General features: G+C 65.4%; 55 protein-coding genes and 1 tRNA gene (2 of these 56 running past the window's edge). 33 read left to right on the top strand and 23 right to left on the bottom strand.

Translation table 11 applies throughout. The annotated features are described in order from the left end of the window. The 3 genes in view from KUV65_RS12435 to ggpS are tightly spaced (at most 15 nt apart) and all read left to right on the top strand, a layout consistent with a single transcriptional unit that may run on beyond the window. Positions 1-1,139, top strand: the 3' portion of a protein-coding gene (locus tag KUV65_RS12435) for an NAD(P)H-dependent glycerol-3-phosphate dehydrogenase (RefSeq protein WP_222191004.1). The gene continues 4 nt to the left of window position 1, outside the view; the window shows 1,139 of its 1,143 coding nt (coding positions 5-1,143); its start codon lies beyond the left edge, outside the window; its stop codon occupies positions 1,137-1,139. Then, positions 1,136-1,912 carry an HAD-IIB family hydrolase gene (locus KUV65_RS12430; RefSeq protein WP_222191003.1) on the top strand — a complete coding sequence of 259 codons (777 nt, stop codon included), beginning with the start codon at positions 1,136-1,138 and terminating at the stop codon, positions 1,910-1,912. Before KUV65_RS12435 ends, KUV65_RS12430 begins: the two co-directional genes overlap by 4 nt. Before the next feature lie 15 nt (positions 1,913-1,927). Continuing rightward, a complete protein-coding gene (gene ggpS / locus KUV65_RS12425) occupies positions 1,928-3,442 on the top strand; it encodes a glucosylglycerol-phosphate synthase (RefSeq protein ID WP_222191002.1) in 1,515 nt (504 codons plus the stop codon). Between the two features lie 111 nt (positions 3,443-3,553). On the opposite strand, the gene KUV65_RS12420 is transcribed toward ggpS, so the two are convergent. Continuing rightward, a tRNA-Ala gene (locus KUV65_RS12420) sits at positions 3,554-3,629 on the bottom strand. Positions 3,630-3,739: 110 nt separating this feature from the next. After that, complete coding sequence (locus tag KUV65_RS12415; RefSeq protein WP_222191001.1) at positions 3,740-4,090, bottom strand: TIGR02300 family protein; 351 nt, start codon at positions 4,088-4,090, stop codon at positions 3,740-3,742. A 186-nt stretch (positions 4,091-4,276) separates the two neighbouring features. Here KUV65_RS12415 and KUV65_RS12410 point away from each other — a divergent pair, with 186 nt between their 5' ends. Beyond that, positions 4,277-4,933, top strand: a complete 657-nt coding sequence (locus KUV65_RS12410; RefSeq protein WP_222191000.1) for a M48 family metallopeptidase — start codon at positions 4,277-4,279, stop codon at positions 4,931-4,933. Between the two features lie 9 nt (positions 4,934-4,942). Then, a complete protein-coding gene (locus tag KUV65_RS12405) occupies positions 4,943-5,596 on the top strand; it encodes a GntR family transcriptional regulator (RefSeq protein ID WP_308124665.1) in 654 nt (217 codons plus the stop codon). A gap of 118 nt (positions 5,597-5,714) precedes the next feature. Here the strand turns inward: KUV65_RS12405 and KUV65_RS18210 are convergent, their stop codons facing one another. From KUV65_RS18210 to pepT, 10 genes are all read right to left on the bottom strand, one after another. Next, positions 5,715-6,062 (bottom strand): SH3 domain-containing protein, encoded by a 348-nt coding sequence (locus KUV65_RS18210; protein ID WP_222190999.1) that lies wholly within the window; start codon positions 6,060-6,062, stop codon positions 5,715-5,717. Further along, the gene (lpdA, locus tag KUV65_RS12395; protein ID WP_222190998.1) at positions 6,040-7,428 is read right to left on the bottom strand and encodes a dihydrolipoyl dehydrogenase; all 1,389 of its coding nucleotides are present in this window, start codon (positions 7,426-7,428) and stop codon (positions 6,040-6,042) included. Before lpdA ends, KUV65_RS18210 begins: the two co-directional genes overlap by 23 nt. A 130-nt stretch (positions 7,429-7,558) precedes the next feature. Next, the gene (locus KUV65_RS12390; protein ID WP_222190997.1) at positions 7,559-7,954 is read right to left on the bottom strand and encodes an MAPEG family protein; all 396 of its coding nucleotides are present in this window, start codon (positions 7,952-7,954) and stop codon (positions 7,559-7,561) included. 79 nt (positions 7,955-8,033) lie between these two features. After that, positions 8,034-9,557 carry a 2-oxoglutarate dehydrogenase complex dihydrolipoyllysine-residue succinyltransferase gene (gene odhB, locus KUV65_RS12385; protein WP_222190996.1) on the bottom strand — a complete coding sequence of 508 codons (1,524 nt, stop codon included), beginning with the start codon at positions 9,555-9,557 and terminating at the stop codon, positions 8,034-8,036. Between the two features lie 6 nt (positions 9,558-9,563). Then, positions 9,564-12,524, bottom strand: coding sequence for a 2-oxoglutarate dehydrogenase E1 component (locus KUV65_RS12380; RefSeq protein WP_222190995.1), 2,961 nt, complete (start codon positions 12,522-12,524; stop codon positions 9,564-9,566). Between the two features lie 67 nt (positions 12,525-12,591). Next, entirely contained in the window at positions 12,592-13,281 is a 690-nt protein-coding gene (locus tag KUV65_RS12375; protein ID WP_222190994.1) for a hypothetical protein, read from the bottom strand. Then, on the bottom strand, positions 13,278-13,679 hold the full coding sequence (locus tag KUV65_RS12370) for a DUF805 domain-containing protein (protein WP_222190993.1): 402 nt from the start codon (positions 13,677-13,679) through the stop codon (positions 13,278-13,280). Before KUV65_RS12370 ends, KUV65_RS12375 begins: the two co-directional genes overlap by 4 nt. Before the next feature lie 70 nt (positions 13,680-13,749). Continuing rightward, a complete protein-coding gene (gene sucD, locus KUV65_RS12365) occupies positions 13,750-14,631 on the bottom strand; it encodes a succinate--CoA ligase subunit alpha (RefSeq protein ID WP_222190992.1) in 882 nt (293 codons plus the stop codon). Positions 14,632-14,635: 4 nt separating this feature from the next. Then, on the bottom strand, positions 14,636-15,829 hold the full coding sequence (gene sucC / locus KUV65_RS12360) for an ADP-forming succinate--CoA ligase subunit beta (RefSeq protein WP_222190991.1): 1,194 nt from the start codon (positions 15,827-15,829) through the stop codon (positions 14,636-14,638). A 182-nt stretch (positions 15,830-16,011) separates the two neighbouring features. Further along, on the bottom strand, positions 16,012-17,268 hold the full coding sequence (gene pepT, locus KUV65_RS12355; RefSeq protein ID WP_222190990.1) for a peptidase T: 1,257 nt from the start codon (positions 17,266-17,268) through the stop codon (positions 16,012-16,014). Positions 17,269-17,478: 210 nt separating this feature from the next. Here pepT and KUV65_RS12350 point away from each other — a divergent pair, with 210 nt between their 5' ends. Beyond that, entirely contained in the window at positions 17,479-18,363 is an 885-nt protein-coding gene (locus tag KUV65_RS12350; protein WP_222190989.1) for a hypothetical protein, read from the top strand. A gap of 57 nt (positions 18,364-18,420) precedes the next feature. Here KUV65_RS12350 and mdh read toward each other — a convergent pair whose 3' ends face one another. After that, complete coding sequence (mdh, locus tag KUV65_RS12345) at positions 18,421-19,383, bottom strand: malate dehydrogenase (protein WP_222190988.1); 963 nt, start codon at positions 19,381-19,383, stop codon at positions 18,421-18,423. Positions 19,384-19,540: 157 nt separating this feature from the next. Here mdh and KUV65_RS12340 point away from each other — a divergent pair, with 157 nt between their 5' ends. The 13 genes from KUV65_RS12340 (at position 19,541) to KUV65_RS12280 (ending at position 30,197) form a co-directional block, all read left to right on the top strand. Continuing rightward, a complete protein-coding gene (locus KUV65_RS12340; RefSeq protein ID WP_222190987.1) occupies positions 19,541-20,293 on the top strand; it encodes a sulfite exporter TauE/SafE family protein in 753 nt (250 codons plus the stop codon). A 124-nt stretch (positions 20,294-20,417) separates the two neighbouring features. Further along, positions 20,418-21,293 carry an HpcH/HpaI aldolase/citrate lyase family protein gene (locus KUV65_RS12335; protein ID WP_222190986.1) on the top strand — a complete coding sequence of 292 codons (876 nt, stop codon included), beginning with the start codon at positions 20,418-20,420 and terminating at the stop codon, positions 21,291-21,293. 41 nt (positions 21,294-21,334) lie between these two features. Continuing rightward, complete coding sequence (locus KUV65_RS12330) at positions 21,335-21,931, top strand: NnrU family protein (RefSeq protein ID WP_222190985.1); 597 nt, start codon at positions 21,335-21,337, stop codon at positions 21,929-21,931. Next, on the top strand, positions 21,928-22,131 hold the full coding sequence (locus tag KUV65_RS12325; protein WP_222190984.1) for a DUF1737 domain-containing protein: 204 nt from the start codon (positions 21,928-21,930) through the stop codon (positions 22,129-22,131). Before KUV65_RS12330 ends, KUV65_RS12325 begins: the two co-directional genes overlap by 4 nt. A gap of 4 nt (positions 22,132-22,135) precedes the next feature. Further along, on the top strand, positions 22,136-23,191 hold the full coding sequence (locus tag KUV65_RS12320) for a MaoC family dehydratase (protein WP_222190983.1): 1,056 nt from the start codon (positions 22,136-22,138) through the stop codon (positions 23,189-23,191). Between the two features lie 155 nt (positions 23,192-23,346). Continuing rightward, positions 23,347-23,781 carry a DoxX family protein gene (locus tag KUV65_RS12315; protein WP_222190982.1) on the top strand — a complete coding sequence of 145 codons (435 nt, stop codon included), beginning with the start codon at positions 23,347-23,349 and terminating at the stop codon, positions 23,779-23,781. A 219-nt stretch (positions 23,782-24,000) separates the two neighbouring features. Continuing rightward, positions 24,001-24,384, top strand: a complete 384-nt coding sequence (gene sdhC, locus KUV65_RS12310) for a succinate dehydrogenase, cytochrome b556 subunit (protein WP_222190981.1) — start codon at positions 24,001-24,003, stop codon at positions 24,382-24,384. 13 nt (positions 24,385-24,397) lie between these two features. After that, on the top strand, positions 24,398-24,769 hold the full coding sequence (gene sdhD / locus KUV65_RS12305) for a succinate dehydrogenase, hydrophobic membrane anchor protein (RefSeq protein WP_222190980.1): 372 nt from the start codon (positions 24,398-24,400) through the stop codon (positions 24,767-24,769). An 18-nt stretch (positions 24,770-24,787) separates the two neighbouring features. After that, entirely contained in the window at positions 24,788-26,611 is a 1,824-nt protein-coding gene (gene sdhA, locus KUV65_RS12300) for a succinate dehydrogenase flavoprotein subunit (protein ID WP_374107073.1), read from the top strand. 33 nt (positions 26,612-26,644) lie between these two features. After that, the gene (locus KUV65_RS12295; RefSeq protein ID WP_222190979.1) at positions 26,645-27,424 is read left to right on the top strand and encodes a succinate dehydrogenase iron-sulfur subunit; all 780 of its coding nucleotides are present in this window, start codon (positions 26,645-26,647) and stop codon (positions 27,422-27,424) included. A gap of 198 nt (positions 27,425-27,622) precedes the next feature. Next, a complete protein-coding gene (locus KUV65_RS12290; RefSeq protein WP_222190978.1) occupies positions 27,623-27,772 on the top strand; it encodes a hypothetical protein in 150 nt (49 codons plus the stop codon). Between the two features lie 124 nt (positions 27,773-27,896). Then, positions 27,897-28,748, top strand: a complete 852-nt coding sequence (locus KUV65_RS12285) for an urea carboxylase-associated family protein (protein ID WP_222190977.1) — start codon at positions 27,897-27,899, stop codon at positions 28,746-28,748. A 282-nt stretch (positions 28,749-29,030) separates the two neighbouring features. Further along, positions 29,031-30,197, top strand: a complete 1,167-nt coding sequence (locus KUV65_RS12280) for a type III PLP-dependent enzyme (RefSeq protein ID WP_222190976.1) — start codon at positions 29,031-29,033, stop codon at positions 30,195-30,197. Between the two features lie 52 nt (positions 30,198-30,249). Here the strand turns inward: KUV65_RS12280 and deoD are convergent, their stop codons facing one another. The 3 genes from deoD to KUV65_RS12265 all read right to left on the bottom strand — a co-directional run bounded on the left by deoD (position 30,250) and on the right by KUV65_RS12265 (position 33,390). Next, a complete protein-coding gene (gene deoD / locus KUV65_RS12275; protein ID WP_222190975.1) occupies positions 30,250-30,960 on the bottom strand; it encodes a purine-nucleoside phosphorylase in 711 nt (236 codons plus the stop codon). Positions 30,961-30,963: 3 nt separating this feature from the next. Then, entirely contained in the window at positions 30,964-31,278 is a 315-nt protein-coding gene (locus KUV65_RS12270; protein ID WP_222190974.1) for an H-NS histone family protein, read from the bottom strand. Between the two features lie 108 nt (positions 31,279-31,386). Then, entirely contained in the window at positions 31,387-33,390 is a 2,004-nt protein-coding gene (locus KUV65_RS12265; RefSeq protein ID WP_222190973.1) for a protein meaA, read from the bottom strand. A 185-nt stretch (positions 33,391-33,575) separates the two neighbouring features. Here KUV65_RS12265 and KUV65_RS12260 point away from each other — a divergent pair, with 185 nt between their 5' ends. The 5 genes from KUV65_RS12260 (at position 33,576) to KUV65_RS12240 (ending at position 40,516) form a co-directional block, all read left to right on the top strand. Then, positions 33,576-34,991 carry a 1-acyl-sn-glycerol-3-phosphate acyltransferase gene (locus KUV65_RS12260; RefSeq protein ID WP_222190972.1) on the top strand — a complete coding sequence of 472 codons (1,416 nt, stop codon included), beginning with the start codon at positions 33,576-33,578 and terminating at the stop codon, positions 34,989-34,991. Positions 34,992-35,112: 121 nt separating this feature from the next. After that, positions 35,113-36,408 carry a crotonyl-CoA carboxylase/reductase gene (gene ccrA / locus KUV65_RS12255; RefSeq protein ID WP_222190971.1) on the top strand — a complete coding sequence of 432 codons (1,296 nt, stop codon included), beginning with the start codon at positions 35,113-35,115 and terminating at the stop codon, positions 36,406-36,408. Between the two features lie 435 nt (positions 36,409-36,843). After that, positions 36,844-37,857 carry a deoxyribose-phosphate aldolase gene (gene deoC, locus KUV65_RS12250; protein WP_222190970.1) on the top strand — a complete coding sequence of 338 codons (1,014 nt, stop codon included), beginning with the start codon at positions 36,844-36,846 and terminating at the stop codon, positions 37,855-37,857. Positions 37,858-37,884: 27 nt separating this feature from the next. Then, on the top strand, positions 37,885-38,166 hold the full coding sequence (locus KUV65_RS12245) for a hypothetical protein (protein ID WP_222190969.1): 282 nt from the start codon (positions 37,885-37,887) through the stop codon (positions 38,164-38,166). 1 nt (position 38,167) lies between these two features. Next, on the top strand, positions 38,168-40,516 hold the full coding sequence (locus KUV65_RS12240; protein WP_222190968.1) for an aldehyde dehydrogenase family protein: 2,349 nt from the start codon (positions 38,168-38,170) through the stop codon (positions 40,514-40,516). A 119-nt stretch (positions 40,517-40,635) separates the two neighbouring features. Here KUV65_RS12240 and KUV65_RS12235 read toward each other — a convergent pair whose 3' ends face one another. The 3 genes from KUV65_RS12235 to KUV65_RS12225 form a co-directional block, all read right to left on the bottom strand. Beyond that, on the bottom strand, positions 40,636-41,241 hold the full coding sequence (locus KUV65_RS12235; protein ID WP_222190967.1) for a DUF1523 family protein: 606 nt from the start codon (positions 41,239-41,241) through the stop codon (positions 40,636-40,638). A gap of 12 nt (positions 41,242-41,253) precedes the next feature. After that, positions 41,254-41,514, bottom strand: coding sequence for a hypothetical protein (locus tag KUV65_RS12230; protein ID WP_222190966.1), 261 nt, complete (start codon positions 41,512-41,514; stop codon positions 41,254-41,256). Between the two features lie 182 nt (positions 41,515-41,696). Next, a complete protein-coding gene (locus tag KUV65_RS12225; protein WP_222190965.1) occupies positions 41,697-41,894 on the bottom strand; it encodes a hypothetical protein in 198 nt (65 codons plus the stop codon). 188 nt (positions 41,895-42,082) lie between these two features. On the opposite strand from KUV65_RS12225, the gene KUV65_RS12220 reads away from it, so the two are divergent. Next, on the top strand, positions 42,083-43,555 hold the full coding sequence (locus tag KUV65_RS12220) for an ABC transporter substrate-binding protein (protein WP_222190964.1): 1,473 nt from the start codon (positions 42,083-42,085) through the stop codon (positions 43,553-43,555). 52 nt (positions 43,556-43,607) lie between these two features. Here the strand turns inward: KUV65_RS12220 and KUV65_RS12215 are convergent, their stop codons facing one another. After that, positions 43,608-44,603, bottom strand: coding sequence for an NAD(P)-dependent alcohol dehydrogenase (locus KUV65_RS12215; protein ID WP_222190963.1), 996 nt, complete (start codon positions 44,601-44,603; stop codon positions 43,608-43,610). Between the two features lie 104 nt (positions 44,604-44,707). On the opposite strand from KUV65_RS12215, the gene KUV65_RS12210 reads away from it, so the two are divergent. Beyond that, complete coding sequence (locus tag KUV65_RS12210) at positions 44,708-45,613, top strand: LysR family transcriptional regulator (protein WP_222190962.1); 906 nt, start codon at positions 44,708-44,710, stop codon at positions 45,611-45,613. Between the two features lie 119 nt (positions 45,614-45,732). On the opposite strand, the gene KUV65_RS12205 is transcribed toward KUV65_RS12210, so the two are convergent. The 3 genes from KUV65_RS12205 to KUV65_RS12195 form a co-directional block, all read right to left on the bottom strand. Continuing rightward, complete coding sequence (locus KUV65_RS12205) at positions 45,733-47,871, bottom strand: esterase-like activity of phytase family protein (protein ID WP_222190961.1); 2,139 nt, start codon at positions 47,869-47,871, stop codon at positions 45,733-45,735. Positions 47,872-47,970: 99 nt separating this feature from the next. Beyond that, a complete protein-coding gene (locus KUV65_RS12200; RefSeq protein WP_222190960.1) occupies positions 47,971-48,789 on the bottom strand; it encodes a CPBP family intramembrane glutamic endopeptidase in 819 nt (272 codons plus the stop codon). Positions 48,790-48,868: 79 nt separating this feature from the next. Continuing rightward, positions 48,869-50,071 (bottom strand): aminopeptidase P family protein, encoded by a 1,203-nt coding sequence (locus KUV65_RS12195; protein ID WP_222190959.1) that lies wholly within the window; start codon positions 50,069-50,071, stop codon positions 48,869-48,871. Positions 50,072-50,230: 159 nt separating this feature from the next. Between KUV65_RS12195 and KUV65_RS12190 the strand changes: the two genes are divergently transcribed. From KUV65_RS12190 to KUV65_RS12160, 7 genes are all read left to right on the top strand, one after another. Continuing rightward, positions 50,231-51,172, top strand: coding sequence for an ABC transporter permease (locus KUV65_RS12190; protein ID WP_222190958.1), 942 nt, complete (start codon positions 50,231-50,233; stop codon positions 51,170-51,172). Next, on the top strand, positions 51,169-51,993 hold the full coding sequence (locus KUV65_RS12185; RefSeq protein ID WP_222190957.1) for an ABC transporter permease: 825 nt from the start codon (positions 51,169-51,171) through the stop codon (positions 51,991-51,993). The genes KUV65_RS12190 and KUV65_RS12185 overlap by 4 nt, the downstream gene beginning before the upstream one ends. Next, positions 51,990-53,579 carry an ABC transporter ATP-binding protein gene (locus KUV65_RS12180; protein WP_222190956.1) on the top strand — a complete coding sequence of 530 codons (1,590 nt, stop codon included), beginning with the start codon at positions 51,990-51,992 and terminating at the stop codon, positions 53,577-53,579. The genes KUV65_RS12185 and KUV65_RS12180 overlap by 4 nt, the downstream gene beginning before the upstream one ends. Beyond that, positions 53,563-55,008: an aldehyde dehydrogenase family protein gene (locus tag KUV65_RS12175; protein ID WP_222190955.1), complete on the top strand. Its 1,446-nt coding sequence runs from the start codon at positions 53,563-53,565 to the stop codon at positions 55,006-55,008. Before KUV65_RS12180 ends, KUV65_RS12175 begins: the two co-directional genes overlap by 17 nt. A 70-nt stretch (positions 55,009-55,078) precedes the next feature. Beyond that, entirely contained in the window at positions 55,079-55,642 is a 564-nt protein-coding gene (locus KUV65_RS12170) for a hypothetical protein (RefSeq protein WP_222190954.1), read from the top strand. Next, positions 55,639-56,091, top strand: coding sequence for an acyl-CoA thioesterase (locus KUV65_RS12165; protein ID WP_222190953.1), 453 nt, complete (start codon positions 55,639-55,641; stop codon positions 56,089-56,091). The genes KUV65_RS12170 and KUV65_RS12165 overlap by 4 nt, the downstream gene beginning before the upstream one ends. Then, positions 56,081-56,129 carry the 5' end (the start) of a glucose 1-dehydrogenase gene (locus tag KUV65_RS12160; RefSeq protein WP_222190952.1) on the top strand. The gene runs 692 nt beyond the window's last position, so 49 of the gene's 741 nt are visible here — the first part of the coding sequence; its start codon is at positions 56,081-56,083; its stop codon lies beyond the right edge, outside the window. The genes KUV65_RS12165 and KUV65_RS12160 overlap by 11 nt, the downstream gene beginning before the upstream one ends.

The following is a 56,129-nucleotide window of genomic DNA, read 5'->3' as shown; positions in this document are numbered from 1 at the left end:
AGATCCAACCCGTCAATGGCGACCCGCTTCCGCATCATGCGAAACCTTTTTCCCGTCTTGCCGTCATCGGTGCGGGGTCCTGGGGAACGGCGCTTGCCGCGACGGCGGCGCGGGCGAGCAGTACGGTGCGGCTATGGGGCCGCTCGGGCGAGGTGGTGGACGCGATCAACCGCGACCACCGAAACCCGCGCTACATGGATGATGTCGACCTGCCCGAAACGCTGCTGGCCGTGCACGAGATGAAGGCCGCACTCGACGGGGCCGAGGCCGCGATGATCGTGGTGCCGTCCCAATCCGTGCGGCTGGTCGCCCGCCAAGTGGCCGAGCACGCGGCGCCGGGCATCCCGATCAGCATCTGCGCCAAGGGGATCGAGGGCGAAACGGGCCTTCTGATGACGCAGGTGGCGGAAGAGGAATTGAAAGGGCACCCCGTCGGCGTCGTGTCCGGCCCGACCTTCGCGCGGGAAACGGCGCTCAACCATCCGACGGCGGCGGTTGCGGCCTTCCCGTTCTCCTACCGCGACCGGCTGCACCCCGGGGACAGCGCGGCGGCCCGCTTTGCCGTGACGCTGACGACCGAAAGCTTCCGGGCCTATGTCTCGGACGACCCGATCGGGGTCGAGGTCGGCGGCGCGGTCAAGAACGTCATCGCCATCGCCTGCGGCATGATGACGGGCGCGGGCTTTGCCGAAAACACCCGTGCCGCGCTGATCACGCGCGGCGTGGACGAGATGAAGGCGCTGGCCGAAGCCCTGGGTGGCCGGCGCGAGACCGTCACCGGCCTGTCCGGGGTCGGTGACCTGACCCTGACATGTTCTTCGCCCACGTCACGGAACATGTCGCTGGGTCAGCAGTTAGGCAAAGGTATTGCGCGCGCAGACTGCTTCGACGGCGCCCCCGTCGTCGTGGAAGGCGAGCGCAATGCGAAATCCGTCACGGACCTGGCGCGGCGCCTGAATGTGCCGATGCCGATCTGTGAAACGGTGCGCTCCATCCTCTTCGATGGAGCCGCCCTCGGCGATGCATTCGCCGCGCTTTGGGCCCGACCGATCGAGTCCGAACCGCGCACGATGGCGCTGTCGCTGACCCATCCGGCGGATGATTCCGCCGTACAAACGCTGGCAGAAAGGATATCATGACCCGACACGAGCAAATCGACATTCCGACCATCGCCGACAAGGACCTGGTGCTTGCCACCGATCTGGACGGCACCTTCCTGGGCGGCACCGACGAGGAGCGCCGCTCTTTCTATGATTGGATTGAAGAGAACCGGTCCCGTGTCGGGCTGATCTTCGTCACCGGGCGCGACCCGGGCTTCATCACCCATCTGACGCGCAAGCAGGGCGTGCCGCGCCCCGACTACGTGATCGGCGATGTCGGCACCACGATTGCCGCGTTCGACGACAGCAATCACGTATCCCCCATCGAAGAGCTCGAAGCCGAGATCGCAGAGAAGTGGGGCGATGCCAATCGCAAGGTTGAAAGCGCGCTGCACCGCGTCTCGGGCCTCAAGCTGCAATCGGCCGCCTTCCGCTATCGTGTCAGCTACGACATGGACCCGAACCGTTTTGACCCGGTCGCCTATGACATCGTGGCCGAGATGGGGCTCGATTCCCTCGTCTCCGCCGATTGCTATTTCGACGTTCTGCCCAAGGACGTGAGCAAGGGTCCGTCCCTGCTGCGCCTGTTGGAGCACCTGGGCATCGACAATCGCAAATGCCTCGTGGCGGGCGATACGATGAACGACCACTCGATGCTTGCCATGGGCGTGCCCGCCGTTGCGGTCGGCAATTCCGAGGCCGCGCTGATCGAGGCGCTGGATGGGCACGACCACGTGCATCTTGCCAAGGAACATGGGGTCGCCGGCATCGCCGAGGCGATCCTGCGTTTCGAGTTCCTGGCCGCAAGCTAAGGGGGGATTACAGCCATGGCATCGGATCTGGTCATCGTTTACCACCGCCAACCCTACGAGGAAGTCGAGGACAAGGACGGCAAGGTCACCTTCCAGGAGAACAAGAGCCCGAATGGCATCGTCCCGACGCTGAAAAGCTTTTTCGGCGCGGTCGATCACGGCGCCTGGATCGCCTGGAAACTGGCCGAAGACAGCGCCAATCCCGGCTTCGAGCAAGTGGTCGAGATCGACGATGCCTACGGCAAATACTCCGTCTCGCGCCTGCCCCTCACCAAGGAGCAGGTGCACGAGTTCTACCACGTCACGTCGAAATCCGCCTTCTGGCCGATCCTGCATTCCTTCAAGGAACGCTACGATTACGACCCGGTGGACTGGCCCAATTTCCGCGAGGTGAACTGGCGCTTTGCCGAGGCGGCGGCGGCCGAGGCCTCGGATGGCGCGCTGGTGTGGGTGCATGACTACAACCTGTGGCTTGTGCCCGGCTACCTGCGCCAGATGCGCCCCGACCTGCGCATCGCCTTCTTCCACCACACGCCCTTCCCCTCGGCGGACGTCTTTAACGTCTTGCCGTGGCGACGCGAGATCGTGGAAAGCCTCCTGGCCTGCGACGTGGTCGGGTTCCACATCCCGCGATACGCCACCAACTTCGTCTCGGTCGCACGCAGCTTGCTGGACGTGACCGTCGAAGACCGTGAAGCCGTCAGCGAGAACCTGACCTTCGAGGGCACGGCGCTGAACGAGCGCACGGTGCCGACCCGCGTTTCCTACAAGGGCCGCGAGGTGGAAATCAGCGTGGCGCCCGTGGGCGTGGACGTGCCCTTCGTCGAGAAAAACGCCGACAGCCCCGAGACCACTGAGCGCACCGCACAGATCCGCGAGGAAATGGGCGCCGCCAAGCTGATCCTGTCGGTGGGCCGCACCGATTACACCAAGGGTGGCCTTGAACAGCTCGCCAGCTTCGAGCGCTTGCTGGAAAAACACCCCGAGTTGGTGGGCAAGGTGCGGCTCATGCATGTTTCGGTCGCGGCCAACCGCAACATGACCGCCTACGAGGAAATCCAAAGCGATATCGAACAGGCCGCCGGTCGGATCAATGGCCGGTTCGGGCGGCTCGACTGGCAGCCGATCGCGCTGATCTCGCGGGCGATCCCCTTCTCGGAACTGATCGCCTATTACCGGGCCGCCGACGTGGCCTGGATCACGCCGCTGGCCGACGGCATGAACCTTGTCGCCAAGGAATTCATCGCCTCGCGCACCGATGGCGACGGGGTTCTCGTGCTGTCGGAATTCGCCGGCGCCGCGGTCGAGCTTGGTTCGGCGGTCATCACCAATCCGTTCTCCTACCGCTCCATGGACAGCGCCATCTTCACGGCCCTCGACATGCCCGAGGACGAGCGCCGCGCCCGCATGGCCGACCTGCGCCGCGCCGTGAGCCGCTACGACGTTCGCGCCTGGGGACGGGCCATCGGTGCGGACCTCGGGATGCAGAAAAAGGGAAATGGCGGCGGCAATACGCCCGCCGCGGCCTGATCCGCCCAAAGGCCAGAACGCGAAACGCCGCCCAATCGGGCGGCGTTTTCGTTTTCTGGACATGCAGGCAGACGCATCTCAAGCGGCACGATGCAATGTCCGGGAAGGATTTGGTGGAGCCAAGGGGAGTCGAACCCCTGACCTCTTGCATGCCATGCAAGCGCTCTCCCAACTGAGCTATGGCCCCATCCTGCACCGGCTGCCCGGCGCGTTCGGTAGCGGCGGTTTAGTGGCACTGACCGGGCAGTTCAAGCGAAAAAATCACCTGCCCCACCAGCGCATCCGCCGCTGCCGCGATCAGCTTTCGTCGCTGTCGTCCGACGCGACATCGGCCAGGTCGTCCAACGCGACCGTATCGCTGTCGTCGTCATCGTCCAGCACATCGTCGTCGTCGATATCGACATCCGAATCGTCATCGATATCCAGATCGTCGTCGAGCACCACCTCGTCATCGGTGTCCTCTTCCGACTTCTTCTTGGCCGTCTTCGGATCCGCCTTGTCGGCGACAAGCGTGCGTCCGCCCTTGCCGGTATCCAGTTCGACGACTTCCCCCGTGTAGGGGCTGACGATCGGATTCTGGTTCAGATCGTAAAACCGTTTGCCGGTCGTGGGGCAAACGCGTTTAACGCCCCATTCCTCTTTGGGCATGACACCCCCTTCAATCATCGCTATCGAGAGAATTGCGGCCATCTGCCATACTGTCGGAAGCGTGTAAAGCCTTTCCCGGCAATCCGGCGAAGGGTCCGGCCACAACAAACCCCGGAGCGGAGATTGGCACCCAGACCGCCTGTTTCAACCCATGTACTTCCCGGCGATCCGCCGGTCGAAGTCAGGTTGCGCCGGAGCGCCCGCGCCAAACGCTTTTCCCTGCGTGTCAGCCGCTCGGACGGGCGTGTGTCGCTCAGCCTGCCGCAATGGGCCCCCGAGGCCGAGGCGCTGGCCTTTCTGCGCGCGCGCGAGGATTGGGTGCGCCGGCACCTGCAGGACGCCCCGCCCCCCAAGCTGGCGCGCGTGGGCGCGATGGTGCCGATCTGCGGCACCCTCCGCCCGGTCGAAAGCGGAGCGGGGCGCGCCGCGCGCTTCGACGGCGGTGTCATCCACGTCCCGCCCGGCCCGCGGGAGGGGCCCCGGATCAAGGCCCTGCTCACGGCTCTGGCCCGCGACAGGCTCGCCTCCGCCGTTGCCCGCCATGCCGAGACGCTTGGGCGCGTGCCCGGTCGCCTCAGCCTGCGGGATCCAAGGTCGCGGTGGGGCAGTTGCTCGGCCAGGGGGGATTTGATGTTTTCCTGGCGGCTGATCATGGCGCCGCCCGAAATCCTCGACTACGTCGCCGCCCACGAGGTCGCGCATCTCGCCGAGATGAACCATTCTGCCGCCTTCTGGGCGGTCTGCCAGCAGCTTTGCCCCGAGACCGACCGCCACCGCGCATGGCTCAAGGCGCATGGCGCCGACCTCCTGTCCTGGCGCTTCGACAGTCCTCCCAGCACGTAGGTCCCAGCCATGCTGATGAACCCCCGCCCCACCGATACCGGCGCCGCCGTTGCCCATGACCGGGTCTACCGCGCCCTGCGCTCGCGCATCATGCATGGCGAGGTCGGCCCGGGGCAGGCCATGACCCTGCGCGGTCTGGGCCGCGAATTCGGCGTCTCCATGACCCCCGCGCGCGAGGCCGTCCGGCGGCTGGTCTCCGAAGGCGCGCTGTTTCTCTCCGCCTCGGGCCGTGTCTCGACGCCCGAGCTCTCGAACGAACGCATCGAGGAACTGGCCGCGATCCGCGCGCTTCTGGAACCCGAGCTGTCCGCCCGCGCCCTGCCCCGCGCACATCCGGCGCTGATCGAGCGCATGGAAGCGATCAATGCCGCCATCGCCCAGAACGTCGCCCGCCGCGACGCGGTCGCCTATATCCGCTCCAACCTCGAGTTTCACCGCACGCTCTACCTGCGCGCGCAGGCCCCGGCGATGCTGGCCTTGGCCGAAACAGTCTGGCTGCAACTCGGCCCCACGATGCGCGCGCTTTACGGGCGGCTGAACCGCACCGAACCGCCGCAGCACCACAAGCTGATCCTCGCCGCGCTGAAGGCAGGCGACGAACCCGGCCTGCGACTCGCCGTGCGGGCCGATGTGACCCAGGGCCTGCGGCTCCTCGCCACCTGATCCGATCTTTATCCCGGAAAATATGCACGCGCGGAACGCGCGCGCGGGGCAAGGGGGTCAAGACCCCTTGCCCCGCGACACCGGGCGACGCCAAGGGCGGCGCAAAATCCCTCGGGCCTCAGCCCGTCCGCGCCAAGTTGGCGTCCGGCACCCAGCCAACACACCCATCCGCATGGCGGCAGAGCCACCAACCGGCATGCGTTTCCAGCAAGGTCACAAGATCACCGGCACGAACGGTCAATTCCACGGAGTCGAACGCCATGCTGGCCCGGCCCTCCACCACGAGGCCCTCGGGCAACCACCCACCCAAGCCCTCTGCGTTCACGCACCAGCGCCAGCCAGGGTTGTCCGGGTCCGTGCCTCCGGCCGATAGGCGCTCCCCCCGCGCGACACGCAGCGCGGGGGTGTAGCTGGCCGTCCAGGCCGCCGTGACGCGGGCTGTCTCAGCTATGGATCGGCCCGTCACCGCAGGCCAGCGCCGCTTCGCGCACGGCCTCGGAATAGGTCGGGTGCGCGTGGCAGGTCAGTGCAAGGTCCTGCGCGCTGGCGCCGAATTCCATCGCGACGCAGATCTCGTGGATCAGATCGCCCGCCATCGGCCCGATGATATGCGCACCCAGAATGCGATCGGTCTCCTTGTCGGCCAGGATCTTGACGAAACCATCGGCGGCGAAATTCGCCTTCGCGCGGCCGTTGCCCATGAACGAGAATTTGCCCACCTTGTAGGCGCGTCCCGCCTCTTTCAGGGCCTCCTCGGTCTGGCCGACGCTGGCCACTTCGGGGTGGGTGTAGATCACGCCCGGGATCACGTCGTAATTCACGTGCGCATGCTTGCCCGCGACCACCTCGGCCACGGCCATGCCCTCATCCTCGGCCTTGTGGGCCAGCATCGGGCCGGCGATGGCGTCGCCGATGGCGTAGACGCCCTTCACATTCGTGGCCCAGTGGCCGTCGGTCTTGATCTGGCCGCGCTCGGACATCTCGACTCCGAGGGCGTCGAGGCCAAGCCCATCCGTATAGGGCTTGCGGCCCGTCGCCACCAGAACGACATCGGCATCGACGGTCGCCTCGCTGTCATCCTTGCGCAGCTTGTAGGTGACCTTGGCCTTGGTCTTGGTCGCCTCGACCGACTGGACCGCCGCGCCGAGGGTGAAGGACAGGCCCTGTTTCGCCAGAAGGCGCTGGAAGGTCTTGCAGACCTCACCGTCCATGCCGGGCGTGATCTGGTCGAGGAATTCGATCACCTGCACCTCGGCGCCCAGGCGGGCATAGACCGAGCCAAGCTCCAGCCCGATGACGCCCGCGCCGATCACGACCATCTTCTTGGGGATCTTGGGCAGCGACAGCGCGCCCTCGGAGGTTACGACAACCTTCTCGTCGATCTCGATTCCGGGCAGCGCCGAAGGCTCGGACCCCGTTGCGATGATGATGTTTTTCGCCTCGTGCACCTCGTCGCCGACCTTGACCTTGCCGGCCTCGGGGATGGAGCCCCAGCCTTTCAGCCAGTCGATCTTGTTCTTCTTGAACAGGAATTCGATGCCCTTGGTGTTCTGGCCGATCACGTCGTCCTTGTAGGCCTGCATCTGTTTCCAGTCGACCGACGGGGATTTGCCCTTGAGGCCCATTTTCGCGAAATTGTGTTCCGCTTCATGCAGCTGGTGGGAGGCATGCAGCAGCGCCTTGGACGGGATGCAGCCGATATTGAGGCAGGTGCCGCCAAGCGTCTCGCGCCCTTCGACGCAGGCCGTTTTCAGGCCCAGTTGCGCGCAGCGGATGGCGCAGACATAGCCGCCGGGGCCGGAGCCGATCACGATCACATCGTACTGGGACATGGGTGTCTCCTATCCAGTTCTTGCAGTCACAGGGCGTACACACCCCGTACACACCCCGTACATACACGAGGCCAGATGATGATGCGCGGCGGATCTGCCCGCCGCGGGTGAAACCCGCTGACCCGCCGCCTCAGAGAAGCGCGGCGATCAGCATGATGACGGTCGCGACGAACCCCACGGCCCAGATCAGGCTGCGCCAAGGGGTCAGCCCCTGCGCGTAGGCCGGCACGTAGAGGATGCGCGAGATGAGATAGGCGTGCGCGCAAAGCTGCGTCACGGTGGTGGACTGGTCCGAGACCGAGATCACGACGGCGGCAATCCCGAAGAGAATCAGCCCCTCGAAATGGTTGTTCATCGCCCGTTGCAGGCGGCCCGCGACGCCGGTCAATTCGCGCTTTTCATCACGCGGGCCGGCCGCGTATTCCGTGCCGACCTGCCCCTGCGCGGTGACCGAGAACAGGCCGATCTGAACGACCTGCAACAGCGCGGCGAGGGTGAGGACGGTTAGTTCGGTGGTCAATTCCATGTCTCCGAAGAGGGAGGGAGAGGCGGGACAAGTCCCGCCCTACGGCGCACCGTAGGGCGGGATTCATCCCGCCACTGGATTACAGATCCATCAGCAGGCGACGGGGATCCTCCAGCGCCTCTTTCACGCGGACGAGGAAGGTCACAGCACCTTTGCCGTCGACGATGCGGTGGTCGTAGCTGAGGGCCAGGTACATCATCGGGCGGATCTTGATCTCGCCGTTGATGACCATCGGGCGTTCCTGGATCTTGTGCATGCCCAGGATACCCGATTGCGGCGGGTTCAGGATGGGCGAGGACATGAGCGAGCCGTAGACACCCCCGTTCGAGATGGTGAAGGTGCCGCCCTGCATCTCGGCCATCGAGAGCTTGCCGTCACGGGCGCGCTTGCCCTTCTCGGCGATCGCCTTTTCGAGATCGGCAAAGGACATCTGGTCGGCGTCGCGGATGACGGGCACGACGAGGCCCTGGGGCGTGCCGGCGGCGATGCCCATGTGCACGAAGTTCTTGTAAACGATCTCCTGCCCGTCGATCTCGGCATTCACCTCGGGCACTTCGCGCAGCGCGTGGCAGCAGGCCTTGGTGAAGAAGGACATGAAGCCGAGGCGCACGCCGTGCTTCTTCTCGAAGGCGTCCTTGTACTGGTTGCGGAGCGCCATGACCTCGGTCATGTCCACCTCGTTATAGGTGGTCAGGATCGCGGCGGTGTTCTGCGCGTCCTTGAGGCGGCGGGCGATGGTCTGGCGCAGGCGGGTCATCTTGACCCGCTCCTCGCGCGCGGCGTCCTCGGCCGGGCTGGGCGCGCGGGGGGCGGCGGCAGGCGCAGGGGCCGGGGCAGCGGCGGTTACGGCGGCGGCAGCGCCCGAGGCGGCCTTCATCACGTCTTCCTTCATGATGCGGCCATCCTTGCCGGTGCCTTGCACGTTGGCCGGGTCGATGCCCTTTTCGGCCATCAGCTTCTTGGCCGACGGGGCATCTTCGACATCCTTGCCGGTGCTGGATGCGGGGGCGGCGGCCTGCGGGGCCGGGGCGGCGGCGGGGGCCGAGGCGGCCGCGCCTTCGCCTGCTGTCAGAATGGCAAGCTTGCCACCCGCTTCGACCGTGTCGCCTTCACCGGCGAGGATCTCGGACAGGACACCGGCGGCGGGGGCCGGAACCTCGACCGAGACCTTGTCGGTTTCCAGCTCACACAGCATTTCGTCCTGCGCGACCGTGTCGCCCGCTTTCTTGAACCAGGTCGAGACGGTCGCCTCGGTCACGCTTTCACCAAGCGCGGGGACCATCACGTCGACGGCTTCCCCGCCACCCGAGGCTTCGGGCGCGGCCTCGGCCTTGGCTTCGGGCTTGGCGGCGGGGGCAGCGCCCTCCCCTTCGCTGAGCGTGGCGAGGAGCGCGTCGACGCCCACGGTCTCGCCCTCGGCGGCGACGATTTCGCCAAGCGTGCCGGCGGCGGGGCTGGGCACCTCGACCGTCACCTTGTCGGTTTCCAGCTCACAGAGCATTTCGTCCACCGCGACGGAATCGCCCGGCTGCTTGAACCAGGTGGCCACGGTGGCTTCGGTGACGCTTTCGCCCAAGGTGGGGACGCGAACTTCGATCGACATGTCTTCTTACCCTTCGATGGTCAGCGCGTCGTTCACGAGCGCGGCTTGTTGGGATTTGTGTTGGCTGGCGAGACCCGTTGCCGGCGAGGCGCTGGCGGCGCGACCGGCGTAACGGGGGCGCGAATGGGTGGCGCCGATGCGGCCCAGCACCCATTCGAGGTTCGGTTCGACGAAGGTCCAGGCGCCCTGGTTCTTGGGCTCTTCCTGGCACCAAACGATCTCGGCGCCCTTGAAACGCTCCAACTCCTTCATCAGCGCGAGCGCCGGGAAGGGGTAGAACTGTTCGAGACGCAGGAGGTAAACGTCGTCGATCCCACGGGCGTCGCGTTCTTCGAGCAGGTCGTAATAGACCTTGCCCGACGAGATCACGACGCGGCGGATCTTGTCGTCGGCCTTGAGCTTCGTGTCGGAATGGCCCTTTTCGGCGTCATCCCACAGCACGCGGTGGAAGCTGGACCCGGTGGTGAAATCCTCGGCATCCGAGATCGCCAGTTTGTGCCGCAGAAGCGATTTCGGCGTCATCAGGACCAGCGGCTTGCGGAAGCTGCGATGGATCTGGCGGCGCAGGATGTGGAAATAGTTCGCCGGGGTCGAGCAGTTGGCGACGATCCAGTTATCCTCGGCCGACATCTGCAGGAAGCGTTCGAGGCGGGCCGAGGAGTGTTCCGGCCCCTGCCCTTCGAACCCGTGCGGCAGCAGCATGACAAGGCCCGACATGCGCAGCCACTTGCGTTCGCCCGACGAGATGAACTGGTCAAACATGATCTGGGCGCCGTTGGCGAAATCGCCGAACTGGGCCTCCCACATCACCAGCGCGTTGGGTTCGGCCAGCGAGTAGCCGTATTCGAACCCGAGCACCGCGTATTCCGACAGCATCGAGTCGATGACCTCGTATTTCTGCTGCCCCTCGCGGATGTGGTTGAGCGGATAGTAGCGATCCTCGGTCGATTGATCGACGAGGCCGGAGTGCCGCTGGCTGAACGTGCCCCGCGTCGAATCCTGCCCCGACAGGCGGACGGGGTAGCCTTCGGTCAGCAGGCTGCCGAAGGCCAGCGCCTCGGCTGTGGCCCAGTCGAACCCCTGGCCGGTTTCGAACATCTGCTTTTTCGACTCGAGCAGGCGGCCCACCGTCTTGTGCAGGGTGAAATCCTCGGGCGCGGTGGTCAGGGCACGCCCGACCTCGGCCATGGTTTCGGGCGCGATGGCGGTTTCGCCGCGCTGGTATTCCTCGCCCTCGCGGTTGAGGTGCGACCAGCGCCCGTCCAGCCAGTCGGCCTTGTTGGGCTTGTATTCCTTGCCGCGCTCGAACTCTTCGTTCAGATGCGCCTGGAAGGCGGCCTTCATGTCCTCGATCTCGCCCTCGGGGATCAGGCCGTCCTTCACCAGCCGCTCGGTGTAGATCTGCAGCGTGGTCTTCTGCGTCTTGATCTTCTTGTACATGAGCGGGTTGGTGAACATGGGCTCATCGCCCTCGTTGTGACCGAACCGGCGGTAGCAGAACATGTCGATGACCACGTCCTTGCCGAACATCTGGCGGAACTCGATCGCGACCTTGGCGGCGTGAACCACGGCCTCGGGGTCGTCACCGTTCACGTGGAAGATCGGCGCCTCGACCATCAGGGCGATGTCCGTCGGATAGGGCGAGGAGCGCGAGAAATGCGGCGCGGTGGTGAAGCCGATCTGGTTGTTCACCACGAAATGGATCGTGCCGCCGGTGCGGTGCCCGCGCAGGCCCGAGAGGCCAAAGCCCTCGGCCACGATGCCCTGGCCTGCAAAGGCCGCGTCGCCGTGCAGAAGCACGCCCAGAACCTGCTTGCGCTCGGCATCGCCCAACTGGTCCTGCTTGGCGCGAACCTTGCCCAGAACGACGGGGTTCACCGCCTCCAGGTGCGAGGGGTTGGCCGTCAGCGACAGGTGAACGGTGTTGCCGTCAAACTCCCGGTCGCTGGAGGCACCGAGGTGGTATTTCACGTCGCCCGAGCCGTCCACATCCTCGGGCTTGAAGCTGCCGCCCTGGAACTCGTTGAAGATGGCGCGATAGGGTTTCTGCATCACGTTGGCCAGAACCGACAGGCGGCCCCGGTGCGGCATGCCGATGACGATCTCGTTCACGCCGAGGGCGCCGCCGCGCTTGATGATCTGCTCCATCGCGGGGATCAGCGACTCGCCGCCATCGAGGCCGAAACGCTTGGTGCCCATGTACTTGACGTGCAGGAATTTCTCGAAGCCTTCGGCCTCGACCATCTTGTTCAGGATGGCCTTGCGCCCTTCGCGGGTGAAGGCGATTTCCTTGCCGAAACCTTCGATCCGCTCCTTCAGCCAGGCGGCCTGCTCGGGGTCGGAGATGTGCATGTATTGCAGCGCGAAGGTGCCGCAATAGGTGCGCTTCACGATCTCGACGATCTGCCGGATCGAGGCGGTCTGAAGCCCCAGCACGTTGTCGAGGAAAATCGGGCGATCCATGTCGGCCTCGGTGAAGCCGTAGGATTTCGGATCAAGCTCGGGATGCGGGGTCTGGTCGCGCATGCCAAGCGGGTCGAGATCGGCCACCAGATGCCCCCGGATCCGGTAGGCCCGGATGAGCATGAGCGCGCGGATCGAATCCAGCACGGCGCGTTGCACCTGTTGGTCGCTCAGCTCGACGCCCTTTTCGAGCGCCTTTTCCTTGATCTTGCGGCCCGCTTCCTTGACCTCGGCCTGCGCCGCCGGCCATTCGCCGGTCAGGGCGTTGGTCCAGTCATCGGCGGGCTGCGGCGGCCAGTCGGGGCGCGCCCAGGACGGGCCCTGCGCCTCGGCTTTCACGTCGATCTCGGAATCGCCCAGGGCTTCGAAGAAGGCGCGCCAGCCCTCGTCCACCGCGGCGGGGTCGTTGGCGTATTGCGCGTAAAGCTGTTCGAGATAGGCGGCGTTGTGCCCCTGCATGAAGCTTGAGGCGTGGAACTGATCGTTGGGGCTTTGATCGGTCATTTTTGCTCCTCCGGTGAGCGGGTCGCGGCCTGCGCGGTTGATCCTGCACAGGCGCGGAATTCAAGGGTCAATCGGTTGTAGCCTGGGGCGAAATGATGAGTTGGGTCAGCAGGCCCTGGGACGCGGCCAGCGGCGGGGTCATCGCGTCCTGCGGGGTCGAGACGGCGTAGAAGGCGAAGGTCGCGCCGGGCGTCGGGGTCGGCGTTTCGGGAATGGCGGCGCGGGTCACCACGCCCGCCTGATCGGTGTGGCCCGTCTCGGTCCAGATGGCCCACAGCTCAGACATCAGGGCGTCGTCGGGGCCGGTAGCCATCCAGCACAGGACGCGCTGACGGCCATCGGGCGCAAGATCGCCCCCGATGAAAAGCGTTTGTCCTTCGCGCTGCAAGACGTTGCGCCCGTCGGTGCGCGCGGCCCAATCGACGCGTTGCGCCTGGCGCAGGCCGGCAGTTTCGGCGGCGGCGGGGTCGAACTCGACCACCAGCAGGGCCAGGAACGCGTCGCTCAGACGGTCGAGCGCCGGGCCCCGCGTGGCCTCGGGCACCGGCTGCCAGCCCATCGCCTGAAGGTCGGCGACGTAGCGGGCCGGATCGAAATGCGTGTCGAGGCAGGGTTCGAGGCTGCCGACCGTCGTGCCCTGGGCGCGCACCGGCAAGGCCATGAAGATCGCGACGGCCAAGGCCACCAGCGCCAGGGCGCCCAGCCCGTGCGCTGTGCGCCAGATCGCCGCCAGGGTTCGCTTCCGGTCGTCGCTCATGGCTGCGGCTCCTCTCCGTAGCTGTTGGGCCCTCTCGACCCGGCCGTGCCCGGAAGGATCATCAGGGCGTCGAGGCCCATGAACGACCCGCCGGGCTTGGTGCGGTCATGCAGGCGGCGCACGCCCACGGCGACAAGCGGCAGGATCGTCAGGAAGAACCAGAAGCTGGTGACCGGCAGAAGCTGGGCATGGATCGACAGCGGGTCGGCGAAGGCCCCGGCCAGGCGCGCGCCCACCAGGTCGACGGGCGGCCAGAACAGCAAGAAGTCGATCACGTAGGCCACGAGGGCACCCAGCGTCACGAAGAGGTAGAACCACCAGAATTCGGAGCGACGCGCGCGGCCGTCAAAGGTCGTCGCCTTGGCAATGCAAGTGCGGATCGACTCCTTGAAGGTCACACGCGTCCTCCTTCTTGTCTTTCGGATCTGCCGAGCCCTCCTCTGGCCCGGCAGACCGGCCCGGACCGGATCAGCCGATGGCCTGAACCACCGCCTCGCCCAGAGAGGCGGGGCTTTCGGCAACCACGATCCCGGCGGATTTCATCGCCTCGATCTTGTCCTCGGCGCCGCCCTTGCCGCCGGCGACGATGGCGCCGGCATGGCCCATGCGACGGCCCGGAGGGGCGGTGCGGCCCGCGATGAAGCCTGCGGTCGGCTTCCAGCGGCCCTTTTTCTTCTCGTCGGCGAGGAATTGCGCGGCTTCCTCTTCGGCCGAGCCGCCGATCTCGCCGATCATGATGATCGCCTCGGTCTCGTCATCGGCGAGGAACCATTCCAGCACGTCGATATGCTCGGTGCCCTTGATCGGGTCGCCGCCGATACCGACGCAAGTCGACTGGCCAAGGCCCACATCGGTGGTCTGCTTGACCGCCTCGTAGGTCAGCGTCCCCGAGCGGGAGACGACGCCGACCTTGCCGCGCTTGTGGATGTGGCCAGGCATGATGCCGATCTTGCAGGCGTCAGGCGTGATGACACCGGGGCAGTTCGGGCCGATCAAGACCGAGGACGAGCTTTCCAGCGCGCGCTTGACCTTCATCATGTCGAGGACCGGAATGCCCTCGGTGATGCAGCAGATCAGCTCCATCTCGGCGTCGATCGCCTCGAGGATGGAGTCGGCGGCGAACGGCGGCGGCACGTAGATGACCGTGGCGTTGGCCTCGGTCGCGTGCTTGGCTTCGTGCACCGAGTTGAAGACGGGCAGGTCCAGGTGGGTCATGCCCCCTTTGCCCGGGGTCACGCCACCGACCATCTTGGTGCCGTAGGCGATGGCCTGTTCGGAGTGGAAGGTGCCCTGAGAGCCGGTGAAGCCCTGGCAGATCACCTTGGTGTTTTCGTCGACGAGGACTGCCATTTTCTTACCCCTTCACCGCTTTCACGATCTTCTCGGCGGCGTCCGACAGGTCGTCGGCCGCAATCACGTTCAGGCCGGAGGATGCGATGATCTCCTTGCCCTTCTCGACATTGGTGCCTTCCAGGCGCACCACCAGCGGAACCTGAAGGCCCACTTCCTGCACGGCGGCGATGACGCCCTCGGCGATGATGTCGCAGCGCATGATCCCGCCGAAGATGTTGACGAGGATGCCCTTCACGTTCTGGTCCGAGGTGATGATCTTGAACGCCTCGGTGACCTTTTCCTTGGTGGCGCTGCCGCCCACGTCGAGGAAGTTGGCCGGCTCGGACCCGTAGAGCTTGATGATGTCCATCGTCGCCATGGCCAGGCCCGCGCCGTTCACCATGCAGCCGATCTCACCATCCAGCGCGATGTAGTTGAGGTCATACTTGGACGCTTCGAGTTCCTTGGCGTCTTCCTCGGTCTCGTCGCGCAGGTCGGCCACGTCGGGCTGGCGGTAGAGCGCGTTGCCGTCGAAGCCCAGCTTGGCGTCGAGCAGCTTGAGGTTGCCATCGGTGGTGACGATCAGCGGGTTGATCTCGAGCATCTCCATGTCCTTCTCGGTGAAGGCCTTGTAGAGGCAACCGAGGAGCGACACGCATTGCTTGACCTGGAGCCCTTCCAGCCCGAGGGCGAAGGCGACGCGGCGGCCGTGGTAGGGCATGAAGCCCGTGACCGGGTCGATCGAGAAGTTCAGGATCTTTTCAGGGGTCGAGGCCGCGACTTCCTCGATGTCCATGCCGCCTTCGGTGGAGGCGACGATCGAGATGCGGCTGGTCTGACGGTCGACGAGGAAGGCGAGGTAAAGCTCGCGCGAGATGTCGGAGCCATCTTCGATATAGACGCGGTTGACCTGCTTGCCGGCGGGGCCCGTCTGGTGCGTGACCAGGGTGCGGCCCAGCATCTTCTTGGCTTCCTCGGCGGCCTCTTCGACCGACTTGGCGAGGCGGACACCGCCCTTTTCGCCGGCGCTTTCCTCGACGAAGTGGCCCTTGCCGCGGCCGCCTGCGTGGATCTGCGCCTTGACCACCCAAATGGGGCCGTCGAGTTCGCCTGCGATGGTCTTAGCCTCTTCGGCCCGGGTCACGATGTGACCTTCGGAAACCGGGGCGCCGTAGTCGCGAAGCAGGGCCTTCGCTTGGTATTCATGAATGTTCATGAAACTGTCCCGTCACTGGTGCTAGTCGCCCAAGGCTTAAGCACAACCGGAACGCGCAATACAGGAGAAAACAGGCGCAAAGCCGTTTCAACCGCGAAAAAGCGACATTTGTGATCACAGCTTGAAAAAGTGTGATCACACGTTAGCGGCGCCATCGGTATGCGGCGGCATACTGAGGCGACTCAGGCGTTCTTGGACGACTCGGTTTGCGCGGCGCGCTGCGTCAACGTCAGGCAGAGCCGGGTCGCCAGCGCCATGTCCTGCACCGAGATCCATTCCAGCGGTCCGTGGATATTCTGCATGCCGGTGAAGAGGTTGGGGCACGGCACACCCATTTCGGTCAGGCGCGAGCCGTCCGTGCCACCCCGGATCGGAACGCTGACCGGCTCCAGCCCGAGGTCTTTCACCGCGTCGCGGGCCAGATCGACGGGGGTCATGTCCTCCTCCAGCCAGTAGCGCATGTTGCGATACTGCTTTCGGATCTCGCAGGTGATCCTGGCGCGCGGCTCGGTCGCCTGCACGGCGGCGCAGACCTGTTTCAGCATCTCGCCCTTGGCGGCCAGCCCCTCGCGTTCGAAGTCGCGCAGGATGAAGCGCAGGCTGGCATGCGCCGCGCTGCCGTTCAGATCGGTGACCATCCAGAAGCCTTCGCGGTCGCCGGTGGTCTCGGGCGTCATGGTGGCTTGCGGCAGCATGTCGATGATCTTGGCGGCCAGATGCAGGGCATTCACCAGCTTGCCAGTAGCAAGACCGGGGTGGATCGAGACGCCCTCGATCTCGACATAGCCGCCATCGGCCGAGAAGGTCTCATATTCGATCTCGCCCACGCGCTGCCCGTCGAAGGTATAGGCGAAATCGGCGCCGAGATCCTTGGGCAAGCGCTCGTCCACGCCGCGCCCGATCTCCTCGTCGGGGGTGAAGGCGATGCGGACGGGACCGCGTTTCATGTCCGGGTCGGCCAGCATCTGCCGCGCGGCGGTCATGATGATCGCGACCCCCGCCTTGTCATCCGCGCCCAGAAGGGTCGTGCCCGAAGCGGTGACGATGTCATGGCCCTGTTTCTCGGCGAGATAGGGGTTGTCCTCGGGCGTCAGCTGCAACTCGGGCGCGTCCGGGTAGGTGATCGCGCCGCCGTTGTAGCCGCGAATGACGCGCGGCTTCACGCCCGTGGCGTTGAATTGCGGCGCGGTGTCGACATGGGCGAGAAAGCCGACGGTCGGGCCGGGAACGGTGCCCGGGATCGTCGCCAGAACCGCGCCGTAGTCGGTCAGCGTCACGTCCTGCGCGCCGATCTCCTGTAGCTCCCTGACCAGCAAGTTCTGCATGTCGAGCTGGATCGCGGTCGAGGGCTGGCTGGGCGAGTTTTCGTCGCTCTGGCTGTCGATGGCGGTGTAGCGCAGCAGGCGCTCTTCCAGTTCGGCGTCGAAATCGCGGGGCATGGGTCACCTTTGTCGTGGGATCGCCTCGATGAAGGGCGCGCGCGTGGGGGAAGTCAACCGCACCACGCGACAAAACCCTTGCCCAAGGCGCGGGTTGGGCGGCAGATTTCCGACCATTGATGACGTCCGCGGACAAGGATTTTCAGGATGCGTATTCGTGCTTTGGTATCGGCTTTTTGGGCCGTCGGTTTTTTCACTCTGACGATGCTGATGCCTGCGCCGAGCTCGGCGCAAACTGATGGATGGGGACCGATCTTCGACCCCGATCGGTTCGGAGCCGGGCAAGGCGCCTGCTGGAGCGGTGGCGAGAATGCGGCCTGCCTCATGCTGACCTGCCGCGATGGCGGCCCGTTCGAGATCGGGTTGATGGCCTATGGCGGCGGATTCGGATTTGAACCGCTGCTGCCGGTGTTCATCCGCGTCGATGGCGGGCAGACCTACCGCCTCGATATGACGCCGTTGAACCTCGTCGGATATCAGCATGCGGCGATCCCCTATGACCCGGCCCGCCATGGCGCGTTGTTACGGGCCTTGCGCAGCGCGCAGAGTGCGACGGTCGCGCTGTATCAGCCCGACTCGAACCCCCTGCCCTATGTGCTGGGCAACCGCCCCGCGGCGGTGGATCGCGCCATGGCGACTTGCGGCGCGGCCCCGTTGAATGCCCCGACGGCGACCCCCGGCACAGATGCTGCGCGCTTCGTGCGCGTGGACCCGCAGTTGCGCGACCCGCAGGCGACGGCGCTTGCCGCGCAATTAATGGCGACGGTTTTGGCGCAGGAGCCCGAAACGGATGTGTCGGCCAGCGTGGCGGCCTTGCCGGATGGGCGACGCATCCTGGTGGTCGAGCACGGGGTCAGCACATACAGCTACGGCATCACGGGGGTGGGCACATTTATCTTCACCGCCGAGCCGGGCGGCGCGTTTCGGCCCGCCTACCAGACGACCGTCGTGGCGGCGTGGCTCGACACCGCGCAATTGTCCGAGGGGTTTCCGGACCTTTGGGTTCAGAACTATCGCGGGATCAACCAGCCCTATGGCGTCTGGCGACATATCGGCGGGCGCTACGTGCATCAGCGCAACGTGCCTGCGACCTGAGCCAACAAAAAGGGCGGCCAAAACGGCCGCCCTTCGAAAACTCCGCAGCTCGCCGGGTCAGGCGAGGGTTTCGTCGATGCCCTTGCAGGCGTCGACCAGGCCTTTCACGGCGTTGACCGAGTTGTCGAACATGGCCTGTTCGTCCTTGGTCAGCTGGATCTCGACGATCCGCTCGATGCCGCCGGCGCCGATCACGGTGGGAACGCCCACGTAGAAGCCCTTGAGCCCGAACTGGCCGTCGCAATAGGCGGCGCAGGGCAGGACGCGTTTCTGGTCCTTGAGGTAGGCTTCGGCCATTTCGATGGCGGAGGTGGCGGGCGCGTAGAAGGCCGAGCCGGTTTTCAGCAGGCCGACGATCTCGGCGCCGCCGTCACGGGTGCGCTGAACGATGGCGTCCAGCTTGTCCTGCGTGGTCCAGCCCATTTCGACCAGGTCGGGCAGCGGGATGCCGGCGACGGTCGAGTAGCGGACCGACGGCACCATCGTGTCGCCATGACCGCCCAGAACGAAGGCCGTGACGTCCTTCATCGAGACGTCGAATTCCTCGGCCAGGAAGTGGCGGAAGCGTGCGCTGTCCAGCACACCGGCCATGCCGCAGACTTTCTCCGGCGGCAGGCCCGAGAATTGTTGCAGCGCCCAGACCATCGCGTCGAGCGGGTTGGTGATGCAGATGACGAAGGCGTCGGGAGCATTGTCGCGGATGCCCTCGCCCACGGCCTTCATGACCTTGAGGTTGATGCCCAGCAGGTCGTCGCGGCTCATCCCCGGCTTGCGCGGCACACCGGCGGTCACGATGCAGACATCGGCGCCCGCGATGTCGGCATAGTCGTTCGTGCCCTTCAGCTTGGCGTCGAATTTCTCGGACGGGCCGGATTCGGCGATGTCGAGTGCCTTGCCCTGGGGCGTGCCCTCGGCAATGTCGAAGAGGACGACGTCGCCCAATTCCTTCAGCGCGGCGAGGTGGGCAAGCGTGCCACCGATCTGGCCTGCGCCGATCAGCGCAATCTTGGGTCTGGCCATGAGATTGTTCTCCAAGTCCCTCGTTGATATCGGCGCGAGGGGTAGCCGCCCGCCCCGCCTCGTGCAAGCCTGCTGCAGCGCGGCGGCGCATCAAGCCGTCCCGGGGGACAGGAAAATCCGGCATCAAGCGCCTGAAATTCCGCAGGAAAGGAAACCGATGCCCGAAATTTGGGTGTTTGTCATCGCGGCGCTCGGGGCGCTCTTGGCCGGGGTGTCCAAGGGCGGCTTCGGCGCGGGGCTCGGCTTTGCCAGTTCCGCGATTCTCGCCATCGTGATCGACCCGGCCACGGCGCTGGCGCTGATGCTGCCGGTGCTGATGGTGATCGATCTGGCCACGCTCGGACCTTATTGGCGCAAGTGGCACACGCCCTCGGCCAAGGTCGTCATCCTCGGCTCGCTGCCGGGAATGGCGATCGGCGCGGCGCTGTTTTCGGTGGTGTCGGCGGATGTGATCCGGGTGCTGATCGGGCTGGTGGCCGTGGCCTTCCCGCTGTTCCAACTGGCCCGGGCACGGGGCTGGGTTTCGCCGAAACCCCAACCTTTCAACGCGAAGGCCGGGTTGGTGTCCGGTCTGGCCGTCGGGTTCACCTCGTTCATCAGTCATGCAGGCGGGCCACCCCTGGCCGTTTTCATGTTGTCGCAGGAAGGCATCGGGAAGACGCAATACCAGGCCACGACGGTGATCGTGTTCTGGGTCGTCAATGCCATCAAGGCGGGCATCTACACGGCGATCGGGCTGTTCACCCTCTCGACCCTCGGGGTCAGCGCCGCGATGGTGCCCTTCGCGCTGGTCGGCACATGGATCGGGGTCAAGGCGCACCGCCTGATTCCCGAACGGGCCTTTTTCCTTGTCACCTATGTCGGGTTGACGGCCACCGGGGCCAAGCTGTTGTTGGACGGGCTGACCTGAGGGCTGCGAAATGGCCGCGCAACAATATTTCTTCTGCAGCGCGGCATTTTTAACTTGATTTCGCGGCGGCAGCATGGTTCCTGACGCGCCAAAGGTTGGCATACAATGATATGCGGAGGGTCTCATGGGACATCGCGCACACCCGTACCGGTCGGTTCTCTATATTCCCGGGTCCAAGCCCCGGGCGCTGGAAAAGGCCAAGACCATGGCCGTGGACGCGATCATCTTCGACCTCGAAGATGCTGTTGCGGCCGAGGAAAAGCCGAATGCCCGCAAGCTCTTGGCCGAGACGCTGGCGGCTGGCGGCTATGGTCCCCGCGCCCAGCTTGTCCGCATCAACGGGTTCGATACGGAATGGGGAAATGACGACCTCGACGCGATTGCCGCGATCGGGCCGCAGGCGATTCTCGTGCCCAAGGTGAACAAGGCCACCGATATCGAGAAACTGGCCGACCGGCTGGATGCCTACCCCGAGACCGCGAACACGACGATCTGGGCGATGATGGAAACCCCGATGGGCATCCTGAACGCGATGCATATCGCCGAGGCCCCGCGCATGGCGGGGTTCATCCTGGGCACGAACGATCTTGCCAAGGAATTGGGCAGCCGGACGCGCAGCGCGATGCTGACCTCGCTTCAGACCTGCCTGCTGGCGGCGCGCGCCCATGGCATCGTCTGCGTCGATGGCGTCTATAACGCGTTCCGCGACGAAGAGGGCCTGCGCGCCGAATGTGAAGAGGGTCGCGATTTCGGGTTTGACGGCAAGACGGTGATCCACCCCGCGCAGGTCGGCATCGCGAACGAGGTCTTTGCCCCCTCCGACGACGAGATCGACCTCGCCCGCCGCCAGATCGCCGCTTACGAAGACGCCGTGGCCGAGGGTCAGGCCGTGGCCGTGGTCGATGGCAAGATCGTCGAGAACCTGCATGTCGACACGGCCCGCGCCACGCTCGCCAAGGCCCGTGCGATTGCCGAATTGGAGGCTGCCGAGGCCGCCTGACATCTTGCTTGCGGCGGCCTGCCATGTCAGGTCCGCGGGACATGTCGTTCGGCAGCATCGGAGAGGTTCACATGGGCTACCTACTACTCATTCTCGGCATCGCGCTCTGGATCGGCGGGCACCTGTTCAAACGCCTTGCCCCGGCCAAGCGGGCGGCAATGGGCGAGAACGCGGGCAAAGGGGTCATGGCCCTGGTTCTGTTGGCCTCGATCGTACTGATGGTGATCGGCTATCGCTCGGCGGCGCTTGTCACGGTCTGGTCGCCGCCCAGCTTCATGATCCACATCAACAACCTGCTGGTGCTGATCGGGCTGTGGTTCTTCGCACTGTCTGCCATTCCGGGGAAGATGTCGGCGCGCGTGCGTCACAAGCAACTGACCGGCGTCAAAAGCTGGGCCATCGCGCACCTTTTGGTGAACGGGGATCTCGCCTCGATTATCCTTTTCGGCGCGATGCTGGCCTGGGCCGTGCTGTCGGTGATCCTGATCAACAAGGCCGAACCGACCTGGGAGCGGCCCGCCAATGCCAGCGCCAGGAACGACCTGATCGCGCTGGTCGTGGCCGTGGTCCTGTTCGGCGTGATCGCCGTGGTCCACACCTGGCTTGGCTACTATCCCCTGCCGATGAGTGGCGCATGAAACTCTATCGCTTCCTGACCGAGGATGACACGTCGGCCTTCTGCCACAAGGTGTCGGAGGCAATCTCGAAGGGGTGGGAGCTTCATGGCGACCCGCAATACGCCTTTGACGCGGCCCGTGGCGTGATGCGCTGCGGGCAGGCCGTCACCAAGGAGGTGGACACCCCCTATTCCCCCGACATGAAACTGGGAGCGCAGTGAACTCATGCCCAAGGATGCAGGCCCGCAGGCCAAGACCAACCCCGGCCGTTTCTTCGAGGATTACACGGTTGGCGACGTGATCGAGCATGCGGTGCCGCGCACGGTCTCCGGCGGCGAGCGGGCCCTGTATCACGCGCTCTACCCGGCGCGGCACGCGCTCTATTCCTCGGACGAGTTCGCGCGCGCCTGCGGTTTGCCGGAAAGCCCGCTGGATGATCTGGCGGCCTTTCACATCGTGTTCGGCAAATCGGTGCCCGACGTGTCGCTGAACGCCGTGGCGAACCTCGGCTATGCCGAGGCGCGCTGGCTGCGCCCTGTCTATGTCGGCGACACGATCCGGTCCTCCTCGGAGGTGATCGGGCTGAAGCAGAACAGTTCGGGCAAGACCGGGGTGGTCTATGTGCGCACCACGGGGCGCAACCAGCATGGTCTGGCGGTGATGGAGTTTGCCCGCTGGGTGATGGTGAAGAAGCGCGACCTCGACGCGCCCGCGCCCGAGACCGTGGTGCCCGATCTGGCCCCGGCCGTCGCACCGGAAAAACTGGTCCTGCCCGGCGGGATCGATTTCTCGGCCTATGATTTCGTGCAGGCCGGTGAAGCGCACCGCTTGTCCGACTACCGGGTGGGCGAGGTCATCGACCATGTCGATGGCGTGACCATCGAGGAAGCCGAGCACATGATGGCCACGCGCCTTTGGCAGAACACGTCGAAAACCCATTTCGACGCCACCCCGCGCGAGGATCGCAAGCGCCTGATCTATGGCGGGCACGTGATGTCGATGGCCCGCGCGCTGTCCTTCAACGGGCTGGCCAATGCGCAATGTATCGTCGCGATCAACGGCGGCAGCCACACCAACCCCTGTTTCGCGGGCGACACCGTGCGCGCCTGGTCCGAGGTGCTGGACATCGCCGAGACGCCCGCGCCGGGTGTGGGCGCGATCCGCCTGCGGCTGGTGGCCGTGAAAGAGGGCGGCATGGCCGGGCAGCTGAAGGGCGAAGACGGCAAGTACCTGCCCCATGTCCTGCTCGATCTCGATTACTGGGCATTGATGCCCGTTTGAGGCGGGATCGGTTTTCTGCAGAAAACCGCACGGAAAACTCGAGTTTTCCGACCAGCGCTCGACTCCGAATTTATGCACAGAACCTGCGCGTTGCGCTCGGGTTCTGCGCACGTCATCTCCCGTTGCGTCAACGCGAACCAATCGGAGAAACGCGCATGTCCAGCATCACCACCAATAACAGCGGCTCGACCGCCCTGTCGCTTCCCACCACTCCCGCCGCCCATTGGCTGCTTCGCGCCTCGGTCGCGGCTACCTTCATCTATCACGGCATCGACAAGTTCCCGTCGCTCGCAGCCGGGGCTGAGTTCATGGGCCTGCCCCTGGCGCTCTGGACCCTCGTGGCGGTTCTGGAAGTCGTGGGCGGCGTCGCCCTTCTGGCCGGCGGCCTGATGTCGTCGAAACTCGGTGACGTGCTGACCCGTCTCGGCGGCCTGTCGGTCATCGTCATCATGATCGGCGCGGTCTACCTCGTGCATTGGGGCCAGTGGAGTGCCCTGCCCTCGGAAACGCACCCGGCGGGCGGCATGGAGTTCCAGGTTCTGCTCCTAGCAACCGGCCTGTTCTTCAGCCTGCGCGGCAACGCCGCCTGAGCTGAGTCTTTCGCAAACGGGCCCGCCGCAGCATGATCGCCGTGGCGGGCTTTTTCGTGATCACACGCTGAAATTTCGTGATCACAAATCGAAAATTGCGGCGTTTAGACCCAGAATTTGACCTCAAATTCCCGCCATTCAGCGTGACAGTTCGGCAAAACCCGCTATGGATAAAGGCCAAACGACCCGACCAAAGCAAAACCGAAAGGGGTGTCCGCCATGGCCGACGTGAATCGCGGCAACCGCCCGCTGTCGCCGCATCTGCAGGTGTATCGCCCGCAGCTCAACTCCATCACCTCGATCCTGAACCGCATCACCGGCAACGCGATGCTGGTCTCGGCCTTCCTGATCGTCTGGTGGCTGATCGCGGCCGCAAGTGGCGCCGCCTATTTTGACACGGTGGACGGGCTCATCACTTCTTTCCTTGGTGACGTCGTCATGTCGCTGTCGGTGCTGGGCCTCTGGTATCACGCGCTTGGCGGCATCCGGCACCTGATCTGGGACACGGGCCGCGGCTTGGAGGTCGAGACCGCCGACAAGATGGGTTGGGCCATGCTGATCGGTTCGGTCCTGCTGACCATCATCACGCTGATCGCCGTCTGAGGGGGACCACGCCATGCAATACATGACCGACCGCAAGCGCGTCGAAGGCCTTGGCTCCGCTCATACCGGGACGCATCACTTCTGGACCATGACCGTCACCTCGGTGGCGCTGCTGGTTCTGTTGCCCTTCTTCCTCGCCATCGTGGGCCCGCTTCTGGGCGCCTCGCACGACGAGGTGGTGGCCAGCCTCGGGCGTCCCTTGCCCGCGCTGATCGTGGCCGCCTTCCTCGTGGTCGGCATGCATCATTTCCGCCTCGGCGTGACGACGCTGATCGAGGATTACGTCGGCGGGCTGTCCCGCAAGATCTGGATCATCGCCATGACGATCGTCAGCTACGGCCTTGCGGCCGCGGGCATCGTCGCGCTGGCGCAAATCGCGCTCTGACACAGGAGACCTTTCGCGATGAAAGATATGGCTTCCACAGCAAGCTACGACATCACCGAGCACGACTATGACGTCGTGGTCGTCGGCGCGGGCGGCTCTGGCCTGCGCGCCACGCTCGGCATGGCCGAACAGGGCCTCAAGACCGCCTGTGTGACCAAGGTGTTCCCGACCCGCAGCCACACGGTGGCCGCGCAGGGCGGCATCGCCGCAAGCTTGGGCAACATGGGGCCGGATCACTGGCACTGGCACATGTACGACACCGTGAAAGGGTCGGACTGGCTGGGCGACACGGACGCGATGGAATACCTCGCCCGCGAAGCGCCCAAGGCTGTCTACGAGCTGGAACATTACGGCGTTCCCTTCAGCCGCACCGAAGAGGGCAAGATCTACCAGCGCCCCTTTGGCGGTCACACGACCGAGTTCGGCGAAGGCCCCCCGGTGCAGCGCACCTGCGCCGCCGCCGACCGCACCGGCCACGCCATCTTGCACACGCTCTATGGCCAGTCGCTGAAGAACAACGCGGAATTCTACATCGAGTATTTCGCCACCGACCTGCTGATGACCGAGGATGGCCGCTGCGTCGGCGTCGTCGCGTGGAAACTGGATGACGGCACGCTGCATGTGTTCCGCTCCAAAATGGTCGTGCTGGCCACGGGTGGCTATGGCCGCGCCTATTTCTCGGCCACCTCGGCGCATACCTGCACCGGCGACGGCGGCGGCATGGTCGCGCGCCAGGGCCTGCCGCTTCAGGACATGGAGTTCGTGCAGTTCCACCCGACCGGCATTTACGGCGCGGGCTGCCTGATCACCGAGGGTGCGCGCGGCGAAGGCGGCTACCTGACCAATTCCGAGGGCGAGCGGTTCATGGAACGCTACGCTCCGACCTACAAGGACCTCGCGTCGCGCGATGTGGTCAGCCGCTGCATGACGATGGAGATCCGCGAAGGCCGCGGTGTGGGCGAAGGCAAGGACCACATCCACCTGCACCTGAACCACCTGCCGCCCGAAACGCTGGCCCTGCGCCTGCCGGGCATCTCGGAATCGGCGCGCATCTTTGCCGGCGTCGATGTCACGAAAGAACCGATCCCGGTTCTGCCGACGGTGCATTACAACATGGGCGGCATCCCCACGAACTACTGGGGTGAGGTGCTGAACCCGACCAAGGACAACCCCGATGCAATCGTGCCGGGCCTGATGGCCGTGGGCGAAGCTGGCTGTGCCTCGGTGCACGGGGCGAACCGCCTCGGCTCCAACAGCCTGATCGACCTCGTGGTGTTCGGGCGGGCCGCCGGCATTCGCGCGGCCGAGGTGGTGGACCCGTCCGAGGCGACGCCGGACGTGCCGCGCGCCTCGCTCGACTACGCGCTGTCGCGCTTCGACGACATCCGCCACGCGAACGGCAACACGCCGACCGCCGAGTTGCGCCTTGAGATGCAGAAGACAATGCAGGCCGACGCCGCCGTCTTCCGCACCGACAAGACGCTGGCCGAAGGGGTCGAGAAGATGAAGGGCGTCGCGGCCAAGCTCGACGACCTGCACGTGACCGACAAGTCGCTGATCTGGAACTCGGACCTGATGGAAACGCTGGAGCTGACCAACCTCATGCCGAACGCGATGGCGACCATCGTCTCGGCCGAGGCGCGCAAGGAAAGCCGCGGCGCCCACGCGCACGAGGATTACCCGGACCGCGACGACGACAATTGGCGCAAGCACACGCTGGCCGTCGTCGATGGCGAGAAGGTCGAGCTGGATTACCGCCCGGTGCACCTGAACCCGCTGATCGGCCACAACGAGGGCGGCATCGACCTCGACAAGATCAAGCCCAAGGCGCGCGTCTACTGACGCGCCCGACGGACCGAGACCGGAGAAAGCATTATGGTTGAACTGGCCCTGCCCAAGAATTCCCGGATCAAGACCGGCAAGACATGGCCCAAGCCCGAGGGCGCCACGAACCTGCGCAAGTTCCAAGTGTATCGCTGGAACCCCGATGACGGGGAAAATCCGCGCGTTGATACCTACTGGGTCGACATGGACACGTGCGGGCCGATGGTTCTGGACGCGCTGATCAAGATCAAGAACGAGATCGACCCGACGCTCACCTTCCGCCGCTCCTGCCGCGAGGGCATCTGCGGGTCCTGCGCGATGAATATCGACGGGATCAACACGCTGGCCTGCATCTACGGCATGGACGAGATCAAGGGCGACGTGAAGATCTACCCCCTGCCCCACATGCCCGTGGTCAAGGACCTGATACCGGACCTGACACATTTCTACGCCCAGCATGCCAGCATCATGCCGTGGCTGGAGACCAAGACGCAGCGCCCCGAACACGAGTGGCGCCAGTCGATCGAGGATCGCAAGAAACTCGATGGTCTTTATGAATGCGTGATGTGCGCGTCCTGCTCGACCTCCTGCCCCAGCTACTGGTGGAACGGCGACCGCTACCTCGGGCCCGCCGCGCTGCTGCATGCCTATCGCTGGATCATCGACAGCCGCGACGAGGCGACGGGCGAGCGTCTGGACGACCTGGAAGATCCGTTCAAGCTCTACCGTTGCCACACGATCATGAACTGCGCCAAGACCTGCCCCAAGGGTCTGAACCCGGCCAAGGCCATCGCAGAGATCAAGAAGATGATGGTCGAGCGGCAGCTCTGATCGCGTCATCCGCATGACATCCCGAATCGCCCCGCCCAACCGGTGGGGCGTTTTTTTAAGCGGGGCACCAGAGCCTTACCTAGCGTCAGGCTCCCGCTCCGCGCATGGCGGTATTGCCGAACTGTCGGATGTGCAACGGTCCACCGAGGCATACTTTGCGCGGTGAGGGAGGGTCATTGATCACGCCGGAGAGGCACCATGACCGAGCACCAGGACACGCCCGCACAAATCGCCGCCGCCGAAGCCCTTGCGGCCCTCGACGAGGCTTGGGCCTATTACACCCCCGAAAAGCAGCCCGAGCTGGAAGACAACGAGTATATCGACCTGCCCCTGCCTGCCGCGGCCTGATTGACCCTTGCCTTCCTCGCGCTGGCCCTGACCATGTATGCGACGAGAAACGAGGATTGCTCCGGCCCTGCCACGGCTGCGCCGCGCAAACCCTCGTTCGGCAAGACGCAGGAGCCCGCACAGGATGCCCCAGACCCCGCCCAGCCCCCCGGCTGATGCCGATGCCCGCCGCGCGATCGCGCCGGTGATCTGCTACCCGGTCGACACGCTGCCCGCGCCCGACCCAACGGTCATGGCCGCCGCCCGCGAAGGGCTGGTGAAACGGGCCGAGGTTCTGGTGCCCCCTCGCGAGGCGCGTTGTTTCCGCGTTGCGGCCGGGCAGGTGTTTCGCATCACCTCGGTCGAGGGGCCGCAAGTAGGCGACCTGAACCTGTGGAACGCTGCCGATCTGTCGGAACGGTTCTATTCGGGGAAAACCCGCGCGCTGCACGGGACCCACGTGACGACCGGCGATCGGCTGTGGTCGAGCTTTCCGGCCCTGCGCCCCATGGCCACCATCGTCGCCGATACGCTGGAGTGGTACGGCATCGACGAATTCGGCGGCTCGGTCCATGACGTGATCGGCACGCGATGCGATCCCTACACGCACAACCTTCTGTCTGGCGGGCAGTATCACCACTGCTGCCATTCCAACCTGACCCGCGCGCTGACTGATGAAACCGGCCTGCCGCTAGCCAAGGCCGAGGGGCATGTCCATGACGTGCTGAACGTCTTCATGTGCACCGGATTTACCCGTGACACCGGGCAGTATTTCATGAAGGCCAGCCCCGTGCGCCCCGGCGACCACATCGATTTCCTGGCCGAGATCGACCTGCTGGGTGCGCTGTCCGCCTGCCCGGGCGGCGATTGCGGGGCCGAGCATTCCAGCGACACCGCGCCATGCCATCCTTTGCTGGTCGAGGTATTCGACTGTGCCGCCACACCGGGCCACACCCCGCCGCCCGTGAACGGCTACGACCGAAGCCACGGTCGGTGAGGCACCGAAAAACTCGAGTTTTTCGTGCAGGAATTCTGAAGAATTCCTTGCCGTTTTCCTGCAGGAAAACGCGCCCCTAAAAAATCGTCATCGAAGCGCATGAAATCTCTTGCGTCGACTCACGTTTGGTCCCATGTGCGCGTTTACGGACGCCAACGCACGCGCCTCTGTCACGGGTGGCAAGCCCCACGGGCCCAACCACCGCAGTTACGTAGCGACGGTAACGTCTCCTTTTGGAACTGAGCCGGCCCATTCGGGCCACCGGTCTTATCGGAGATGACCATGACTGCTACGTTTACCGGCCTTTCGGCCGCTGCACCCGTATCTTCTCGCCTCGAAGCCTTCGCGCGCTTGCACACGTTCGAACGCCCGACGCTGATCCTCGATATCGACCGCGTCGAAGCGCAGTACCACGCGCTGTCCGCCGGTCTTGGCCGCGCCGCGATCCACTATGCCGTCAAAGCCAACCCCGCGCCCGAGATCCTCGAACGTCTGGCCGCCATCGGCTCGCATTTCGACGCCGCCTCGCGCCGCGAGATCGAGCTGTGCCTTGCCGCCGGCGCCCATGCCGAGCACATCTCGTTCGGCAACACGGTCAAGAAACCCGCCGATATCGCCTTTGCCCATGCCGTGGGGGTCGAGATCTTTGCCGCGGACGCCAGCGAAGAGTTGGAGAAGATCGCCGCCCACGCCCCGGGCGCGCAGGTCTATATCCGCCTGCTGGTCGAAGCCTCCGGCGCAGACTGGCCGCTGACCCGCAAGTTCGGCACCTCGCATAACGTCGCGCTGGAGCTGATGGCCGAGGCCCGTGCGCTCGGGCTGTGCCCGGTCGGCCTGTCCTTCCATGTCGGCAGCCAGACGCGCGACCCGATGATGTGGGCGCCGATCCTCGACCAGATCGCCGCGACCTGGCACGACGCCCAGGATGCCGGGTTCGCCCTCGACCTGCTGAATATCGGCGGCGGCTTCCCGGCTTTCTACGGCGATGACATCCCGCATCCGACCGCCTATGCCGCCCGCGTGGCCGAGTTGGTGGCCGAGCGCTTCGGCGACGTGCCGCGCATCATGGCGGAGCCGGGCCGTGGCCTCGTGGCCGAGGCCGGCCTGATCGCCGCCGAGGTCCTGCTGGTCTCGCGCAAGTCGCATGACGACCTGCACCGTTGGGTGATGCTGGATATCGGCAAGTTCTCGGGCCTGGCCGAAACCATGGACGAGGCGATCCGCTACCAGTTCGTCACCGACCGCGATCACGAGGCGATGGGCCCCTGCATCCTGGCCGGACCGTCCTGCGACAGCGCCGATGTGCTTTATGAGAAACGCCCCGTTGCCCTGCCGATGGGTCTGAAGGCCGGCGACCGTATCCTGATCCGCGCCTGCGGGGCCTACACGTCGAGCTATGCCTCGATCGGGTTTAACGGCTTCCCGCCGTTGGACGTGGTGGTGATCTGAACAAGGACGGGGCGCATCGCAAGATGCGCCCCGTTTCTTTGTCCGTTCTGGCTCAGGCCGACGGGAACGCTGCCTCAAGCGCGATCTCGACCATGTCCGAGAAAGACGACTGCCGATCCTCGGAGGGCAGCGCCTCATGCGTCAGCAGATGGTCCGAGATGGTCAGCACGGCGAGCGCGCGGCAACCATAGCGGGCAGCGACGGTGTAAAGCTCGGCCGCCTCCATCTCGACGGCAAGAATGCCATGCCGCGTCATCTGTTCATTCAGATCGGGGCGCTCGTCGTAAAAGACATCCGCGGAATAGATCCCCCCGACATGCGTGGTGATCCCCTTGGACTTCGCCGCTGCATTCGCCGATTCAAGCAGGTCGTAATCCGCGCAGGGGGCGAAATTCAATTCGCGGAAGAACCCTTTCGACGGAGTTGAAATAGTTGACGATGTCATTGCAATCACGACATCGCGCAGCTTGATCTTTTCCTGCATGGCGCCGGCCGATCCGATCCGGATCAACGTTTTCGCACCATAATCGCGGATAAGTTCATTGGCGTAGATCGACAGGCTGGGCATTCCCATGCCCGATCCATGGATCGTGACGCGATTACCTCGCCAGGTGCCGGTATAGCCCAGCATCCCGCGCACTTCATTCACGCAGACCGGATCGTCAAGAAAGGTTTCCGCTGCCCATTTCGCGCGCAGCGGATCGCCGGGCATGAGAACGGTTTCCGCGATCTCGCCCGGCTTTGCGCCGATATGGATGGTCATGGATCAGATCGCCAGATCATCCAGCGACTTGCCCGCGGCCAAAGCGTCCTTGATCCACTGCGGCTGACGGCCCCGACCGGTCCAAGTCTGGCTGGCATCCACGGGATTGGCGTATTTCGGCGCGCCTTTGACCTTGGTCTTTGTCCCTTTTGCGCCGAGGATTTCATCAAGCGAGAAGCCATGTTCCTGTGCCGCTTTCTGCGCGGCGATCAGCGCTTCCTGTTTCTTGCGTTTCTCGAAATTGACAATCGCGGCATCCACCTCTTTGCGGTGGGCCTTCAACTCTTCAAGCGACATCTTTTCGAGGGCCTTGGCCATTTTATTGGTCCTTTGCGCAGTTCCTTTAATTATCCACAGCCTTGCGCCTTTTCAGGCGCAAGGGCAAGACTAAAGGTTAACGCAAGGAGCAGGCCGATAATGGCCGGCTTATTCGGCTGCGATGGATTTCGGGTCGGCCACGGTCACGATATCCATCATGATTCGGTTCAACTCGAAGTCTTTCGGCGTATAAACCCGGGTCACGCCATAGCTCAAAAGCGTTTGCGCATCGTCGTCGGGAATGATGCCGCCGACCAGAACGGGGATATGATCGAGCCCTTCTGCGCGCAGGCGATCCATGACTTCGCGGATCAGCGGAATGTGGCTGCCGGACAGGATCGAAAGGCCGATCACATGGGCCTCTTCTGTTTTCGCGGCCTCGACGATTTCGGCAGGTGTCAGGCGGATACCCTCGTAAGAGATATCCATGCCGCAATCGCGGGCGCGGAACGCGATCTGTTCGGCGCCGTTGGAATGACCGTCAAGGCCCGGCTTGCCGACAAGGAACTTCAACCGGCGGCCGAGGCTGTCGCTGACGGCATCGACGGCGGCGCGGATGTCATCCAGACCCTCGGTCTTGTTCGACACCGATTTCGACACGCCCGTGGGGCCGCGATACTGGCCGTGGACTGCACGCATGACACCCGACCATTCGCCGGTCGTCGCCCCGGCCTTGGCCGCGGCGATCGAGGCGGGCATGACATTGCGCCCCTCGGCGGCCGCGCTGCGCAGATCGGCAAGGGCGGCCTGCACGGCGTCTTCGTCCCGCTCTGCGCGCCAGGCATTCAGGCGTTCGATCTGGTCGGCCTCCACGCCCGGGTCGACGACCATGATGCCGCCATCCTCGCCCATGAGCGGCGAGGGTTCGGTCTGGGTGAACTTGTTCACGCCGACGACGGTGGTGTCGCCACGCTCGATCCCGCCGACACGGTCGGCGTTCGATTCGACCAGGCGCGACTTCATGTAGTCGATGGCGGCGATGGCGCCGCCCATGGACTCGAGGTTGGCCAGTTCGGCGCGCGCGCCTTCCTTCAACTCCTCGACCTTGGCATCGACGACCGGGTTGCCGTCGAACAGGTCGCCATATTCCAGAAGGTCGGTCTCAAAGGCCATGATCTGCTGCATCCGCATGGACCACTGCTGATCCCAGGGGCGCGGCAGGCCCAGCGCCTCGTTCCATGCAGGCAGTTGCACGGCGCGGGCGCGGGCCTTCTTCGAGAGCGTCACGGCCAGCATCTCGATCAGGATGCGGTAGACGTTGTTTTCCGGCTGCTGCTCGGTCAGGCCGAGGGAGTTCACCTGAACACCATAGCGGAAGCGGCGGTATTTCGCATCCTCGACGCCGTACCGCTCGGCGCAGATTTCGTCCCACAGATCGACGAAGGCGCGCATCTTGCACATCTCGGTGACGAAGCGGATGCCCGCGTTCACGAAGAAGGAGATGCGCCCGACAAGGCGCGGGAAATCTTCGGCCGGGACGCGGGGGCGCAATTCATCCAGCACGGCAATCGCGGTGCCCAGCGCATAGGCCAGTTCCTGCTCGGGCGTCGCGCCGGCCTCTTGCAGGTGGTAGGAACACACGTTCATCGGGTTCCACTTGGGCACGTTGGTGTAGCAGTACTCCGCCACGTCCGCGATCATCCGCAGCGAGGGTTTCGGCGGGCAGATATAGGTGCCGCGGCTGAGATATTCCTTGATCAGGTCGTTCTGCACCGTGCCCTGAAGCTTGGAAATGTCGGCGCCCTGCTCCTCGGCCACCGCGATATAAAGCGACAACAACCACGGCGCCGTGGCGTTGATCGTCATCGAGGTGTTCATCTGTTCCAGTGGGATCTGGTCGAACAGGGTGCGCATGTCGCCCAGGTGGCAGACCGGCACGCCGACCTTGCCCACTTCGCCACGCGCAAGAACGTGGTCGCTGTCATAGCCCGTCTGGGTGGGCAGGTCGAAGGCCACGGACAGGCCCGTCTGCCCCTTGGCGAGGTTGCCGCGATAGAGCGCGTTCGACGCCTTGGCGGTGGAATGGCCCGCATAGGTACGGATGAGCCAGGGCTTGTCACGTTCTTGGGCGGTCACGGGCGGGCCTCCTGAATCAGCAAATAGCAATTTCATTGCGTCCAAGGCGATATATTGAAAATAATCTGTCTCTGTCAATTCGCTGCATCGCGGCAAGCACAGGTTTCCCGCGGCGAAGACAGTTCCTACCACGTAAAGCTTAACAAACCGTGCAGGACGCCCATATTCCGGACTCACACAAGTGATTGTCTTGAACGCCCAATGCTGACAGCCTGCCCGACATGACGACGCCGGTCACCCTGCCGCTTTGGCTGTTCATCCTGATCCTGCTGTTTGCCGCGGTCACCTTTGCCTCGCATTTCCTGTTTCCGTCGGTGCGCTGGTTCCTGCGTCGCCGGCTGGAATCGGCGGTCGAGCAGCTGAACTCGCGGCTGGCACGCCCGATTCAGCCCTTCAAGCTGGCGCGGCGCATGGATACGGTGCGCCGCCTGATCTACGACCCCGAGGTCGCGCAGGCCATTTCCGACCATGCTCATGAGAACGGGATCCGCGAGGACGTGGCCTTTCAGAAGGCCGAACGCTACGCGCGGGAAATCGTGCCGGGATTTTCGGCCTTCACCTATTTCAGCTTCGCCATCCGCGTCGCGCGGTTCCTGAGCCAGTCGCTCTACCGGGTGCGGCTGGCCCATGCGAACGACCCGGCGCTCGAGGCGATCCCCCACAGCTCGACCGTGGTCTTCGTCATGAACCACCGGTCGAACATGGATTACGTGCTGGTCACGTGGCTGGTGGCCGAACGCTCGGCCCTGGCTTACGCGGTGGGGGAATGGGCGCGGGTCTGGCCGCTGAGGCAATTGGTGCGGGCGATGGGCGGCTATTTCATTCGCCGCCGTTATAACAATGCGCTCTATCGCAAGGTGCTGGCACGCTACGTCCAGATGGCGACCGAGGCGGGCGTGACGCAGGCCGTCTTTCCCGAAGGCGGGCTTAGCCGAACGGGGGGCCTGGGCAAACCGAAGCTGGGGCTGATCTCCTACATCCTGGAGGGGTTCGACCCGGGTCAGTCGCGCGACGTGGTCTTCGTGCCCGTGGCGCTGAACTATGACCGGGTGATGGAGGACCGGAACCTGATCGACGCGCATCTGAACGGCACGCGGCGGTTCCGCTTCTCGGTTCGCCCGATCTATCGCTACTTGCGGCGGCAGATCTGGCTGCGCCTGACGGGGCGGTTCCATCGCTACGGATACGCCGCCGTCAGTTTCGGCGACCCGCTGAGCCTGACCGAGTTCCTGTCCACGTCCCATCGCGACGATGCCGCCGCACTTGGTGACGAACTGATGCGGCGAATCGCCAAGGTGATGCCGGTGACGCCGGTGCCGCTGGTCGCCCATGCGCTGGCCGACGGCGTGACCAGCCGCGCCGCGCTGACGGCTCGGATCGAGGCGCAGATCGCCGAGGCGCACCGCACGGGGGTGACCGTTCACGTGCCGCGCGATGACACGGACTATACGGTCGAGGTGGGCCTGCGCGGGTTGATGGAGCGCCGCATGGTCGAGGTGGAGGGCGACCGGATCGAGGTGACCGACCCCGGCCAGCCCATCGTCGCGTTCTACGCCCAATCCGTGGCGCATCTTTTGGACGAATTGCCTGGCCCGACACGTCCTGACCGCATGGGTGCGGAAACCGCGACGACATAATATTTCACGAAACCGCATTTTCCTGTTTGCTTTGTTGCGCGGCCATCTCTATGTCTTTCTGCAACAGCAAGAAGGCGATTCCGCGTTGCGGCATCGCCGTGGAAACGGAGGAGGCCCGCCCATGGCACTCGACAGCAACCCGGCGACTGCCGAGTACGACGCACCCAAGAAAGACCTTTACGAGATGGGCGAAATGCCCCCGATGGGCCATGTCCCGGCACAGATGTACGCCTGGGCGATCCGTCGCGAACGCCATGGAGAACCGCACGAGGCCTTCCAGGTCGAGGTGGTGGAGACCCCCAAGATCGACAGCCACGAGGTGCTGGTTCTCGTGATGGCCGCGGGCGTGAACTACAACGGCGTCTGGGCCGGTTTGGGCAAGCCGATCAGCCCCTTCGACGGGCACGGCGCCGACTATCACATCGCGGGCTCCGATGCCTCGGGGATCGTCTGGGCCGTGGGCGACAAGGTGAAGAACTGGAAGGTGGGCGACGAGGTCGTGATCCACTGCAACCAGGACGATGGCGACGACGAGGAATGCAACGGCGGCGACCCGATGTATTCGCCCAGCCAGCGGATCTGGGGCTACGAGACGCCGGACGGCTCGTTCTCGCAGTTCACCCGTGTGCAGGCGCAGCAATTGATGACGCGCCCCAAGCACCTGACCTGGGAGGAAAGCGCCTGCTACACCCTGACGCTGGCCACCGCCTACCGGATGCTGTTCGGCCACCATCCGCATGAGCTGAAGCCCGGCATGAACGTGCTGGTCTGGGGCGCGTCGGGCGGCCTTGGCTCCTACGCGATCCAGCTGATCAACACGGCCGGGGCCAACGCCATCGGCGTGATCTCGGACGAGGACAAGCGCGATTTCGTCATGGGCCTTGGCGCCAAGGGCGTGATCAACCGCAAGGATTTCAACTGCTGGGGCCAGCTGCCCACCGTGAACACGCCCGAATACAAGGAATGGTTCACCGAGGCGCGCAAGTTCGGCAAGGCGATCTGGGACATCACCGGCAAGGGCAACAATGTCGACATCGTCTTCGAACACCCGGGCGAGACGACCTTCCCGGTCTCGACGCTGGTCTGCAAGAAGGGCGGCATGGTCGTGATCTGCGCCGGCACCACCGGGTTCAACTGCACCTTCGACGTGCGCTACATGTGGATGCACCAGAAGCGTTTGCAGGGCAGCCACTTCGCGCATCTGAAACAGGCCGCCGCCGCCAACAAGCTGATGGTGGAGCGCCGCCTCGACCCGTGCATGTCCGAGGTCTTCCCCTGGTCGGAACTGCCCGACGCGCATACCAAGATGTATCGCAACGAGCACAAGCCGGGGAACATGTCCGTCCTCGTGCAAGCGCCGCGCACCGGGCTGCGCACGCTGGAAGACGTGCTGGAGGCTGGGCCTACCAAACTCTGACACCGTCTGAACACCGAATACGCCGCCCCTCACCGGCGGCGTTATTCCCGCCCCGCGCCGATATCCTCACCACGGCGCGGGGCGTTTTCGTTCGGTCCATCTGCAGAGGCGTTGCGACTGCTGCTTTGCGCAAGCCGTGGCGAGAGGAGGTGCGGGGCAGAAACCCGAGACCTTCGGCTCGCGGGACGTGAGCAGGGCAGACCGGCGGTCGCTGCGTCTGCAGGCCGCGGGTTCGGGCACCAATCGATTGCGCGCTGAACGCGGTCACGACCCGGTTCGAGGTGCCGATTGCCCGCCTGATCGAGACCTGATCTTGGGCGCCGTCCCTGCCGGACGGGGCGCCCCGCGCCGAAATTTGACCGTTTGGTCAAGCTTGCCTTCGCAGGCCACCCGTGACACGCTTTCGCCGACACTTCCCAGCCTGCGCGACACCAGATGACCGAAGCCCAGACCGCCACGGAGGCCAGCGTGCGGACCGCCCCGTCCGACCAGTTGCCGCAACTTCACCTGCCGCGAAACGCGGGCACGGGGCTGGACCTCGACTGGGTGGCGCGGGTGCAGGCCAATACCTCGGCCATCGAACGCCGTGCGGCCACCCTGCCCGGCCGCCGCAGCGTGAAAAAGGCCTATCAGGCCGCGTGGCTGGCCCGCGCGGTCACGCTGATCGACCTGACGACGCTGGCGGGCGACGATACGCCGGGCCGGGTGCGGCGCCTCTGCGCCAAGGCCCGCCAACCGGTGCGCGCCGATATCCTCGACGCGCTTGGCCTGCCTGCCCTCACCACCGGCGCGGTTTGCGTCTATCACGAGATGGTGCCGACAGCGGTCGAGGCGCTGGAGGGCACCGGCATTCCCGTCGCTGCCGTCTCCACCGGGTTTCCCGCCGGTTTGTCGCCCTATCACCTGCGGGTAAAAGAGATCGAAGAAAGCGTGAAGGCCGGCGCGAAAGAGATCGACATCGTGATTTCCCGCCGCCATGTCCTGACCGGGAACTGGCAGGCGCTCTACGATGAAATGGCCGAGTTTCGGGCCGCCTGCGGCGAGGCGCATGTCAAAGCCATCCTTGCCACGGGCGAGTTGGGGACGTTGCGGAATGTCGCCCGCGCGTCGCTGGTCTGCATGATGGCCGGGGCCGATTTCATCAAGACCTCGACCGGCAAAGAAAGCGTGAACGCGACCCTGCCCGTGACGCTGACCATGATCCGAGCCATCCGCGCCTACGAGGCCGCGACCGGGTTCAAGGTGGGCTACAAGCCCGCGGGCGGTATCTCCAAGGCCAAGGACGCGCTGGTCTACCTGAGCATGATCAAGGAAGAACTGGGCGACCGTTGGCTGCGGCCCGACCTGTTCCGCTTCGGCGCGTCGTCGCTTCTTGGCGATATCGAGCGGCAGTTGGAACATCACGTGACGGGCCAGTATTCGGCCAGCTACCGGCATCCGATGGGATGAGCGGGGCAGAGTGGACCGGGCCAGACCATGACGATCAGTTTCAATACCATCGTTCTGCTGATCATGACGATCTACGTGATCTGGATGGGCCTGTCCGAGCACCGGAAGGAGCGCACCTCGGAAGCCGGGCTGACGGAGTCCCAACGCCAGCGGTTTTCCGATCTCTACGCGCTGTCGCGCGCCAATGCCGACTACCCCGAGGATCTGCGCGCCCATGCCGCCATCGCGCAGCGCGCCCGGATCCGCAAAGGGGCTGCGGTGGTGATCCTCGCCGCCGTGATCTTCATCATCCTCTTCAGGGGACCATGACATGACGACCCGCGAAATCTTCGACTCGATGGAGTATGGCCCCGCGCCCGAAAGCGACGCGGAGGCGCGCGACTGGATCGCCACGCGCGGCCCCGATTTCGGGCATTTCATCAATGGTGCGTTCACCGATGCCGGGCAGGGATTCGCCGCGAAGAACCCGGCGACCGGCGAGGAGATTGCGCGGCTCACACAGGGCAGCGCCCATGACGTCGAGGTCGCGGTCGCCGCCGCGGCCAAGGCCTTTCCGAAATGGTCGAAACTGCCGGGCCACGCGCGGGCGAAATACCTCTACGCGCTGGCGCGGCTGTTGCAGAAACACGCCCGGCTTTTCGCGGTTCTGGAGACGCTCGATAACGGCAAGCCGATCCGCGAAAGCCGCGATATCGACGTGCCGCTGGCGCAGCGGCATTTCTACTACCACGCAGGCCTGGCGCAGTTGATGGACAGCGAGATGCCCGGCCATGCGCCGCTGGGTGTCTGCGGTCAGATCATCCCGTGGAACTTTCCGCTGCTGATGCTGGCGTGGAAGATCGCACCTGCCTTGGCCGCAGGGAACACGGTGGTTCTGAAACCGGCCGAATATACCTCGCTGACGGCGCTCCTGTTCGCCGATATCTGCCGCGAGGCGGGGTTGCCCAAGGGCGTCGTGAACATCGTCACCGGCGACGGCGCGACAGGCGAGTCGCTGGTCACCCACCCGGACGTGGCCAAGATCGCCTTTACCGGATCGACCGCCGTGGGCCGCCGCATCCGCGAGGCGACCGCGGGATCGGGCAAATCCCTGACCTTGGAGTTGGGCGGGAAATCCCCCTACATCGTCTTCGACGACGCCGATATCGATTCAGCCATCGAGGGGCTGGTCGACGCCATCTGGTTCAACCAGGGGCAGGTCTGCTGCGCGGGCTCGCGCCTGTTGGTGCAGGAAGGCATCGCCGAGGATTTCCACGCGCGGCTGAAGGCGCGGATGGACAAGCTGCGCGTGGGCGATCCGCTGGACAAATGCATCGACGTGGGTGCGCTGGTGGACCCGGTCCAGCACCAGGCGATCACGCGGATGGTGGGGGCCAATACCGAAGGCGAGGTGTATCGCGCGCAGGTGGCGATGCCCGAGCAGGGCTGTTTCTATCCGCCGACGCTGATCACCGGGCTCAGCCCCGCCGCGCCGCTGATGCAGGACGAAATCTTCGGGCCCGTGCTCGTCTCCACCACCTTCCGCACGCCGTCTGAGGCGGTGGAGTTGGCCAATAACACGCGCTACGGGCTGGCCGCGACGGTCTGGAGCGAGAACCTGAACCTCGCCCTCGACATCGCGCCGAAACTGGCCGCTGGCGTGGTCTGGGTGAACGCCACCAACCTGTTCGACGCCGCCGCCCCCTTTGGCGGGGTGCGGGAGTCGGGCTTTGGCCGCGAAGGCGGGTGGGAGGGGCTGTCGGCCTACCTGAAACCCAAGGCGAAACTGACCCCGCGCAAGCCGATCGAGCCGGTCCCCGCCCCCGACACGGTCGAGGCACCGGGGCTGGACCGCACCGCCAAGATGTATGTCGGCGGCAAGCAGGCGCGGCCCGACAGCGGCTATTCGCGGCCCGTCTGGTCAAAGCGCGGGCAATTGCTGGGCCATGTGGGGCTGGGCAACCGCAAGGACATTCGCAACGCGGTCGAGGCCGCGCGCGGGGCTGCCGGCTGGTCCAGGACCACCGGGCATCTGCGCGCGCAGATCCTGTACTACATCGCCGAGAACCTGTCGGCCCGCGCGGACGAGTTCGCCGCGCGCCTGCGCGCCCTGACCGCGACCAGCGCGGCCAGAGCCGACGCCGAGGTCGATGCCTCGATCGCGCGGCTTTTCACCTACGCGGCCTGGGCGGACAAGTTTGACGGCGGTGTGAAATCGGTGCCGATCCGGGGCGTGGCGATGGCCATGCGCGAGCCCGTGGGCATCATCGGGGCGCTGGCCCCGGAAGAGGCGCCGCTGCTCGGGGCCGTGTCGCTGATCGCGCCCGCCATCGCGATGGGCAACCGCGTGGTGCTGGTGCCCTCATCCCCCTACCCGCTGGCCGCGACGGACCTGTACCAGGTGCTCGATACGTCGGACGTGCCGGGCGGTGTGGTGAATATCGTGACGGGCGACCCGGCCGATCTTGCCCCGGCGCTGGCCGGGCATCTTGAGGTGGACGCGCTGTGGAACTTCTCGGCCTCGGATCAGGCGATGATCGACGCCGCCTCGGCCGGGAACCTCAAGCGGGTCTGGGCGCCCGAGGGCAACCCCGATTGGCTGGGCGGCGATGGGGAGGGGCGTGCCTTCCTCGAGGCCGCGACCGAAGTGAAGACGATCTGGGTGCCTTACGGCGAGTGACGGTGAGAGGGATTGCGCCGCGGCTTCGCCGCGTCGCCCGAAAAAGCGCCTCAAGGGGCATTGAGCCCCTTTCGGCGCTGGTCTGCATATTTGAAGGATAAAGATGCGATGGGGCGGGATCAGCCGCGACCCGCCGCCCAATCCTTCAGCTTGGCCCAACGCACGGCGGTGCGGTCGGCGATGGGAACGATGACCCGGTCCTCGAACCGTTCCCAGATCCGCCAGGCCATAAAGAGGACCCCGGCGAAGACGAGCAGGATCACGATGTTGAGCCAGGGGACCAGGGTCACGTCGGGGCCGTCGACCTCGCGCATGCTGATCGCGTTGGGATAGGTGGTGAGCAGCCGCGACCGCCAGCCGTAATGGGTGACGGCGACCCAGCGCGGGGTCTCGGAATCGGAGACGAGGTTTGCCGCCTCGGCCTGCAGGTCGGCGCTGTCGAGCTTGAAATAGGGCGGCCAGCCGAAGCCTGTGTCCTCGTTGCGGAAAACCATCACGTCGCCATCGGCCTGCACCGTATTGATCAGGCGCAAGTCCCGGCTGTCGGGGTTGGCGCCGCCGCTATCGCCCTGCGCGTAAAACAGGCGATTCCACCCCGAGAAATCCTGCCGGATGATCTCGGTATCGGTGACACGCACGATGTCGCGCTGGGGCAGCGTGTAATGCAGGAACGCCCCGAGAAAGAGGGCCAGCAAGGACAGGAAGATGATCCGGGGCCAATGCATGGGAACGATCCTTCAATTGGTCAGGTACACGGTGACACTCAGGGCACAGATGGGCAGGACATAGACGAGGAAGACAAGCCATTTTCGCAGGCTGGCGGCGCGGGGTTCAAGCCGTTCGGCGACCCAGTCGTCGCGGTCGCCGGGGCGGCCTTCCATCACCCAGTCCTCTTCAAGCTGCATCTTCGCGCCCGCACGCAGGTAGAAATAGAGGCTCAGGTAAACCACGCTCAGCCCGACAAGCAGAATGATCGACAAGCGCCCCAGGTTCAGCATCCGCGAGATGTCCCTTTGTTGGGTTCCCTCTTGATATAAGGGATTCTTTCGCGGAATGGCAGGGCCAGCCTGTCGCGTCATGCGGGCGCAGGGGCGGAAGGCTTAGGCACCCAACGCGGCAAAGGAGGCTTGGCCAACCTGCGGAAAAGCGCGGATGGTCAGGGAAACGCGGGCCGGACGGGTCAGGCGCGTTCGAGGAACCCGAGATGCGCGAGGGCGCGTGCGGCCATGTCGCGCGCCGTTTCATCCCCGCTGAGCAGATCGTCATTGAGGGTCCGGATGATGGGCGTCAGCGACCGTGTGCTGGCCTGATCGCGAATGAAGGCGGCGACGTTTTCCTTGGCTACAGCAAGGATCTCTTCGGATCTTGGCACGCTCATCTGTCCCCCGAATCAATGCAGATGCAGGAAAAGCTTAACCCAGAATTCTCTCTCCGAGTCACGGTATGACAGAATTGCGACAATCCTCGTGCTGTCGCCTGCCGCAAAAAGGTGCATTTTCCCCAAGATTTTTGCATCGCGGCGCGGCAATATGCGGCGACGTGCCATCACAGGGAGAGACGCACAAAATGATCCGTTCGCTTCGCACCGGCGCCGCGATCCTCGCGCTGACCGCAGGCGCCGCGCTTGCGCAACAGACCGACATCACCATCGGCATGGTTCTTGAGCCGCCCAACCTCGATCCGACCGGCGGCGCGGCCGCCGCCATCGACGAAGTGGTCTATGCCAACGTCTTCGAAGGGCTGACGCGCTTTGCCTCGGACGGCTCGATCGTGCCCGGCCTTGCCGAAAGCTGGGAGATTTCCGAGGACGGCACGATCTACACCTTCAACCTGCGCGAGGGCGTCACCTTCCATGATGGAAGCGCGATGACGGCCGAAGACGTGGTGTTTTCGCTCGACCGGGCGCGTGCCGAAGGTTCCACCAACGCGCAGCCGTCACTCTTTGCGAATATCGTCTCGGTCGAGGCGGTGGATGACACGACCGTCGCCGTTACGCTGGATGGGCCGGACGGCGCGTTCCTGTTCGACATGGCCTGGGGCGACGCGGTGATCGTGGCGCCCGAAAGCGCCGAGACCAACGCAACCAACCCGGTGGGCACCGGCCCGTTCCAGTTCGCGGAATGGGTGCAGGGCGACCGAGTGGAGCTGACCCGTTATGCCGACTACTGGGGCGAGGCCCCGGCGCTGGAGGCCGCGACCTTCCGCTTCGTCTCGGACCCGAACGCCGCGTTTGCCGCGATGATGGCGGGTGACGTGGATGCCTTCCCGAACTTCCCCGCGCCCGAGACACTGTCCACCTTCGAGGCCGATCCGCGCTTCACGGTCATCGTCGGATCGACCGAGGGGGAAACGATCCTGGCGATGAACAACGCCCAAGCGCCGCTCGATGACATCCGGGTGCGGCAGGCGATCACCCATGCGATCAACCGGCAGGACATCATCGACGGGGCCATGTTCGGCTACGGCACGCCCATCGGGACGCATTTCGCGCCGCACAATCCCGACTATGTCGACCTGACCGCCAACTCGAATTACGATCCCGACGCGGCCCGTGCCCTTCTGGAAGAGGCGGGCGCGACGGATCTGACCCTGCGGCTGATGTTGCCGCCGCCGGCCTATGCGCGGCGCGGCGGTGAGATCATCGCGGCGCAACTGCGCGAGGTCGGGATCGAGACCGAGATCACCAATCTCGAATGGGCGCAGTGGCTGGAACAGGTGTTTCGCGGGTATGATTTCGACCTGACCATCGTCAGCCATACCGAACCTGCCGATATCAACATCTACGCCCGGCCCGAGTATTACTTCCAGTATGACAACCCCGCCTTCCAGGCGCTGATGGAAGAGCTGGCCGTCACCTCGGACCCCGCCGCGCGGACCGAGTTGAACCAGCAGGCCCAGCAGATGATCGCGGCGGATTTCGTCAACGGCTTCCTGTTCCAGCTGGCCAAGACGGGGGTCGCGAACGCCAATATCGAAGGGTTGTGGGAAAACTCGCCCACGCAGGCCAACGACCTGACCGGCGTACGCTGGGTCGAATGATTTCAGCTTGAAGACCGTGGAAAAGCCCGGCCCATGCCGGGCTTTTCCTTTGTCAGGCGGCTTTGGGCAAGGCTTCGGCCCCGGGCAGTTTCAGGACCACGGCCCCTTTGCGGCTGCGGGTTTCGACATGGGTATATGCCGCGTGGATCTGGTCGAATGGATAGACGCGGTCGATCACCGGGCGCAGCCGGCCCGCCTCGATCATGTCCGACAGGCGTTTCAGACCCGCCTTGCTGTCGCCATTCACCTTCAGGATCACGGAATGCCCGTTCCGCTTTGCCTTGCGCGCAGCAAACACATCGCCCAGCCCGAAATTCAGCGGCACGAAACGCCCGCCTTGGGCCAGCATCCCGGCCACGGTCGGGTAGCTCATCACGCCGATGGTCTCCAACACCACGTCGAACGGACCGGTGAGAGAGGCAAGATCGACCTCGCGGTAATCGACGAAGGCATCCGCGCCCAACCCCTCGACCAGCGCGCGATTGGCTCCGCTGGCCACGCCGGTGACATGCGCGCCCAGCGCCTTGGCGATCTGCACCGCATAGGCCCCGACACCGCCCGAAGCGCCGACGATCAGCACCCGCTCGCCCGGTTTCACCTGCGCGAAACGGTCGAGGAATTCGAGCGCGGCCTGCGCGCCGAAGGGCAGAGCCGCCGCTTGCGTGTCGGTCAGCCCGGCGGGGGTGGTAAGAACCGCGCCCTCGGCCTTCACGGCGATGTACTCGGCATGCGCCCCGCCCGAGGCGAAGCCGAAGACACGGTCGCCCGGCCGAAACCCGGTAACGCCAGCGCCGACCGCGACCACCTCGCCGGCATAGTCTGACCCCAGAACCTTGTTGCGCGGGGCAAAGAGGCCGAACATCAGCCGTCCCGCCAGCTTGCTGATGAGGCCGGGGAACGCAGCCGCGCGCAGCCGCCAATCTGCCGTCGTCACCCCGGCCGCGCCGACGCGCACCAGGATGTCGCCCGCCTTGGGCTCTGGGCGTGCGATCTCGGTGATCTGGACAACCCCGGCCGGTCCGTAATTTTCATAAACTGCCGCTTTCATGGTCGACCTCCTTCTCAAATCTCCATCTGCCTTGGCGAGGGATATATCCATGCACTTACATTCAATAAATTGACCATTATGGCATTCATGTTATGCGTATTCGCATGGATTGGCGTAGTATCACCTTCGACTGGACACGCGCGCGGGCCTTCCTCGTCACCGCCGAAGAAGGGTCGTTGTCCGCTGCCGCCCGCGCCCTTGGCCTGACCCAGCCAACGCTGGGGCGGCAAGTGGCGGCGTTCGAGGAAGAACTCGGCGTGACGCTGTTCACCCGCGCGGGCAAGCGGATGGACCTGACCGAGGCGGGGCTGAAACTGATCGACCATGTGCGCGCGATGGGCGAGGCAGCGAATGCCCTGGCGCTGGCCGCCAGCGGACAGTCGGACGAGATCGCGGGCGAGGTCACGGTGACCGCCTCGGACCTTTATGCCGCCCATATCCTGCCGCCCGTGATTGCCCGCCTGCGGGACGAGGCGCCGGGATTGCGCATCACCATCGTCGCCTCGAACGCCGTGCGCGACCTGATGCGGCGCGAGGCCGATATCGCCATCCGTCACGTCCGCCCAACGCAGCCCGACCTGACCGCGCGGCTGATCACCCATGACGAGGCATGGCTTTACGCATCCCCCGACCTGATCGCGCGACTGGGGCCGGTGCAAAGCCCGGCTGACCTAAGCGAAGCGCCCTTCATCGGATATGATGCCACCGACACCTACCTGCGCCTTCTGGGCGAGCAGGGCTATGGCGTGACGCCCGACAGCTTCCCCGTCCTGACCGAGGATCACCACGTGCAATGGGCGCTGGCGCAGGCCGGGGTGGGCATGATCGCGGCACCGGGCTGGCTGGGCGATGCCGAACCGGCACTTGCCCGCGTGCTGCCCGGCACCGACGCGCTGGTGCGGTTCCCCGTCTGGCTGGTCGCCCATCGCGAGGTGCATAATTCCCGCCGTGTGCGGCTGGTCTATGACCGGCTGGCCGAGGAGATTGCGCGCACCGTGCAAACCGGGTGACAGACGGAAAACTCGAGTTTTCCGTCCCGTTTTCCTTGAGGAAAACGCCCCCTGACGGCCCGATGGAAAAGGCCCCCGCCAAGGCGGGGGCCGGATCTTCATGAAAGCAATTGGGTGAATTACATCGGCGGGATGGCGAAGAACATCGTCTCGCCGGAATGGTCGTCGACGCCGTCATTGTCGGTCGAGATCCACATCGTGCCGTCGGGCGCGATGGCCAATCCCTCGACCTTGTCGAGCATGTAACCGCCCGTCGAGGTCAGGTAAGGCAGCAGGTCAACGACCAGTTCCGGCTCCAGCACGGCGGGGGTGTCGCCAAGCGGGACCATCGCCTCGAAGGACGACAGGGGCACGCGGGTGATGATCTTGGTCACCGCGCGGGTGTCGAGCTGGTTGTCGCGCTCGATGAAATAGACGTAGTCGCCATGCGCCACGATCTCCGACAGGCCGACCCAGCCGGTGTCGGGATCGGTCAGCGGGTAGTGGATGACCGACCATTCTTCGGTTTCCAGGTTGTAGCCCAGAACCTTGGCGTGGTTTTCCGGATCGTCGCGCCATTCACGCTGCACGGCGATGTAGAGCATGTCATCGACGCGGGTGATCCCTTCGAAGCCGAAGCGACGCTCGACCGCCAGCAGGGCGTCGGGCAGCGCGATGTAGTCCTCGATCGCGCCATCGGCACCCACGTGGTAGATCGCGTGCGGCACCAAGCGGTCGCTGCGCCCTTCCGAGGCGATCCAGAAGCCGCCTTCGCCGTCCAGCGTGATGCCTTCCATGTCCAGCAGTTGCGCGGGCTGACCTTCGCGCGTCACGCGGATCGCGTCCACGATGCGGGCGGGCGTTTGGCTCACGTCGATGTGGAAGATCGTCGGCTGCATCCCGTAGAAGCTGTCGGAGACGGCGTAGATCGTGCCATCCTCGGCCATGACCTGCCCCGAGATCGCGCCCCAGCCGATCAGTTCCTCGGTCCCGGCGCTGGTCAGGTGCGGGTAGACCGCCGGTGCGTCCTGGTATTCGAACAGCATGACATGAGCGCGGGGGCCGGCATCGTCGGTTTCATTGGCCGAGACCAGCAGGTTGCGCTCGGGGATGGTCACGTAGCCTTCCGGCCCGATGCCCGAGGGCAAAAGCTGCATCAGCACGGGCGCGGCGGGGTCGGTCACGTCATAGACGCCCACGACCGACCCGCGCTCGGACCCGACGAAGACCATGGGCACGCCGCCGAACGTGTCGACGGTGATCGACTCGGGCTCGACGCCCTTGTTGCCCGAGCGTTCTTCGGGGTAGTGGCCGATCTCGATGATCGCGCGCTCGAAATCGAGGCCGCTTTCGTAAACCACCGTTCCGTCCTGGTGAAAGATCGTCCAGCCGCGGCTGCCGCCATCCATATCGCCCTCGTTGGCGGTGGCGAAGTGATCGGCGTCGATCCAGGCGACCGAATCCGGCTCGCGCGGGACAGTGATGGTCTGGTCGAAGACCAGCGCGCCCTCTTCCTCGGTGTCGGCGCCTTCAAGCGTGACCTCGCCGGCCGAGAAATGGCTCAGCACCTCGCCCGCGGCGTTCAGGACAACCATATGGTTGTTTTCCTGCATGGTGACGACGATCTCACCCTCGGCGTTGATCGCGACGAATTCCGGCTCCGGGTCTTCGGGGGCGACGTCGGCCAGGCCGGTCACGTCGGCCATGATCATGCTGTCGCAGTTCAAGCCGCCCTCGGCGGTCTCGACGATGGCGACGTACCCGGCGGGCATCTGGCCGACGCGGCCATCGCCAAGGTCTTCGTCCCGCTCGTTCTCGATCGCGACGGCGACGAAGCTGCCATCGGGCGCGATGGCGACGCTGTCGGGCTGGCCGCCCAGGTCGCAGCTGGCCAGAACCGCGCGGCTGTCCACGTCGATGGCGTGCAGAACGCCCGAGGTGGTGACGTAATCTTCCGAGGTGTTCTCGCCCAGGTAGGCGATCTGGCCCATGACAGCGACCGAGGTCGGCTCGCCGTCCAGCTCGATCACACCGGCGGCGGCGGGGTTGGCCGGGTCGGTGATGTCGATGAAGCCGACAACGCCCGCGGGGCTGTCGGTATAGACCAGCGTCATGCCGTCCGCCGTGGCCGCGATGATCTCGGCCGAGGTTTCCTCGGCGTCGGGCGTGTTGTCGGCCACGCGGAAGGACGCGATGCGGTTGAAATTCATGTCTTGCGCGAAGGCGGGGCCGGCCATCAGGGCCAGCGCCGAGGTCAGCGTCAGGAAGCGGGTGGTCATACGGGTCCCCCAAGGGTTGTCGCAGAATTGCACCCGCTTCCTTTGGCGCATGGCCGTGACGGTTGCGTTACGGGGATATGTCAGTTTGATGAACGCCGCTCAGGCCGGGATGACCCGCGTCACCGCCCCGTCCCGTCGCAGCATGGTCTTGCGGTTCAGCCAGACCACCACCACCGCCGCCCCGGCAAAGACCCAGGTGTCATAGGGCTGCGCATCGGGCCACATGGGCATGTTGACCTGCCAGTGAAACAGCATGGCCCACAGGATCGAACCGCGCGCGGCGTTGAACAGTGGAGCCACCAGCACCGCCAGCGCAATGTTGCCCAAGAGGAAGGGGCCGAAACTCCAACTGCTTTGCGCCAGACCGCTGAGCAGAAAGGCCGGCAGGTGCCACAGGCCCCAGACGGTGCCGATGATCACGCCCGCGAACAGCGGGGCGACGTGGCGTTGCAGGATCGGCTGGGCCACGCCGCGCCAGCCGAATTCCTCCATCGGGCCGAGGATCGCCATGAAGGCGACCGTGCCCAGGAGCGGGGCCAGCGCGTCGAAGGGAAACGGATCGCTGAACAGGTTGCCCTTGATCAGCGACCCGATGGCAAAGATCAGCGGCACGCCCAGCAGGACGAACAAAACCCAAGGCCAGGACACCCGCCACAGCAACAACCTAGACAGGTAGCCGCGCAGCCCCCGCAGCCCGCCGAAGGCCAAGACCATCGTGACGCCGGAAATCGCCGGGGCCCATGTCGCCAGCACGAACCCCGGATGCCGCCCGCTGAGGGGGCCGGTCGCGGCCTCGACCTGTTCCTGATAGGCGACGAACCCCGCGAACAACCCCCATGTGATCGCAAAGGTCAGCAGGACAAAGGGGATCAGCGCCCAAGTGGGCAAATCGCGGCCAAGGGGCGTGGGGCGTGTCATCGCGAAGGCTCCGTTCGGTCGAGGACGTCCTGCCCCAAACCGCGCCGCCGCCGCGATGACTCAAATCAAAATGACCGGCTCAGATCACGTTGTGGTCCGGTCCATAGGGGAAGCCGGTGATGTTCTCGGCCCCGTCTTCGGTCACGATCAGGATATCATGCTCGCGGTAGCCGCCCGCGCCCGGCATCCCCTCGGGGATGGTCAGCATCGGCTCCATCGAGATGACCATGCCGGGCTCCAGCACGGTGTCGATATCCTCGCGCAGTTCCAGCCCCGCCTCGCGGCCGTAGTAATGCGACAGCACGCCAAAGGAATGGCCATAGCCGAAGCTGCGGTATTGCAGCAGGTCACGTTCCGCGAAGAAATCGTTGATCGCATGGGTGATCCCGGCACAGGTCGCACCCGGTTTGATCAGGCTCATACCCAACTCGTGCGCGCCGACATTCGCCTGCCAATATGCCAGCGAGGCGTCATCGACCTCGCCCACGAACAGTGTGCGTTCCAGCGCGGTGTAGTAGCCCGAGATCATCGGGAAGGTGTTCAGCGACAGGATATCGCCGCGCGCCAGCTTGCGGCCCGTCACCGGATTATGCGCGCCATCGGTGTTGATGCCAGACTGGAACCAGACCCAGGTGTCGCGATATTCGGCATCGGGAAAGCGCGCGGCAATCTCGGCCTCCATCGCGTCGCGCCCTGCCATGGCCACGTCGATCTCGCGCACGCCCTCGGCAATCGCGTCGCGGATGGCATAGCCGCCCACATCGGCCACGTTGGCGCCCGCCCGGATCAACTCGCGCTCGGCCTCGGATTTCACCATGCGCTGACGCATCGTCTGCGGTGCGATATCGAGGCTGGACTGGGGGCGCAGAAAATGGCGCAGCTTTTCGCAGTGCGCCAGCGTCATGTGATCTTCCTCGATCCCCACATGCCGCCCGGTGCCCGCCACATGGGCCACCGCGCGCCAGTAATTGTCCCGCTCCCAGTCAGTGTAGGTGATCGCATCGCAGGCGCAGCGCCGCCATGGCTGGCCCGCGTCGATGCCCGCGCTGATGACCACCGCCTCGGACGCCGTGACGACCAACCCATAGGGCCGCCCGAACGCGCAGTAGAGAAAGCCCGAGTAATAGGCGATGTTATGCATCGAGGTCAGGACAACCGCGTCCAGCCCATGCGCATCCATGATCGAGCGCAGGCCCATCAGGCGGCTGTCATACTCGGCCTGTGAAAACGGCAGCGGGGCCTTTTCGCCATTGTGAAATCGGAAGAACTGGGGGCGCTCCATCGGCCGACCCTCCTTTTACAGAAGGCCCCGGCGTTCAGGGCGGACAGACCTTGAAGTCGGGCGACGCCATCGCCCCGGCCACGGGCAATTATCCAAGGCGCGCACGCTCTGGCAAGTCCCCTCTGGCATGGGGCGGGTGCGGCGTCTAACGTCGGCCCCATGCTGCGTTACCTCCTGATCCGCGCCCTGTCGCTGTCGCTGTCCCTGATCGTGGCCAGCGTCGTGATCTTCGCGGTGATCGAGGTCATCCCCGGCGATCCTGCCACCTACATGCTGGGCCTGAACGCCACCGACGAGACGCTAGCCGCCCTGCGGGATGAACTGGGTCTGGGGGGCAGCGCACTCAGCCGCTATTTCGACTGGATCGGCGGTATGCTGACGGGGGATTTCGGCACATCCTACACCTACCGCGTTCCGGTGGCCGAGCTGGTGCTGGACCGGTTGCAGGTGTCGCTGCCGCTTGCGGCGATGGCGCTGGCGCTGTCCACGCTGATCGCCTTTCCCATCGGCATCCTTGCCGCCTCGAACCGGGGCGGCGTGGTGGATTACGGCATCATGGGCGCGACGCAACTGGGCATCGCCATCCCGAATTTCTGGTTCGCGATGTTGTTGGTCCTGCTCTTCGCGGTGACGCTGCAATGGTTCTCGGCGGGCGGCTTTCCGGGCTGGGACAACCCGTTTCTGGCGCTCAAATCCCTGACGCTGCCCGCCATCGCGCTGGCGCTGCCGCAGGCCTCGATCCTGGCGCGCGTGATGCGGTCGGCGCTTTTGGAGACCTTCTCGCAGGATTACATGCGCACCGCCCGCGCCAAGGGGCTGAGCCGTGGGCAAGCGATCCGCCGCCATGCCCTGCGCAACGCGCTGATCCCGGTGCTGACGATCATCGGGCTGCAATTCTCCTTCCTGCTGGCGGGCGCGATCATCATCGAGAACGTCTTTTTCCTGCCCGGCCTCGGGCGGCTGATCTTCCAGGGCATCACGCAGCGCGACCTGATCGTGGTGGAATCCGTAACCATGCTGTTGGTCTTCTCGGTGATCCTCGTGACCTTCCTCGTCGATATCACCTATGCCCTTGTCGACCCGAGGTTGCGCCGCAGATGAGACGCCTGCCCCCTGCCCTCATCCTCGGCGCCGTCCTGTCCGGGGCCTTCCTGATCATCGCGCTGATCTCGCTCGTCTGGGTACCCTACCCGGTCGATGGCGTGTCCATCGCGGACCGGCTGCAACCTTTCAGCCTCGCGCATCCGCTCGGCACCGACCAGCTGGGCCGCGATGTGCTGTCGCTCCTGATGGTGGGGTCGCAAACCTCGATCGCGGTGGCGATCCTTGCCGTGGGCATCGGCATGGGCCTTGGCGTGCCCCTCGGGCTGGCCGCCGCCGCCCGGCGCGGCAGCCTGCTCGACGAGGTCATCATGCGCGGCAACGATCTGATTTTCGCCTTCCCCTCGCTCGTCATCGCCATCCTGATCACCGCGCGCTACGGCCCCTCGGCCACCAACGCGATCCTTGCCATCGGCATATTCAACATCCCCGTCTTTGCCCGCGTGGCGCGCGGGGGCGCGCTGCCGCTCTGGACGCTGGATTACATCCTCGCCGCCCGCACCGCCGGTAAGGGCCGCATCCGCATCAGCGCGGAACACATCCTGCCCAACATCCTGAACCTGCTGATCGTGCAAGCGACCATACAGTTCAGTTTGGGCATCCTTGCCGAAGCCGCGCTCAGCTACGTGGGCCTCGGCGCGCAGCCGCCCACGCCCAGTTGGGGCCGCATGCTGTCCGAGGCACAGACGATGATCTACACCCACCCGATGCTGGCCGTTTTGCCGGGGCTGGCCATCGTGCTGATGGTGCTGGGGCTGAACCTGATGGGCGACGGGTTGCGCGATGTGCTCGACCCGCGGCTGAGGCGGGGGCGGACATGATCGCGCTCGACCGCCTGTCGCTGTCCATCCACGGCCAGCCGATCCTGCGCGACGTCTCGCTGGACATCGCGCCGGGCGAGATCTTCGGGCTGGTGGGTGAAAGCGGCTCGGGCAAATCCATGACCGCGCTGGCGTTGATGGGCCTGCTGCCCACCGGCGCGGCCACGACCGGCCGCGCCAGTCTCGACGGCACGGACCTTCTGTCGCTGTCGGAACCCGCATTGTGCCGCCTGCGCGGCAATGAGATCGGCATGATTTTCCAGGAGCCGATGACCGCGCTGAACCCGGTGCAGACCATCGGCGCGCAGGTGGCCGAGACCCTGACGATCCATGGCAAGGCCGATGCGACCGAGGCCCGCGCCATCGCGCGCGACCGGCTGGACCGCGTGGGCCTCAAGCATATCCCGATGGACCGCTACCCGCACGAGTTGTCGGGCGGCCAACGACAGCGTGTCTGCATCGCCGCCGCCATCGCGCTGCACCCTCGCCTTCTGATCGCGGATGAGCCGACCACCGCGCTGGACGTGACCACGCAGGCGCAGATCCTCGACCTGCTGCGCGATATCGTGGCGGACGAGGGGATGTCGCTGCTGCTCATCACCCATGACCTCGCCGTGGTGGCCGACATGGCCGACCGCATCGCCGTGATGCAGACGGGCGAGATCGTGGAAACCGGGCCGACCAAGACCGTCCTCGCCCGGCAGGATCACCCCTATACCCGCGCGCTTTTCGCGGCCTCCTCGCACCAGCCCGACCGCGCCACGTATCCCGACCCCGCCCCCCTGCTGGCCGTCGAGAACGTCACGCGCAGCTACCCCGGCCCGCGTCAGGGCTTTCGCCGGAGCCCGCCGCTCCACGCCGTCGATGGGGTCAGCTTTGCGCTGCACGAGGGCGAAAGCCTGGGCCTTGTCGGGGAATCCGGCTGCGGGAAATCCACGCTGACGCGCGCGATCCTGGGCCTCGACCCGATCCAGGGCGGGGCGATCCGGCTGAACGGCACGCCGGTCACGCCCCAGATGCCGCGCGCCGCGCGTGCCGATATCCAGGTCGTGTTCCAGGACCCGTATGGCAGTTTCAATCCCCGCTGGCGGGTCGAGCGGCTGATCGCGGAACCCTTTCACTTGCTGCCCGATCCACCGCGCGGGGGCGACCGACGCGACCGCGTGGCCGAGGCACTGACCGCCGTGCATCTCTCCCCCGACGACATGCACAAGTACCCGCACGAATTCTCGGGCGGCCAGAGGCAGCGCATCGCCATTGCCCGCGCCCTCATCACCCGCCCCAAGCTCCTTGTGCTGGACGAGGCGGTGTCGGCCCTCGATGTCTCGGTGCGCGCGCGCATCCTCGACCTGCTGGCCGAGTTGCAGGGGGAGTTCCACCTCTCCTACCTTTTCATCAGCCATGACCTGACCGTGGTGCGCGCGATCACCGACCGTGTTCTTGTGATGCAGTCCGGCAAGATCGTCGAAGAGGGCGCGACCGAAGCCGTCTTCACCGCGCCCACGCACCCCTATACCCGAACCCTGCTCAAGGCCGCCCCGCGCCTGCCAGACCATATCGGAGGATCCCATGACACCCTGGTTTGACCCGACCCAAGTCTTCATCGGCGGCCGCTGGCAACCCTGCGCCGGTGGCACCACCCTACCGCTCGAAAACCCCTCGACCGGGGAGGAGATCGGGCGCATCGCGCGCGGCGATCACCGCGATATCGACGCCGCCGTGCAGGCCGCCGAGGCCGCCTTGCAGGGCGAGTGGGGCGCCCTGACCGCCGCCGAGCGCGGTCGCCTGCTGCTGCATCTCGGTCAACTGGTGAGTGAGCATTTCGACGCGCTGGCCGAGATGGAAGCGACCGATGTGGGCAAGCCCCTGCAACAGGCCAAGAACGACGTCATCGCGCTGGCGCGCTATTGCGAGTTCTACGGCGGCGCCGCCGACAAGGTGATGGGCGAAACGATCCCGTTCCAGAACGGCTTTACCGTCTACACCCTGCGCGAGCCGCACGGCGTCACCGGCCATATCGTGCCGTGGAACTACCCGATGCAGATCATCGGGCGGTCCATCGGCGCGGCTCTGGCGATGGGCAATGCCTGCGTCCTGAAACCGGCCGAAGAGGCGTGCCTCACCGCGCTGGCCTTTGCCGATCTCGCGCGGCAAGCCGGGTTCCCGCCCGGCGCGCTGAACGTGGTGCCGGGGCTGGGGGACGAGGCCGGCGCGGCGCTGACCGCCCATCCGGGCGTGCGGCACCTGTCCTTCACCGGGTCGGTCGGGACGGGGCGCAAGGTGCAGGCCGCGGCGGCCGAGAACCTGGTCCCCGTCACGCTGGAACTGGGCGGGAAATCCCCGCAACTCGTGTTCAAGGATGCCGACGTGGACAAGGCCCTGCCTTTCTTGGTCAACGCGGGCATCCAGAACGCAGGCCAGACCTGCTCGGCCTCCTCCCGCATCCTTGTGCAGCGCGACCGCATGGACGAGGTGACCGAGCGGATGGCCGAGGCCTACCGCGCCCTGCGCGTCGGCCCGGCCATGGCGGATCTGAACGTTGGCCCCCTGATCTCCGCCCGTCAGAAGGATATCGTGGAAAGCTACCTGTCGCTGGCCGATCCTTCGGAGGTCATCGCGCGGGGCGAGGTGCTGGATAATGCGCCGAAAGGCGGCCACTACGTCGCGCCGACGCTGATCTCGGGCCTCGATCCAGACCACCGGCTGGCGCAAGAGGAGATCTTCGGCCCGGTGCAGGTGCTCCTGCCCTTCGAGGACGAGGAAGACGCCGTGCGCATCGCCAATGGCACGGCCTATGGCCTGGTTGCCTCGGTCTGGTCGTCGGATGGCGGGCGGCAGATGCGGCTGGCCAAACGCCTGCGCGCGGGGCAGGTGTTTCTCAACAATTACGGGGCTGCGGGCGGGGTCGAGTTGCCCTTCGGCGGGGTCGGCCATTCCGGGCATGGCCGCGAAAAGGGGTTCGAGGCGCTTTACGGCTTCTCTGCCCTGAAAACCGTCGCAGCGCATCACGGGTAAGGGGTGCCGCGCGGGGGCTTTCGCAAACCCCGCGCGCCCGCTAGCCTCGCCGCGATCATCAGGAGACGCCATGTCACGCTTCGGAAAATTCCCGGTCTTCGCCCTGTTGCTGGCCTTGGCGGCGCTGGCTGCCGCGCTGTTCGGCGCGCTCCATAACCAGATCAGCTATTCCGTCGGCCCCAGCTATTTCGAGGATTACAAGTTCGCCCAGTTCGGCACCGACCCGGGGATGGCCCCACGCCTTGCCGCCGCCGTTGTGGGCGCGCAGGCGAGTTGGTGGATGGGGGCTCTGGTGGGGCTTCCGGCCTTTCTCTACGGGCTTGTCGCGGTTCCCCGGAACGCCAGCTACCTGGCCGCCGGGATCGGGGCGATTGGGCTTGTCGTGATCCTCGCCACCTTTGCCGCGGTGGCGGGCCTTCTCGGCGGCATCATCGTCACCGCGACCGGCTGGCTGGATGCCTCGCTCACCCTGCCCGATGGTGTGGACCCGACCGAGTTCCTGCGCGCGGGCTTCATGCATGACGCCAGCTATATCGGCGGCGGCCTTGGCGCGATCCTCGCCTTCTGGCCGATGCGGCGCGCCCGCCAGATCGACGCCGCCCGCCATGCCCAGCAAACACAGGCCCCCGAATGACTGACCTTCCCGCTTACGGTATCGAGACGCTGCGCCGACCCGTTCAGCCCGCAGAGTGTGACATACTCGGCCACATGAACGTGGCGCGTTATGTCGATGCCGTGTCCGACGCGATGTTCTCGATGATGACCCGCTTCGGCCTGTCCCGCGCCGCGATGGCGGAGCGCCGCCTTGGCCTTGTCGCCGCCCATCTCGAAGCCGATTACCGGGCCGAGCTTTTGTCGGGCGACGTGATCGTGATGCAAAGCCGGGTGGAGCATGTGGGCACCAAGTCCGCCCGCTTCGCGCATCGGCTCTACCGCGCCGATACGGGGGCGCTGGTCTTCGAGGCAAGCCATGTCTCGGTCTTCTTCGATCTTGAAGCGCGCCGCGCCACGGCCTTTCCGGACGACATCCGCGCGGCGCTCGAACAGTTGAAAACCACGAAGGGAGAGGCCGATGCGGCTTGAGGGGAAATGCGCCATCGTCACGGGCGGCGGATCGGGGT

Origin of the sequence: Maritalea mobilis (genome assembly GCF_019800885.1) — a bacterium.
In the GTDB taxonomy this organism is placed as follows: Bacteria; Pseudomonadota; Alphaproteobacteria; order Rhodobacterales; family Rhodobacteraceae; genus Roseibacterium; species Roseibacterium beibuensis.
The sequence above is the reverse complement of the archived record's forward strand: the minus strand, read 5'-3'. Positions and strand labels throughout refer to the sequence as shown.

Coding starts and splice junctions, on each gene's coding strand:
- KUV65_RS12430 (WP_222191003.1), top strand. CDS start 1,136: ATGACCCGACACGAGCAAATCGACATTCCGACCATCGCCGACAAGGAC.
- ggpS (WP_222191002.1), top strand. CDS start 1,928: ATGGCATCGGATCTGGTCATCGTTTACCACCGCCAACCCTACGAGGAA.
- KUV65_RS12415 (WP_222191001.1), bottom strand. CDS start 4,090: ATGCCCAAAGAGGAATGGGGCGTTAAACGCGTTTGCCCCACGACCGGC.
- KUV65_RS12405 (WP_308124665.1), top strand. CDS start 4,943: ATGCTGATGAACCCCCGCCCCACCGATACCGGCGCCGCCGTTGCCCAT.
- lpdA (WP_222190998.1), bottom strand. CDS start 7,428: ATGTCCCAGTACGATGTGATCGTGATCGGCTCCGGCCCCGGCGGCTAT.
- KUV65_RS12390 (WP_222190997.1), bottom strand. CDS start 7,954: ATGGAATTGACCACCGAACTAACCGTCCTCACCCTCGCCGCGCTGTTG.
- odhB (WP_222190996.1), bottom strand. CDS start 9,557: ATGTCGATCGAAGTTCGCGTCCCCACCTTGGGCGAAAGCGTCACCGAA.
- KUV65_RS12380 (WP_222190995.1), bottom strand. CDS start 12,524: ATGACCGATCAAAGCCCCAACGATCAGTTCCACGCCTCAAGCTTCATG.
- KUV65_RS12375 (WP_222190994.1), bottom strand. CDS start 13,281: ATGAGCGACGACCGGAAGCGAACCCTGGCGGCGATCTGGCGCACAGCG.
- sucD (WP_222190992.1), bottom strand. CDS start 14,631: ATGGCAGTCCTCGTCGACGAAAACACCAAGGTGATCTGCCAGGGCTTC.
- sucC (WP_222190991.1), bottom strand. CDS start 15,829: ATGAACATTCATGAATACCAAGCGAAGGCCCTGCTTCGCGACTACGGC.
- pepT (WP_222190990.1), bottom strand. CDS start 17,268: ATGCCCCGCGATTTCGACGCCGAACTGGAAGAGCGCCTGCTGCGCTAC.
- KUV65_RS12350 (WP_222190989.1), top strand. CDS start 17,479: ATGCCTGCGCCGAGCTCGGCGCAAACTGATGGATGGGGACCGATCTTC.
- mdh (WP_222190988.1), bottom strand. CDS start 19,383: ATGGCCAGACCCAAGATTGCGCTGATCGGCGCAGGCCAGATCGGTGGC.
- KUV65_RS12340 (WP_222190987.1), top strand. CDS start 19,541: ATGCCCGAAATTTGGGTGTTTGTCATCGCGGCGCTCGGGGCGCTCTTG.
- KUV65_RS12335 (WP_222190986.1), top strand. CDS start 20,418: ATGGGACATCGCGCACACCCGTACCGGTCGGTTCTCTATATTCCCGGG.
- KUV65_RS12330 (WP_222190985.1), top strand. CDS start 21,335: ATGTCGTTCGGCAGCATCGGAGAGGTTCACATGGGCTACCTACTACTC.
- KUV65_RS12325 (WP_222190984.1), top strand. CDS start 21,928: ATGAAACTCTATCGCTTCCTGACCGAGGATGACACGTCGGCCTTCTGC.
- KUV65_RS12320 (WP_222190983.1), top strand. CDS start 22,136: ATGCCCAAGGATGCAGGCCCGCAGGCCAAGACCAACCCCGGCCGTTTC.
- KUV65_RS12315 (WP_222190982.1), top strand. CDS start 23,347: ATGTCCAGCATCACCACCAATAACAGCGGCTCGACCGCCCTGTCGCTT.
- sdhC (WP_222190981.1), top strand. CDS start 24,001: ATGGCCGACGTGAATCGCGGCAACCGCCCGCTGTCGCCGCATCTGCAG.
- sdhD (WP_222190980.1), top strand. CDS start 24,398: ATGCAATACATGACCGACCGCAAGCGCGTCGAAGGCCTTGGCTCCGCT.
- sdhA (WP_374107073.1), top strand. CDS start 24,788: ATGAAAGATATGGCTTCCACAGCAAGCTACGACATCACCGAGCACGAC.
- KUV65_RS12295 (WP_222190979.1), top strand. CDS start 26,645: ATGGTTGAACTGGCCCTGCCCAAGAATTCCCGGATCAAGACCGGCAAG.
- KUV65_RS12290 (WP_222190978.1), top strand. CDS start 27,623: ATGACCGAGCACCAGGACACGCCCGCACAAATCGCCGCCGCCGAAGCC.
- KUV65_RS12285 (WP_222190977.1), top strand. CDS start 27,897: ATGCCCCAGACCCCGCCCAGCCCCCCGGCTGATGCCGATGCCCGCCGC.
- KUV65_RS12280 (WP_222190976.1), top strand. CDS start 29,031: ATGACTGCTACGTTTACCGGCCTTTCGGCCGCTGCACCCGTATCTTCT.
- deoD (WP_222190975.1), bottom strand. CDS start 30,960: ATGACCATCCATATCGGCGCAAAGCCGGGCGAGATCGCGGAAACCGTT.
- KUV65_RS12270 (WP_222190974.1), bottom strand. CDS start 31,278: ATGGCCAAGGCCCTCGAAAAGATGTCGCTTGAAGAGTTGAAGGCCCAC.
- KUV65_RS12265 (WP_222190973.1), bottom strand. CDS start 33,390: ATGAAATTGCTATTTGCTGATTCAGGAGGCCCGCCCGTGACCGCCCAA.
- KUV65_RS12260 (WP_222190972.1), top strand. CDS start 33,576: ATGACGACGCCGGTCACCCTGCCGCTTTGGCTGTTCATCCTGATCCTG.
- ccrA (WP_222190971.1), top strand. CDS start 35,113: ATGGCACTCGACAGCAACCCGGCGACTGCCGAGTACGACGCACCCAAG.
- deoC (WP_222190970.1), top strand. CDS start 36,844: ATGACCGAAGCCCAGACCGCCACGGAGGCCAGCGTGCGGACCGCCCCG.
- KUV65_RS12245 (WP_222190969.1), top strand. CDS start 37,885: ATGACGATCAGTTTCAATACCATCGTTCTGCTGATCATGACGATCTAC.
- KUV65_RS12240 (WP_222190968.1), top strand. CDS start 38,168: ATGACGACCCGCGAAATCTTCGACTCGATGGAGTATGGCCCCGCGCCC.
- KUV65_RS12235 (WP_222190967.1), bottom strand. CDS start 41,241: ATGCATTGGCCCCGGATCATCTTCCTGTCCTTGCTGGCCCTCTTTCTC.
- KUV65_RS12230 (WP_222190966.1), bottom strand. CDS start 41,514: ATGCTGAACCTGGGGCGCTTGTCGATCATTCTGCTTGTCGGGCTGAGC.
- KUV65_RS12225 (WP_222190965.1), bottom strand. CDS start 41,894: ATGAGCGTGCCAAGATCCGAAGAGATCCTTGCTGTAGCCAAGGAAAAC.
- KUV65_RS12220 (WP_222190964.1), top strand. CDS start 42,083: ATGATCCGTTCGCTTCGCACCGGCGCCGCGATCCTCGCGCTGACCGCA.
- KUV65_RS12215 (WP_222190963.1), bottom strand. CDS start 44,603: ATGAAAGCGGCAGTTTATGAAAATTACGGACCGGCCGGGGTTGTCCAG.
- KUV65_RS12210 (WP_222190962.1), top strand. CDS start 44,708: ATGGATTGGCGTAGTATCACCTTCGACTGGACACGCGCGCGGGCCTTC.
- KUV65_RS12205 (WP_222190961.1), bottom strand. CDS start 47,871: ATGACCACCCGCTTCCTGACGCTGACCTCGGCGCTGGCCCTGATGGCC.
- KUV65_RS12200 (WP_222190960.1), bottom strand. CDS start 48,789: ATGACACGCCCCACGCCCCTTGGCCGCGATTTGCCCACTTGGGCGCTG.
- KUV65_RS12195 (WP_222190959.1), bottom strand. CDS start 50,071: ATGGAGCGCCCCCAGTTCTTCCGATTTCACAATGGCGAAAAGGCCCCG.
- KUV65_RS12190 (WP_222190958.1), top strand. CDS start 50,231: ATGCTGCGTTACCTCCTGATCCGCGCCCTGTCGCTGTCGCTGTCCCTG.
- KUV65_RS12185 (WP_222190957.1), top strand. CDS start 51,169: ATGAGACGCCTGCCCCCTGCCCTCATCCTCGGCGCCGTCCTGTCCGGG.
- KUV65_RS12180 (WP_222190956.1), top strand. CDS start 51,990: ATGATCGCGCTCGACCGCCTGTCGCTGTCCATCCACGGCCAGCCGATC.
- KUV65_RS12175 (WP_222190955.1), top strand. CDS start 53,563: ATGACACCCTGGTTTGACCCGACCCAAGTCTTCATCGGCGGCCGCTGG.
- KUV65_RS12170 (WP_222190954.1), top strand. CDS start 55,079: ATGTCACGCTTCGGAAAATTCCCGGTCTTCGCCCTGTTGCTGGCCTTG.
- KUV65_RS12165 (WP_222190953.1), top strand. CDS start 55,639: ATGACTGACCTTCCCGCTTACGGTATCGAGACGCTGCGCCGACCCGTT.